This window comes from Kribbella yunnanensis (genome assembly GCF_039529655.1).
Classification (GTDB): Bacteria; Actinomycetota; Actinomycetes; order Propionibacteriales; family Kribbellaceae; genus Kribbella; species Kribbella yunnanensis.
Window position 1 is genome coordinate 1 of sequence record NZ_BAAANF010000042.1, and the last position, 48,177, is coordinate 48,177.

Here is a 48,177-nt window from a genome sequence, read left to right on the forward strand (position 1 = left end):
ATTTCGGCATTGACTTTCGGCACGCTGTTGAGTTCTCAAGAATCGGACGCACACCGCAGCCGAACCTTACGGTTCAGGGCTTCCGGGGCAACCTGCAGTACTTTACCGGAGTGGATCAACCAAGTCAAGTCTTGATTTTTCCGACTCTCTCCCCACTTGGGAGGCTGCCGACCCGAGTCCGTAGACGCGTTTCAGCTGCACTAGCTTGGGGGGAGTTGGAAGGTCCGGCCGCTTCAGCGTCCTGCACTCGCTTCCAACAAGAAGAAGATTACGTGGCTGCCGGGTGGACGGTCAAATCGGTTTCCGGTGGGCTGAATCACAAGCTTGTAATTTGCCCCCGGCAACCTAGTTGTGGGAGTGCAGCACTCCCGCGAACGACCGCTTCCCACGCCGCAGGACCAGCACGCCACCAGGCAACAGATCCTCTGCACCAGGCACGTACTCAGGGTCCTTCACCTTCTCGTTGTTGAGGTACCCACCGCCCTCGGCCACCGTGCGTCGCGCGGCCGACTTGCTGGCGACCAGGCCGGACTTCACCAGCAGATCGCCGTACGTCGGCATCGCTTCGCCGGCGGCCAGTTCTACGTGTGGTGCTTCGCGCAGTGCAGCGCGCAGGGTCTCGCCGTCCAGCGCGGCGAGCTCCCCCTGGCCGAAGAGCGCCTTCGACGCCTCCTGCACAGCGCGGGTCTCCCCCTCACCGTGCACCAACGTCGTGATGTCCTCCGCGAGCACTCGCTGCGCTTCCCGAGCATGTGGTCGCTCGGCAGTCGCCTGCTCTAGCTCCGCGATCTCCTCGTCCGTGCGGAAGGTGTAGTACCGCACCAGCTGCATCACGTCGCGGTCGTCGGTGTTGAACCAGAACTGGTAGAACGCGTACGGCGAAGTCAGCTCGCGGTCCAGCCACACTGTGCCGGACTCCGTCTTGCCGAACTTCGTCCCGTCGGCCTTGGTCACCAGTGGGGTGGCAAGCGCATGTGCCTTGCCCGCGTCGGAGCGTCGGATGAGCTCCACGCCGGCTGTCAGGTTCCCCCACTGGTCGCTACCGCCTGTCTGCAGCGTGCAGCCATGGCGGCGGTAGAGCTCCAGGTAGTCCAGCGACTGCAGCAGCACGTAGCTGAACTCCGTGTAGCTGATCCCCTGCTCCAGCCGCGCCTTGACCACCTCGCGCCCGAGCATCCGGTTCACCGGGAAGTGCTTGCCGATGTCCCGCAGGAAGTCGAGGGTGTTGAGGTCCTTGGTCCAGTCGTAGTTGTTGACGATCCGGGCCGGGTTCGGCAGCGACTCGTCGAAGTCGATGAACTTCTCCACCTGCCCGCGCACCCGCTCGACCCATTGGGCCACGACGTCCTTCGGGTTCAGCACCCGCTCGGAACTCTCCTTGGGGTCACCGATCAGTCCGGTGGCACCGCCGACCAGACCGATCGGGTTGTGACCGGCCAGCTGGAGCCGGCGCAGCGTCAGCAACTGCAGCAGGTTGCCCATGTGCAGGCTGGGTGCTGTGGGGTCGAAGCCGACATAGGAAGTGATCGGTCCAGCCGCCATGGCGCTGCGCAGCGCGTCCGGATCGGTGGAGTGCGCGATCAGTCCGCGGCTCTCCAACTCATCCAGCACCTGAGTACGGCGTTCGGTCCCGCTGTCCGTCACTTGTTCTCCTCGAGTACGTCGGTACACCCCAAGTGTCCTGTACGACGAGGAGCCGGGCCTAACTGGGCTCGGGCCGGGCGAGGATGTCGCGCAGCTGCGGCCGGAGCGCATGTCCGTCCGGCCCCTGCACCGTTGCCGCCGTCGGCCGGTGCGGATCGTGCGCACCGGGGTCTTGGTTCGGTACGGGCAGACCGTGGGACAGCACCTGCTCGGCCGGGGTCAGCTGACGGATGCCGATGGCCCGCACGTGATCCGGGTGCGACTGCGCGAAGTCGCCGTACAGCTGGGGGTCGTGCTGGCCGTCGTCACCGACCAGCACCCAGCGCACGTCGGGGAACTCGCGAGCTAGCCGGCGCAGCGCGGTTCGCTTGTGCTCCTGGCCGCTGCGGAACCAGCCGGTGTTGGTCGGTCCCCAGTCGGTCATCAGGAGCGGGCCGAGCGGGTAGCCGTGGCGAGCCAGGAAGCGGGTGAGTGTCGGTGCTGTGTTCCAGGCACCGGTGCTGAGGTAGAAGATCGGCGCACCCGGGTGGTCGGCCAGCAGCTCCTGGTACATCTCGGCCATGCCGGGGACGACACGACGCGCCTGCTCCTCGCGGACGAACGTGTTCCAGGCTGCGATCAGTGGCCGCGGCAGCATCGTCAGGATGACGGTGTCGTCGATGTCGCTGAGGAGTCCGAACTTCGCCTCCGGATCCGGGACGAAGATGCTCGCTCTGGCCTGCCGCTCACCGTGCACACCCAGATTGATCTCGTGCCATCCCGGTGGCAGCACCACCGGCACGGTGAAGTCGACCAGGCCGCCCCGGTCGGTCACGGTCTCGAACGTCTGCCCCTCGACCGTGACGGTCACTGGGACCTTCACTGCCGGCGCGGTGACGAAGACTCGCCAGCCACGCACCACCTGGTCCTCGTCGAACCGCGGCTGGTTGCGCGGGTCACGACCCAGTACGACGCGTGCCAGCACCCGCACGCACTCCGTGGTGCCGTAACCGACCTGCGGGATGATCCGCTCGCGCCACCCGCGGCGCCGGAGAATCGCTTGCACCCCCAGGTTGAACCAGTCCTCGAGACGGGATGCGTAGTGCGGACGGGCCATACCCGAAACCTACCCGCAGGCGGGGCCGCTACGCGCACCGGAGCTGACGCCTGGACAGACCTTTACCGAACTGTCGGTGCCAGCCTCTACGGTCTTCGCATGACTCAGACCGCTGCTGCTGTCGGGATGTGCTTCCCCCGGACCTTTCCCGCCGCCCTGGTGACCGATGTGGCCCGCCGACTCGAGGCTGGTGGTGCCGACGAGCTATGGATCATCGAGGACTGCTTCTACACCGCCGGACCGTCGCTGGTGTCCGCTGCGCTGGCGTCGACCGAGCGACTGACTGTCGGGCTCGGGATCGTCCCTGCGGTCGCGCGTACGGCGGCTGTCACCGCGATGGAGTTCGCGACGCTAGAGGCTCTAGCGCCTGGGCGTTTTCTGCCGGGGATCGGGCACGGTGTGCAGGAGTGGATGGGGCAGATGGGTGTGCGGGCGAAGTCGCCGCTCACTGCGCTCGACGAGGTGACGACGACGGTCACTCGGCTGCTGGCTGGGGAGAAGGTCAGCTTCGAGGGCAAGACGGTGTACCTGAAGGACGTGCTGCTCGACGCTCCCCCGGTGACTCCGCCGCCGATTCTGCTGGGTGTCATGGGGCCGAAGTCGATGCAGCTGGCCGGGAGGGTCGGCGGTGGGCTGGTGCTGGCCGAGCCGGCCACGCCGGCGTACGTGCGGCAGTCGCTGGAGCTAGCTGGGAACCCGGAGGGGTTCGTGGTCGCGGTGTTCACGGCGATGTGCGTGCGGCCGGACCGGAAGGCGGCGTACGAGTGGACTGCGCCGTGGCTGGGTGAGCGGATCCGGACGAAGTACGCCGGGGTTGCTGCGCTGCCGTTCTTCGACGAGCTGGAGAAGTTGTACGCCGAGTCCGGTGAGGCTGGCCTGGTCGGAATGCCGGTCGACTGGTGGACGGCGATCGGTGCTGTCGGGACTGTCGAGGACGCGGCGGCGCACCTGGATCAGTTGGAGGCTGCTGGGGTGCACCACATCGGGTTGTTCCCGGACCCGGAGGTGGAGCACGGTCTGCCACAGCTGGAGTACGTCGTCGAGCTGGCGAACCGCTAGGTACGACGTTTGGGGACGTGCGGGCGGTACGGCGAGACTGTCGGGTCGTCGGGGATCCAGAACCGCCAAGGCCAGTCGGGCGCTTCGCGGAGACCCACGCGAGGACCGGTGGACGGCGTACCGTCGAAGCCCGGTCCGTCGAGGAGGCGGACCGGAGAGTCCTTCGCCAGCAGGTCCACCCCGTCCTGCTCCCGATCGATGCCGAGAGCAACACACAGACGAGCGGGACCCCGCGCCAGGTCTCGGTTCGACTTGGAAGTGGGGTTTCCTCGGCGGGTGCGGGCTAGGTCCACTCCCTCGATGACTTCGCCTGCGCGGAGCAGGACGGCTGACGGGGTGCCGGCGGGGCCGACTCCTACGTTCATGCAGAAGTGCATGCCGTAGGTGAAGTAGACGTAGAGGTGGCCGGGTGGGCCGAACATGACGGCGTTGCGAGGTGTCTGGCCTCGGTAGGCGTGCGAGCCGGGGTCGTTGGGGCCGTCGTAGGCCTCCACCTCGGTCATGCGAACTGCGACTGTGCCTTCCGCTGTGGTGGTGCGGAGGACTGTGCCTAGTAGTAGCGGGGCGACGTCTAGGACGGGCCCCGCTAGCTGGGAGCGGCGCACTACGAGAGGCGGGCGGTGTACTGGGCGGCGCGGGCGTGTAGTTCGGCCAACTGGTGGGTGACCTGGTCTACCGACGTACCGCCGCGGGTGTTGCGGGAGGCGAGTGAGCCTTCGACGGTGAGGACCGTGCGGACGTCCGGCGTGAGTAGCGGTGAGATTGCTGCCAGGTCGGAGTCGGTGAGGTCCCACAGCTCGATGCCGCGCTTCTCGCACTCCTGGACGCAGGCACCGGCCAGCTCGTGCGCGACCCGGAACGGGACCTGCTGCCGGACCAGCCACTCGGCGATATCCGTTGCGAGTGAGAAGCCCTGCGGGGCCAGCTCCTCGAGGCGCTCGGTGTTGAAGCGCAGGGTGCGGATCATCCCGGTGAACGCGGGCAGCAGCACCTCGAGGGTGTCGATGGAGTCGAAGACCGGCTCCTTGTCCTCCTGCAGGTCGCGGTTGTAGGCCAGCGGCTGCGCCTTCAGGGTCGCGAGCAGTCCGCTCAGGTTGCCGATCAGCCGGCCTGCCTTACCGCGGGCGAGCTCGGCGATATCCGGGTTCTTCTTCTGCGGCATGATGCTCGACCCGGTCGAGAACGCGTCGTCCAGCTCGACGAAACCGAACTCCTTCGTCGCCCAGATGATCACCTCCTCGGCCTGCCGGGACAGGTCGATTCCGACCTGCGCGGTGACGAAGGCGAACTCCGCGACGAAGTCCCGGGACGCCGTACCGTCAATCGAGTTCGCCGAGGAGTTCGTGAAGCCGAGCTCGGTGGCGACGTACTGCGGGTCCAGACCGAGCGAACTGCCGGCCAGTGCACCAGACCCGTACGGCGAATCGGCCGCAACGCGGGCGTCCCAGTCGGCGAGCCGGTCCAGGTCGCGGATGAGCGGCCAGGCGTGCGCGAGGAGGTGGTGAGAGAGCAGAACCGGCTGTGCGTGCTGCAGGTGCGTCCGGCCGGGCATGGCGACACCGAGGTGCTTCTCGGCCTGGTCTGCGAGTGTGTTGACCTGCTCCAGGACCAGGCGGGCGATGATGCGACCGTGCTCGCGCAGGTAGCTCTTGAACAGCGTGGCGACCTGGTCGTTCCGGGAGCGGCCGGCGCGCAGCCGCCCACCCAGCTCAGCCCCGAGGCGCTCCAGCAACCCACGCTCCAGCGCGGTGTGCACGTCCTCGTCGTCCTCAGCCGGCAGGAACGCGCCGCTGAGGACATCGGCCAGCAGACCGTCCAGCCCAGCGAGCATCGCGTCCAGGTCCGCGTCGGTCAGCAGCCCCGCTCGGTGCAGCACCTTTGCGTGGGCCTTCGACCCCGCGATGTCGTACGGCGCCAGTCGCCAGTCGAACTGCGTCGACTTGCTCAACGCCGCCAGCGCGTCGGCCGGCCCGCCCGCGAACCGTCCACCCCACAGGGCTGCACTCTCACCTGAACTCACACCAACATCCTCTCAGTCACTTACCGAAAACCTTCCGCCAGGTAGCGGCGGTCGGTTCGTCATACGTCCGGCTGAAGTCGCAGGCGCCGGCAAACGGTCGGTCCAGCGGGTCGCCACCTTCTGTTCTCGGGTACCCGGAGATCAGGAGCCGATCGCCGATCTCGTAGCCGTGGGTCTCGCTCGACTGGACCAGGTGGCCCGGCCCGATCCCCATCTGCACGGTGAACTGCTGCTTGCCGCTGCCCGGCCGGAACCACTCGTTCACCTCGAAGGTCACGTTCCAGCTCGCGGGCCAGGACTCGTCGGCCCGGGGGATCTCCACCGCGGAGAGCACGGTGCCGTCGAAGGCGACCGGCACCTTGGCGAACCGCTCCGGCGTGAGTGGGTAAGCGCAGGAGTGCGAGACGTTGGGGTCACCCAGCGGCTTGCTCGGCGGGTAGGTGGTGGCGGAAACGGTGGGGGTATTGGCCGGTGCGACCGGTATCGCGGTGGGGGTGCCGCCCTGCTGTAGCGCTACGACGCCGATGACCGCTGCGGTCGCCGTGGTTGCCAGGGCGGGTGCGAGCAAGCGGCGCACTGTACGGCGGCGGGTGCTGCGGGATGCGGTCTGTTCGACGCGCTGGGCGGCGTGGGCGAGCACCTCGGGTGAGGGCGGCGGGACCTTGCCCGCGGACTGCAGGGTGGTCCAGTTGTCGTCGTTCATCGGTCAGCCTCCTGTCGGGTGGTTTCGTCCACTACTTGGGCCGAACCGGAGAGGCGTTCGTCCATGCGTTGTCTGGCGCGGTGCAGCCGGGAGCGGGCGGTACCGGCGGGGATGCCGAGCACCTGTGCGGCTTCGGTCGGGCTGAGGTTCTCCCAGGCGACCAGGAGCAGCAGGTCGCGTTCAGCTGTTGGCAGCGACCGCAGGCCGGCGCGTAGCTGCGGTGCGAGCGCTGCGGCATCCAGGCGGGAGTCGATCGCGGCGGTCTCGTCGGCCGGGCGATCGATACCGATGACGCGAGCCATGGTGCTGCGAAGCCGGTGCTTGCGGTAGTGACCGTGCAGCACGTGCCGGGCGACACCGAACAGCCACGCCCGCGGTGTGCCGAGATTCGGGTCGAATCCGGAGCGCCCGCCGTACGCGGCCACCCACACGTCACCGAGCAGGTCATCCGCGACCCCGTCGGCCGTCCGGCGGCTCAGGTAGGCATGGATGTCCGGTCCATGCCGTTCCACCTGTGCCGCGAACCAGTCGTCCATCCCGTGTTCCCCCTTCGCCGGTCTACCGTCGCCTCGTACTTGGCGCGAACCGGCGGGAGCGTTCGCAACTACCTGGGCTCGCGGGCGGCGAGGGAGAGCAGTCTGGCGGCCAGTGCCTCGCCGCCGGCCGGGTTGCGGCTGACGATCATCACGGTGTCGTCGCCGGCGATGGTGCCGAGAACGTCGTCCAGTCCCACGTGGTCGATCGCCGACGCGAGGTACTGGGCCGCTCCCGGCGGGGTTCGCAGGATGACCAGGTTGGCGCTGCCCTCGGCCGAGACGAGCAGTTCGTTCGCTACTCGCGCCAGGCGGGCCTCGAACGCGGCCGCCTCACCGGCGCGCGGAGTGCGGTCACCGCCCTCCCCCGGTACGGCGTACACCTGCTGGCCGGAGGAGTCGCGAACCTTGACCGCTCCGATCTCGACCAGGTCGCGGGACAGCGTCGCCTGGCCGACCACCAGCCCGGAGGCGGACAGCAGGTCGGCCAGCTCGGTCTGCGACCGGACTGGTTGCCGGCCGAGCAGGTCCACGATCCGCTGCTGTCGTGCCGTTTTCGTCGTCGGAACGGCGCTGTGTTTCAACAGGTCGCTTCGCTGGGTCATGCGTTGAAACTCCTAGCCAGCAGCCACGACAGCAGCGCCTTCTGCGCGTGCAGTCTGTTCTCTGCTTCGTCCCACACGACCGATTGTGGCCCGTCGAGGACCGCGGCCTCGATCTCCTTGCCGCGGTACGCCGGGAGGCAGTGCAGCACGATCGCGTCTGAATTTGCCTTCGCGAGCAGCTGTTCAGTCACCGCATACGGCACGAACGGCGCCTCTCGGAGGGCAGCCTCGCCCTCCTGACCCATCGACACCCAGGTGTCGGTGGCGATCACGTCTGCGCCGTCGACTGCGGCGTATGGGTCGTCGGTCCACGCAGCCGAGCCACCTGTCTCGGCTGCGATCTCAACGGCCCGCTCCAGGATCGCGGGGTCCGGCTGGAAGTCTGCGGGTGATGCGATGACGACGTGCATGCCGGCGGTGGCGCCGCCGAGCAGGTATGAGTGGGCCATGTTGTTCGCGCCGTCGCCGAAGTAGACGAGCTTCAGGCCGGCTGTGGAGCCCTTGTGCTGCCGGATGGTGAGTAGGTCGGCGAGGATCTGGCACGGGTGGAACTCGTCGGTAAGCGCGTTGACCACGGGTACCTGAGAGGCTGCGGCCATCTCGTCGATCCGGGTCTGCCCCGCGGTCCGCCAGACGATCGCGGCCACTTGCCGGTCGAGCACCCGAGCGGTGTCGGCGATCGGCTCACCACGACCCATCTGCGAGGTCTGCGCGTCGATGATCAGCGACGCACCACCAAGCTCCGCGATCCCCACCGCGAACGAGATCCGCGTCCGCGTCGAAGCCTTGTCGAAGATCACCGCCACCGACTTCGGCCCGGCGAGCGGTTGATGCCCGAACCGGTCGCTGGTCAGCTGTTGAGCCAACGTCAGTACTTCGTCCTGCTCGACCGGACTGAGGTCGTCGTCTCTCAGAAAGTGCCGGACGGTCATGAGGCCTCCGAACCTGTGGTGAGGGGCGCGGGAAGTGCGGCGGGTGGGGTGACGGGTGCGGGTGTCATGACACCTTCACCTGGTCGAGGAGGGTGGGGAGGGCGGCGACGAAGCTGTCTGCGTCGGCCTTGCTGAGGATGTAGGGGGGTGCGAGGCGGAGGGCGTTGGGGATGGGGTTGTTGATGACGAAGCCGGCTTCTAGGGCGAGGGCTGCTACCTGGTCGGAGACTGGTTGGGTCAGCTCGATGGCGAGGAGTAGGCCGCGGCCGCGGACGCCGGCGATCAGGGGGTGGTCCAGGGCGATCAAGGACGAGGCGAGGTGGTTGCCTACGGCATTGACTTGGGCCAGTAGGCCGTCGCGCTCGATGACGGTCAACACCGCGAGGCCGGCGATCGCGGCGACTGGGTTGCCGCCGAACGTTGTGCCGTGGTTGCCGGGTTGGAGGAGGTCGGCGGCGGCGCCCAGACCTACGCAGGCGCCGATGGGGATGCCGGCGCCGAGGCCCTTGGCGAGGGTGACGAGGTCGGGCGTGATGCCTTCGGACTGGAAGGCGAACCAGGAGCCGGTCCGGCCGACGCCGGTCTGGATCTCGTCGAGCCACAGCAGTGCGCCGTGTTCGGTGGTGATCCGGCGGGCCGCCTGCAGGTAGCCGTCCGGGGGTACGACGACGCCGTTCTCGCCCTGGATCGGCTCCAGTACGACGGCCGCCGTCTGGTCGTCGACCGCGGCCGCGAGCGCGTCAGCGTCGCCGTACGGGACGAAGGTGACGTCACCCGGCAGTGGCGCGAAAGCTTCCCGGTACGCCGGTTTCCAGGTCAGCGCGAGGGCGCCCATCGTGCGGCCGTGGAAGGCGCCGATGGTGGAGACGATCTTGGTCCGGCCGGTCCGCCGGGTGATCTTGAACGCCGCCTCGTTCGCCTCGGTGCCGGAGTTCGTGAAGAACACCTTGCCTGGCGCATCGAAGAGACTGAGCAGTTTCTCGGCCAGTGCGATCTGTGGGGCGGAGGCGAAGAAGTTCGAGACGTGGCCGAGGGTGGCGAGCTGCGAGGTGACCGCGGAGACCACGAACGGGTGCGCGTGGCCGAGGCAGTTCACCGCGAGTCCGCCGAGCAGGTCGAGGTACTTGTTGCCGTCGGCGTCCCATAGGTAGGCGCCCTCGCCGCGGATCAGCACCCGCTTAGGCGCACCGAAGGTGTTCATCAACGCACCGGCGTAGCGCTCGGTCAGTGCGGCCTGTGTGCCATCGACAGTGAGCAACTCGGTCATGACGGGATCACCTGGGTTCCTGAGCCGGCGTCGGTGAAGATTTCGAGCAGTAGCGAGTGCGGTACGCGGCCGTCGATCACGGTGGCCCGGGAGACGCCGGACTGCACTGCGCGCAGGCAGGCCTCCATCTTGGGGACCATGCCGGACGCCAGCGACGGCAGCAGCTCAGCGAGCTCAGTCGCGTCGATCTGGGTGATGATGTCCTCGCTGTCCGGCCAGTTGCGGTAGAGGCCGGCCACATCAGTCAGTACGACGAGCTTCTCCGCCCCGAGCGCGGATGCCAGCGCAGCGGCCGCAGTGTCGGCGTTCACGTTGTGCGCCTGGCCGTCCTCATCCGGTGCGATCGTGGACACGACCGGGATCCGGCCGGCGTCGATCAGGTCGATCACGGCCTCCGGGCGGACGTTGACGACATCGCCGACCAGGCCGATGTCGACCGACTCACCGTCGATCATCGCGCCCCGCCGCTCCGCGGTGAACAGTCCGGCGTCCTCACCGGACATACCGACCGCGAACGGGCCGTGCGCGTTCAGCAGGCCGACCAGCTCGCGACCGACCTTGCCGACCAGGACCATGCCGACGACGTCCATAGCCTCGGGCGTGGTCACCCGCAGCCCGCCGCGGAACTCGCTGTCGATGCCGAGCCGGCCAAGCATCTCGCTGATCTGCGGTCCGCCGCCGTGCACCACGACGACCCGGACCCCGGCGTACCGGAGGAACACGATGTCCTCGGCGAACGCCTGCTTGAGCTTGTCGTCGACCATCGCGTTCCCGCCGTACTTCACCACGATCGTCTTGCCGTGGAACTCCTTGAGCCACGGCAACGCCTCGGTCAGTACGGCGACCTTCTCCACCGCTGCAGCCATGTTCATGGGGCCCCCGGACTGGACTGAGGAGCGGAGGGAGCGCAGCGACTGGAGCGACGAGGGAAGGACGGGAACCAGGCCCCAGGAACCGCCGCGCGGAGCGTGGCCATGTGCACAGTCACGACGAGTACGCCGAGTTCTCTTCGACGTACGCGTGCGACAGATCCGTGGTGAGCACAGTCGCGGACGCCGGGCCGGCGTGCAGGTCGATCACGACGTCGATCTCCAGGCCGCTGATGTCGGCCTCGGAGCGGTCGACGCCCTTGCCGCCGGCGATGCAGATCGCGGCGCCGTTCAGGGTGATGTCGAGCAGCGCCGGGTCGAACGCGGTCGGGGCGTTGCCGACGGCCATCGCGATCCGGCCCCAGTTCGGGTCGGAGGCGAAGAAGGCGGTCTTGCAGAGGTTGTCCTCGGCCACGATCTTCGCCGCGGCCAGCGCCTCGGCCTCGGTGGCTGCGTTCTGCACGGTGATGCTGACGTGCTTGGTGACTCCCTCGGCGTCGGCCTGCAACTGCTTCACCAGGTCACCAGCCAGCACGGTCAGCGCGGCCTCGAACTCGTCCGGACTGACCGTCACGCCGGAGGCGCCCGAGCTCAACAGCAGCACGGTGTCGTTGGTCGACGTACCGCCGTCGACGTCGAGCCGGTTGAACGTCTTGCCGACCGCGTTCCGCAGCGCGTGGTCGAGATGCGGCTGATCCAGTACGGCGTCAGTCGTGATCACGCTGAGCATCGTGGCCATGTTCGGTGCGCACATCCCGGCGCCCTTGGCGAACCCACCGATGCTCCACCCACCCGGAGTGGTCAGCGCAGCCTGCTTCGGCACGTTGTCGGTCGTCATGACTGCGGTGGCGGCGTCCAGGCCGGCGTCCGGGCCATGGGACAGCGCAGCGACTGCCTGGTCGATACCGGAGAGCACCTTGTCCATCGGGAGCCGCTCACCGATCAGACCGGTCGAGCAGACGCCGATCTCGGCCGCACCGACCTTCAGAACCTCAGCCAGCTTCTCTGCGGTCTTGTGCGTGTCCTGGAAGCCCTCCGGTCCGGTGCACGCGTTTGCGCCACCGGAGTTGAGCACCACGGCCTTGAGCTTGCCGGCGCTGAGCACCTGCTGTGACCACAGCACCGGTGCGGCCTTCACCTTGTTGGTGGTGAAGACTCCGGCGGCCACGTCATGCGGGCCGTCGTTGACGACCACGGTGAGGTCCGGCGTACCGGCGGGCTTGATCCCGGCGATCACCCCGGCCGCGCGGAAGCCGGCCGGCGCGGTCACTCCGGCGCTCCGATCGACTTGGGTGGCGGGAGTGACAGCTACGGTCACGGGGCTACTCCTACGAGAGGCAGGGCCAGAGTCTCGTCGAGACCGGTGGCCAGGTTCATGCACTGCACGGCTGCGCCGGCGGTGCCCTTGGTGAGGTTGTCCATGGCGGCCACGACAACGACGCGGCCGATGCGCTGGTCGATCGTGACCTGTAGCTGCACGGTGTTCGCACCGAGCGTGGCCTGCGTCTGCGGCCACTGCCCCTCGGGCAGCAGGTGAATGAATGGCTCGTTGGCGTACGCCTCTTCGTAGGCCTGCCGCAGCATCGCCAGGTCGGTGCCTTCAACAGCAGGTGCGCTACAGGTCGCGAGAATGCCGCGTGACATCGGCACCAGGACCGGGGTGAACGAAACGCTCACCGGACCCTCGGCGTACGGCGTGAGGTTCTGCTCGATCTCGGGGGTGTGGCGGTGCACGCCACCGACGCCGTACGCCGAGGCGGAGCCCATCACCTCCGCACCGAGCAGGTGCGCCTTCGGAGCCTTGCCGGCCCCGGAAGTCCCGCTGACGGCGACCACGACGAGCTGTGTCGGGTCGACCAGGCCACGCTGGACGGCGGGCAGCAACGCGAGGGTGGAGACAGTCGGATAGCAACCCGGTACGGCGACCCGGTGCGAACCGCGGAGCTTGTCCCGCTGACCGGGGAGCTCCGGGAGCCCGTACGGCCAGGAGCCTGCGTGCTCACCGCCGTAGAACTCCACCCACGTCTCGGCCTCGGTCAGCCGGAAGTCCGCGCCGCAGTCGATCACGGTGACGTCCTCGCCGAGCTGCTCGGCGAGTCCGGCGGACTGTCCGTGCGGAAGCGCCAGGAACACCACGTCGTGACCGGCGAGTTGCTCCGCCGTGGTCTCGACCAGGATGCGCCCGGCCAGCGGCACGAGATGCGGGTGATGCGCTCCGAGCGCCGTACCGGCGTTCCCGCCGGCGGTGAGGGCGCCGATCTCAACCTCGGGGTGCGCACTCAGCAGCCGAAGCAGCTCGCCTCCCGCGTAACCACTGGCCCCGGCCACCGCCACCTTCACGCTCATGTGAATGAGTATGCCATGCAATGGAAAAATATCCAACTACTCAGGGGGTTCGGGTAGAACCACTCACGCGCGGCGGGTGCTCCACGCCGGACGCTGAGATGCATGAAGACCGCATATCTGGTGTACCTGGGCTGGACCCTGTTCGGCATTCTGGCGGTGATCGCGCTCGGAGTCCACGCCGATCGGCATCCGGCCCCGAACGAGATGTTCGGCAACCCGGTGTCGTTCGCGGTACTCGCCCTCTCCCCCGGCATCCTGCTCGGCTGGCTCGCCGGACTGGTGCTCGTGGCGCTCTTCCGCCACCTCCATCCGGTCCTCGACGGGAGCCTCGCGTACGGCGGAGCGCTCCTGGTGGCAATAGGAGTGTCCGTGATCCAGATGGAGGTGCTGGCCTGACCGCTTGTCACAACTGGGAGGGCTGTCGTGTCCCACTAGGTACGGCAGACTTCGAGAGGTGGGCGGGATGACGGACGACCAGCTGGCGCGGGAGTTCGATGAGCACCGGGTGGTGCTGCTGGGTGCGGCGTACCGGGTGGTCGGGAGCGCCGGCGATGCGGAAGACATCGTGCAGGAGACCTGGCTGCGCTGGGCCGGCGTGGACCACGACGAGGTGCGAGACGTGCGCGCGTACCTGATCCGGATCACCACGCGGCTCGCGCTGAACCGGCTCCGGCAGCAGAAGGCTCGCCGCGAGCAGTATGTCGGGCCGTGGCTCCCGGAACCGATCGTGCGATGCGAGACGCCGGCCACCGACCCCGAAGCCGCGGTCGAGCTGGCGGATTCGGTCAGTATGGCGATGCTCGTCGTACTGGAGACGCTCTCCCCACTGGAACGCGCGACGTTCGTGCTGCGCGAGGTCTTCGACCTGCCGTACGACGAGATCGCCGAAACGCTCGGTCGCTCGGAGGCCGCCGTACGGCAGCTCGCTCATCGGGCCCGCGGGCACGTGCACGCGCGGCAGCCCCGGCACCGCGTCGACAAGGCCCGGCACACCGAGCTGACCATGCAGTTCATGGCGGCGGCCGGTTCCGGCGACTTCGCCCGGGTCGTCGCGTTACTGGCGCCGGACTCGGTCCTGATCAGCGACGGCGGTGGCAAGAAGACCGCGGCGCTCAACCCGATCCACGGCGCCGAGAAGATCGCCCGCTGGCTGTTCGGCGTGATGAGCACCTACCCGGGCTTCGACCTGCAGCCGGTGGCTCTGAACGGCGAGGTCGCGTTCGTCGTCTACTACGGCGACGAGCCCGACACGGTCGCCTTCGTGCAGACCTCCGGCGACCTGATCACCGAGCTCTACCTGATCCGCAACCCTGACAAGCTCACCACGGTCCCCGCGCGGCACGCCCTAGACTAAGTGCAACTCAGTCGCACATGGAGGTGCCGTGAAGTACGTGGTCGTGGAACCGGACGAGGCCCGCGCCCCCGGGTTGCAAGCGGACCTGCTAGACACCTGGGTGGCCGCAACCGACGCCGGCGGCGCAGTCGGCTTCACCGCCCCCGCACCGGTGCGACAGGTCGCCCAGACGCTGGACGAGGCCCTCGACCGAGTCGCCGCCGGAACCGACCTCCTCGGCGTACTGCACGACGGTTCCCGGTACGCCGGCATGGGGCTGCTCTCGAACCGCGGCAGCACCCTCAACGCACACTGGCGCACAGTCCTGCGCGTCATGGTCCACCCGAAACACCAGGGCACCGGCGCCGGCCGCATCCTGATGGAAGGCCTCCGCGGCTCAGCCACCGACCTGGGCCTGCAGCAACTCCAACTCACCATCCGCGACGGCCTGGGCCTGGAGCATTTCTACCAACCCCTCGGCTACCGCATAGTCGGCCGCCACCCCCAAGCCATCCGCGTAGCCCCCAACGACTACCGCGACGAAATCATGCTCATCCACGACCTGTAGTCCTGCCTCCCATTTGATGGGTTGACCCATGTCGTTGTGGGTTCTGGACTCGCATGCGGGTGGAGAACCCACAAGCTGATGGGTGGACCCACCAGCGAAACCCCAGCCTCCGCCGTACAGAAGTCAGCGGCGGGAGCGGACGAGGGCCAGGAGGGTGGCGCCCAGGGCGGTGAGGAGGGAGCCGAGGGTTAGCAGGACTGGTGGGGGGCCGCCGGTTTCGGGGAGGTCGCCGCGATTGAGCAGGCGGGGGTCTGGGGCGGGGGTGGCGGCGATGGTGAAGCGGATAGGGGCGGCTACAGGGGGTGCGCCGTTGGTGGAGGGGCGTTCGTAGGTGAGTTTGGTGGTGCCGGTGAAGCCGGGTGCCGGGGTGAGGCGGATGGTGCCGTCGGGGGTGACGGTCCAGGTGCCGGCGGTGGTGGTTGTCTGGCGGGTGCAGGTGGCGGGATCTACGCGGAGGCAGACCGGACCTGTGGCGCCGGTGTCGTTCAGAGACGGGTTGACGGCGACCGCGCCACCGGGTGAACCGGTTGCGGAGTCGGCGTTGGCGCGGGCTGGGCGGGGTGGGTCGACGGTGACGTCGAGGAGGGCGCTGCCAGTGGTGCCGTTCTCGTCGGTGACGCGGTAGGCGAGTGACCTGGTCGAGCCGATGAAGTCCTTGACCGGGGTGAACGTGATGATCCCGTCCGCACCAACCGCGAACACGCCCTCGTCGGAGACAGTCACGGTCTTCTTGTCGCGACCGTCCCCAGGATCACGCAGTACGACGCTCGCCGGGGTCAGTGGCGCTGATGCATCACCGGGGCGGTCGTTGCTCAGTACGTCGACCGCGACCGCCGTACCGAAGGCTGTCCGGGCGCTGTCGTCGCGCACCACCGGCAGGACCGGCGTCACCGTCACACTGAGCGTGGAGCGAGCGCGGTTGCGGTTGCTGTCCTTCACCTCGTAGGCCACCGGCCGCGTGCCGCCGACGAACCGTGCCTCCGGAGTGAACGTGACCTTGCCATCGGCAACGACGTACTCGCCCTGTCCGGCGACTGTGACCTGCCTGACCAGCGCGGCATCGGGGCCGACCAGCAGCAGCGTCTCCGGATCGAACTTCGCCCCCGGCCCTGGTACGTCGTTCGCGATCGGATCGATCACCACGGGCAGGTGCTGCTTCGTGCGCACCTGATCCGGATGCGCGACCGGACGCGCCTGGACGGTGACCGACACAGTCGCCGTACCGATCGTGCCGTTGCCGTCGACCACCTGGTAGCCGACCGGAACCGTCGTACCGACGAAGCCAGCAGCCGGCGCGAACCGCACCCCACCGGAAGGCTGCACGGTGAACAGCCCCTGCCCCTCAACCTCCAGCACCGACACGACCTCGCCGGACCCCGGATCGATCAACCGAACCGCACCCAGCGGCGCCGACGGATCACCGGGCTTGTCGTTCGCGAGCACCGGCACCGTCAACACCGTGTCGTACGGCGTGACCGCCTTGTCGTCTGCCGCGACCGGAACCACCGGCGTGACCGTCACCGCGATCGTTGACGTCGCGAGGTTGCCGCTGGAGTCCTTCACCCGATAGGCGATCGACAGTACGCCGCGGAAGGCGGGCACCGGATCGACGACCACCCGACCGGTCGTCTCGTTGACCGTGACGATCCCCTGGCCGGTCAGCGCCGCGATCCGGACCCAGCTCCGCGTGTTCACGGAGTAGACCTCGACCGAGCCCTTCTCCAGCTCGGCGCCGGTCCCGGGCTTGTCGTTGTCCAGCGGTTCCACGCCCAGCGTCACGTTCTGCTTGGTCGTCGCGACATCCGCGACCGCCTCCGGCCCCTTGCCGACCGTCAGGAACAGCAGGCCTTCGACCGTGGTCCCGTTGTCGTCAGCGATCCGGTACGTCGCCGGTGTCGTCACCCCCTGGAAGTCCTTCACCGGCGCGAACGTGATCGACCCGTCGGCGGTGACCGTGTAGGTGCCCTCACCGGCCTGCGTGAACGTCTTCCCGTACCCGTCCTTCGTCTTCAGCACCAGACTCGCCGGGACCAGCGGCGCCGACGGATCACCCGCTTTGTCATTGGCCAGTACGACGACCGTGATCGCCTGGTTGAACGGCGTGATCGCCGAGTCGTCCATCGCGACCGGCCAGATCGGCGTGACCGTCATCGTGAGTGTCGAGGTTCCGAACGTGCCGTTGGAATCCGCGACGCGATAGGTGATCGGCGTCGCCGGACCGTGGAACTTCGGCAGCGGATCGAAGACGACCATCCCGGTCGGCTGCACGGTGTAGGTCCCCTGCCCGGCCACCGTGATCGTCTTCCCATAGCCCTTCGCCCGGGCTTCCGGCGCGAGCAACTCAACGGTGGTCGGATCGAGTTCTGCGTCGGTACCCGGGCTGTCGTTGGACAGCACGTTCACACTCACCGTGAGGTCCTGCAGCGTGGTAGCGCGGTCCGCGACCGCGACCGGTGGGAAGCCGACTGCGATCGTCAGCTTGGCCGTCGTCAGCGTCCCGTTGCTGTCGCCCACCTGGTAGGTCAGCGGCGTCCCCGGCCCACGGAACGTCGCGCCCGGATCGAACCGGACCGCTCCCCCGGCGGCGGTGTAGACGCCCTCGTTCAGGATGCTGACCGTTGCCTTCAGCAACCCGTCGGCCGGGTCGGTGAGCAGCAGGCTGGTCGGCAGCAGCGGTGCGGTCGGGTCGCCCGGCTTGTCGTTCGCGAGCACCTGCACAGTGACCGGCTTGTCGTACGGCGTCCGCGCGGTGTCGTCGACCGCCACCGGAGTGATCGGCGTGACGGTCACCGCGATCGTCGACCGAGCGACCTGATCGAACCAGTCCATCACCCGATAGGTCAGCGCAGTCGCCGTACCGGTGAAGCCCGGCAGCGGATCGACCGTCACCGTCCCGTCCGGATTCACCTGGTAGGCAGCCTGTCCCGGAACCTTCACCAGCTTCTTCATCGACCCGTCAGCGGGATCCAGCACCGCCACACTGAGCGGATCGAGCCCGGTCCCGCGCCCAGCGGTGTCGTTCGCGAGCGGGTCCAGGGTGAACGGGACGTTCTGCTTCCCCGTTGCGGTGTCCGGTTTCGCGGTCGGCGCAGGCGGCTTCGCGACTGTCACGGTCAGCTGCGCAGAGGCCGCCGTACCGTTGACGTCCGCGACGCGATAGATGAGCGCCGCCGTCACTCCCACGTACGTCGGCAGTGGGTCGACCGTGATCTCGCCGTCCGGCGTCACCGTGTACGTCGCCTCGCCGTCGACGACCACTGTGGTCTTCGGCTCCTGTGTCTTCGGATCGAGGACTCGCACGCTGCTCGGCACGAGTGGGACCGCTGGGTCGCCGGCCTGGTCGTTGGACAGCACCGAAACCGTGACTGCGGTGTCGTAGGGAGTCACTGCGCTGTCGTCCGACGCATCGGGCTGCACCTTCGTGACGCGCATGGTCAGTACCGCGTTGCCGATCGCCCCGTTCGCATCGGCGACCTGGTAGGTGACAGGTGTCGCCGTACCGCTGAATGCAGGCACTGGCTCGAACAGCAGCTTGCCGTCCGGGCGCGCGGTGTATTTGCCCTGCCCGGGCACGACCAGCGACGTCACCGGCTCGGTGCGCGTCGGCTGGACGAGTCGGAGGGTGTCCGGCCGCAGTACGGCGCCAGTCGGGCCAGGCTTGTCGTTGTCGAGGACCGCGACCACGACGGACCGGCCTTGCAGCGTGGCGACCGTGTCTGGGTTCGCCACTGGCGGTCCGGGCGCGTCAACGGCGACTGTGAGCTTGGCGCGAGCTGCAGTCCCGTTCTTGTCGAGCACTTGGTAGGTGAGCGGCGTACCGACGCCATGGAAGCCGTGAGTCGGCTGGAACGCGACCTTGCCCCCGGCCACCACGTACGTGCCCTCACGCGCGATCGTCACGGTGTCCACGAGCGTGTGCTTGACCGGATCGACCAGCTTCAGGGTGGCGGGGTCGAGTGGTGCATCCGGTGAGCCCGGCAGGTCGTTGTCCAGCACCGGTACGACGGCGTCGGTGTCGAACGCGGTAGAGGCCGAGTCCCCGTTGGCGATCGGCTGCACCGGTGTCACGGTGACGGTCAGGGTGGACTCGGCGGTCTGACCGGTCGTGTCGGTGACGCGGTACCCGATGGAGGTCCCGACCCCGGTGAATTGCCGCACCGGGACGAAGTCGACGGCTCCGGTCGGCTTCGCGGTGTACTGCCCCTCACCGGGGATCACCACAGTCTTCTTGAACTTCGTGTCGGCCGGATCGCGCAGCACCACCGAGCCGGCGACCAGCGTCACCCCTGGGGCTGCTTGGTCGTTCGCAAGCGGCCGGAGCGCGAGGCTAACGTTCTGCGGCGTCTTTGCAGTGTCGGGAGCCGCCACCGGAGCAGCAGGCAGCGCGACAGTGACAGTGAGCTTGGCGGTTGCAGTGATGCCATTGCTGTCGGCCACGCGGTAGCTGACCGGCTTGGCGACCCCGACGAAACCAGGCACCGGCTCTACAGCGACCGTGCCGTCCGGCTTGGCCACGTACTTCGCTTGCCCGACCACGCTGAGCAGCACGCCGCACTTGTCGCCATCAAGCAGGCAAAGCGAGCCCGGCTCGAGCGGTGCGGCCGGATCACCCGGCAGGTCGTTGCCAAGCACCTTGACCGACACATCGGTGTTGAACGCAGTAGTGATGACATCGTCGTGCAGAACCGGCGGTGGCGGCGGGGTGATCTGCAGTTCGTAGTCCTCGACCTCACCAGCGTCGGCCGCACCGGTCGGTTTCGCCACAGCATCGCCGTACCCGACCCGCACCCGCGCGTACGTCGCTCCGGCCGTCGGCTTGGCGAACTTCGGCCAACTGAGCTTCACCGTCGTCTGCCCGGCAGCGAAATCAGCACAGGCGCGTTCGTTCGACTCGAACGAGCCGTTGCGGTCCAGATCGAGCCATGCGCACACCTGACCGGGCTTCGACGCACCAGCGAGCTTGGCCTCGACGCCGTACGACGTGGCGTTCGTCCTCAGCGGCGGGAACATCACACCGTCGTCAGCGGCATCGGGTGTGGTCGGACCGGTGGTCGCGTTGGCGACCGTGGTGTTGTCCTCGCTGGCGTCCTTGCCGAGCCGCACATCGCTCAGCACCGACCAGGCCGCGCCGTACGTCGCCGGTACGTCGCCGAAGTCCTCGCCAGCCGAGGCCAGCACCGAGAACGCGTCACCGGAGGAGGTGGTGTTGAACGCGGGCAGCTTGGCGTGCTTGGTGAAGTAGGCCGTCACATCGAAGCGGACCGTGCTCACAACGCCGTTCACTCGGACCGAACCGCACGCCGCAGTCGCACCGGCATCCGGACCGGTACCGGTCTTGCTGTTGATGCAGTTCGGACCGGTGTCATGGTTCGCGGCGGTGACGGTGTCGCTGGTGACCGCCAGGTTGTTGCCCTGCCCCGCTTTGCTCAGGCTGAGGCCCGGAGTGGTGAGTCGCAGGACGGAGTGCAACTCGGACTGCGCGGTCGGCTTGCCGTTGACGGTCTGCGTGACCGCACCGCCGAGCCCGGCCAGATGCAGCACCGGATTGCGCACCGGCCGGCTGAACGCGATCGTCACCGTACCCCGCTCGCCGCAGCTCCCGATCGCCGCACAGTCGCCGGTGTTGACGATCAGGTCCTGCGCCGGTGTCGTCCGTGCGATCGGCGGGCTGTACGTCGTCGGTCCGGTACCGCGGATGCCTGCGGTGGTCTCGTCGAGCAGCTCGGTCGCACCGGCCACCGTGATCGTCTGCTTCAGCCCTGAGCCCGGCATCGTCGCAGTCGCCGAACCACCTTGCTCGAACGGCTCCACCGGCACCTGATAGGCGGCAGTCTCCACACCTGTCATCGCCAGCACCACAGCCGTCAGCAAGACCAACGCCGCCGGTCGTGTCGCCCGCATGGTGCCGCCCTCCCGAGCATTCACGTCTTCCGCATGCATCGGCGCCGGGGCGGGCGGGCCTGCGTAGACCTTAACGGCCTGCGCGGACTCCATGTTACGGCTTCGCTACCCTCCGAGGTCGTAGATTTTGACCTTGCCGTTGCTGTGTCGCAACGGCGCCAGGTCGGCGAGTTTCGGCGACACGGCACCGGCGCGCGAGTCGGCGTACAGCCAGCGAACGCCGTACTGGTCGTGGAGGCGTTTCAGCAGGTCGGGAGTGGGGTTGGCGAAGGCCTGGGTGACGAGTGCGACGCGGTCGGGCCAGGGCGACGGCTGCTCGGTATACCGCCGACCGCCGACGCCCTGCGCAGCCATGGCTTCGTTGGTGTAGGCCCAGCCTTCGATGACGGTACGGCGGCCGGCCAGTCCGCTGACGATGTAGCCGCGGGCGTCGCAGCCGGGGGCCTTCGCAGTCACCGGACGGCACCAGGTGTTGGTCGCAACCACATCGGTCGGCGCACTGTTCTGTGCGAGCCAGGCCGCGCTCGCCTGCTCATCCGGGTAGACCCACTGCGGTGCGGAGCGGAAGAGCGGACCTGCTTCGGTGTCACCCTCGACGGCGTTCTGGACGAAGCTCTTGACCGGTGAAATGAACAAGAGCACCAGTGCCACGACCGCTAGGCGTTTCCGAGCAGTGGCGACCACCCAGCCCGCGGCGGCGAGGCTGAACGGTGTGGCGGTGTAAAGGAAGTAGGACTCGCTGACCCCCGGGTGGTCGATGAACAGATACCCGAGCCAGCCGACCACCATGGCGCCGATCAGGAACCACGCGACCGGATCACGTCGTACGACGAGGAAGCCGGCCAGGGACGCGGCTTGGATCAGCAGAACGCTGAGGAGCATCAACCCGGTGCCGATGACCGCGCCCTGGACCAGCGATGGGACGACTAGTCCGCCAACACCTGCTGGGGTGTGGTCGCCGGTGAGGCTCGAATAGCCAGGGCTGGTCTTCAGAATCGCCAGCAACTGGAGCTGCGAACCACTGGTGCTCCCAGCAACCGTGAGCAGCGTGAGCGCACCGACCGCTACCAACACGGCACCAGCGACGACAGTCTTAAGACGGAGTTGGTAGAGAGCAGCCAGCCCGACCGCACCGACCAGCACCGGCAGCACAGTGGGCTTCGAACCGCCACCGACGATGGCCAGCGCGAGGATGAGCACCCACAGCGAGCGAGGGCCGTTGCGGAAGAGCAGCTCGATCAGGAAGATGCCGACTGCGGCACAGGCGATCAGGCCGAAGGTCTGCGATGGGCTGAGGAAACTGACCGGTGGATTCACGTTGATGCTGGTGTCGACGAGCAGGTACAGCTGGGGCGCAGTCAGAGCTGCCGCGGCGAGCACTCCGGTCCACCAGGTCCGGCTGACTGTCCGAGCGAGCGTGGCACACACCAGAAGCGCAACCACAAACCATGGCAGCACCCACAACCGAAACAGCACCATGACTGGGCTGAGCCGAGCGACGTCGACAGCCGCGGCCATGTCGGCGTTCGCGAACCAGTGGTACTCCAGCCGCTCGCCCACGACCTGTGGCAGTTCCGGCGGCACTGCACGCGTCAGCTCACTCACCATCGACAGGTGGTACAGCAGGTCCTGGTAGTACGACGTCCCGTCCGGCGGCATCACGTGGTACGCCATGACACCGCGGATGGTGGCCGCGAGCATCAACGCCGAGGCAATCGCGAGTCCCCAAGTCCACCGCAGCGGTAACGGCTGCGGCTCGGCAATACGCCAGTGCGAACGCAGCCGCGGTAGAGCGAAGACGGCAAGGGTCAGCAGCGGCCAGAGGATCAGCCAGCGTTGCCAGCCGACTGCGGTGAACAACGCCCAGCCGACGAGCATCCAGGCGGCGCCGACGATCGCACCGAGGCCGAGGTCCTCAGCCCAGTTGCCCAGACTGCGCCAGACCGCCCGCAGGAGCAGGGTTCCCGGCAAAGCGATCGCGAGTGCGAAGTAGGCGGCGTACCGGAGTGTGTCCAGCGAATGAACAGCGACTAGGAGAGGGAGGAGCCAGGGCAAGGCCCGCTTCACCGCGTGGCTACCGGTTCCACACGCTTCTGGTCTTCGAGGCTGTCGTAGCCGACGAGGAACTGCGGCCGGCGCTGGCTCGACTGGAACAGCCGAGCCACGTATTCACCCAGCAACCCCAGACAAAGCAGCTGGATCGCGCCGATCACACTGACCGCGAGCACGGTCGACGTCCAGCCGGGGACACCGCGACCGGTCAGCTTGATCACCAGCGCACCGACGACGAACAGCGCGGACATCAGGCCACCGAGCAGGCCGAGCCACGTCGCCAGCCGCAGCGGCGCGGCTGAGAACGCGGTCACGCTGTCGAAGGCCAGCCGCGTCATCTTGGTCAGGTTGTACTTCGTCGACCCGGCCGCGCGCTCGGCGCGGATGTACGTCACCTCGGCACTCGGGAAGCCGAGCCACGGGATCACCAGGCGGAACACTCGACCATCCTCGGGCAGGGCGTTCACGGCGTCGACCACCCGACGCGACACCATTCGGAAGTCGCCCGCGTCGAACGGGATCTGCTTTCCGACCAGGCGGCACATCAGCCGGTAGTACAGCCGCGCGGTGGTCCGCTTCGGCCAGGAATCACTCGAGCGATCGGAGCGAACGCCGTACACGACGTCGAGGTCGCGCTCGCGCATCACGTGCAGGAACTCGGCGATCGTCTCCGGCGGATCCTGCAGGTCGGCGTCGATGGTGACCACGTATTGACCGCGGGCGCTGCGGAAACCGGCCGACTGCGCCGCCTGGTGACCGCTGTTCCGCAGCAGCCGGATCACCCGGAGCTGCGGCCAGTCCTTGGCCGCCTCGAGCAGCAGCGGCGCCGTACCGTCCCGGCTGCCGTCGTCGACGACCAGCAGTTCGTACGGCAGACCGAGGCCGTCGAGCAGCGGGTGCATCCGCTCGAAGAACATCGGCAGCACGGCTTCCTCGTCGTACATCGGCACCACGACGGAGAGCTCGGGGTCGATGTCCACGCCTGTCCAACGAGCGTGCGGCCCAAATGTTAGTCAGGCGGGGAGATCGCGACGGCCCCGGTACGGCGGGGGTCGCCGACCGCGATGAGGCCTTCCGACGGGTCCCAGAAGGCGGCTGCGACTCCACCGAAGTACATGGAGTGCGGCGGCATCGGGCGGGAGGGAAGGTTCGTCGTACCGGCCAATGGCAGGTCGTCCTCGTAGTCGACGATGACGTCGTCGCGGACCCGGACGTGCAGCCGCGGGTGCTCGACCGCCTCCGCCAGCGGCAGCCCGCCGTGCGTGTAGAGCGCGTAGACCTGCGCGAGCGCGGTCGGGATCCGGTCCGATCCGGGCGAGCTGATGGCCAGTACGGCGCCGTCGCTGTCGCGGCGGGCCACGCTCGGTGCCATGTTCGAGGTGAGGCGGGTGCCGGGCGCGAGGCTGTGCGGACCGCCGTGCAGCAGCTCCTGCTCGCCGAGCGCGTTGTTCAGCCAGATGCCGGTCCCGGGAGTCAGTACGCCGGAGCCGTAGCCGGACGAGACCGTGATCGCGCAGGCGTCACCCTCGTCGTCCACCACCGACACCGTCGCCGTACTCGGCGAGGTGAGCGCGCGCAGATCACCAGCCGACGCGAGCTCGAGCAGCTTCTGCCCTTCCAACTGCCGGACGTCTTCCGCATCCAGCTCAGCAAGGCGCCGCCCGAGAACCGCATGCTGTACGTCGACCAGTCGCTCGAGCTCGGTGGGATTCCAGCTGCCGTCGGCCGGGACGCCGTCCAGCAGCGCGAGCATTGCGGCGACTGCTACTCCGCCGACGGCCGGTGGCGGGTTGGTGGCGAGGCGCCAGCCGTTCTGCCGGACCATGAGCGCCGGGCGGACGATCGCCTCGTACGCCGCGAGGTCCTCGGCGTTGAGGATGCCGTCGTTCTCGGCCATGTCGTGGATCAGCAGCTGGGCCAGCTCACCGGTGTACAGCGTCTCGGCGCCGTCGCGAGCGATCAGCTGCAGCGCCTCGGCCAGCTCCGGGATGATCACCGTGCTACCGGCCTTGATGACCGTGCCGTCCTCGTCGTGCACGACGCCGTGGCTCGGCTGATGCCAGCCGAAGATGATCTCGTGGGTGAACCCGAGGTAGTACCCGGAGGTCCGGCTGAGCGGGAACCCGTCCCGAGCCACCTCGATCGCCGGCTGCACAACCTCGCGCCAAGGCGCCTTCCCCGACCGCCGGTGCGCGAGGTCGAGCGCCTTCAACCCGCCGGGGGTCGCGACCGAACCATGCCCGACAGTGGTCGTCGTACCGCCGCCGTAGTCGGTCGTGACATCCCAGACGCCACGCCCGAACGACTCCGGCGCCAGACCGCGGCCGGGCATCTCGACCCACCCGTCGATCGTCACCGCCTCAGATCCCGCAACCTGCAGGGTCACGAACCCACCCGAGGCCGGCGACACGACGCCGATCTCATTCACCATCGTGACAAGCGTCGCCGCAATCGCCGCATCCACCGCATTGCCACCCTCAGCAGCAACCCGCACGCCGGCCTCCGCGGCGGCAGCATTAGGCGCTGCCACCGCAACTCGCGGGTGTGCCCCGCTCATCGAACGTCAGCCCACTCGCTGGACGGCGCCGAAGCGTTCCACCGCAACCTGGACCGCGGCTTGGCGGGCTTCCGCGACCTCGGTGTCCTTCAGGGTGCGGTCGGTGGCGCGGAAGCGGAGGGCGAACGCTAGCGACTTCTTGCCTTCGCCGATCTGCTCACCGGTGTACAGGTCGAACAGCCGCACGGACTCCAGCAGCTCGCCCGCACCTTCGACCAGCGCCGCCTCGACCTCGGCCGCGGCCACGTCGGCCGCGACGATCAGCGCCACGTCCTCCTTGGCCACCGGGTACGACGAGAACGGCACCGCAGTCACAGATTCCGGACCGGCCGCGATCAGCGCCTCCAGGTCGAGCTCGACCGCACTCGACCGGGTCGGCAGGCCGAATGCCTGACAAACCTTCGGGTGCAGCTCACCCGCGTGACCGACGACCTTGCCGTCGACCGAGAACTCCGCGCAGCGACCCGGATGCCAGGGCGCCAGCTCGACGTTCTTCACAACCGGCTCGACGCCAACCGCCGAAGCGAGCAGACGCGCGATCTGGACCGCATCGGCCCAACCGGCCGGACGGCCCTTGCCCCACCAACCGGTCGGGGTCAACGCACCGGTCAGCACCACCCCGACATGCAGCGGCTGGTCGGGCAGAGCGTCGTACAGGGACTGGACGTCAGCGTCACTCGGCCGACCCTCGACCGACAACAGCGGCGCGGCCTTCGTCTCGGCCTTGGGCTTGAAGACCAGGCCGGTCTGGAAGATCGCCAGGTCGGTCTGACCGCGGCCGGTGTTGCGCTCGGCAGTCCGCAGCAGCGTCGCGAGCAGAGTCGTCTGCATCGACGGCTCTTCGTCCGAGATCGGGTTGACCAGCTTGACCGTCGTACGGCGCGCATCGTCCGCCGGCAGGCCCATCGCGTCGAAGTCGGCGGCACCGGTGAACGGATACGACACGACCTCAGTCAGCCCGGCCCCGACCAGCGCGGTCGCGACCCGGCGGCGACGCCGCTGCGACACCGTCAGCCCCTGCCCACCCGGCGCCGGCGGCAGCACCGACGGCACGTTGTCATACCCGAACAGCCGAATCGCTTCCTCGGCAAAGTCGTTCGGGTCCCGCAGATCGGGCCGCCACGACGGCGGAGTCACGCTCAGCAGATCGTTCCCAGCCAGACTCGCAGGAGCGGTCCGCTCCCCCACAACCGCGATCGCCGGAGCAAGGACGCCAACCGCCAACGCGGCCGGTACGGCGTCCGCCGCGGCCGGCTCGATCTCGCAGCCGACCGCGTGCAGGTGGCGCAGGGTCTCCTCGATCGTGATCGGCGCACCGGCCACGCGGGCAGCGTGGTCGGCGCGGATGACGACCGGCGCCGGCTGCGGGTGCGTGTCGACCACGGTCTCGTCGTCGAGGATGGTGCCGCCCGCGAGCTCGGCCAGGAGATCGGCCACCCGCTGAGCGGCGTACCGCGGCAGCTGCGGGTCGACCTCGCGCTCGAACCGCCGCGACGCCTCCGACGACAGCTTGTGCCGACGGGACGCGCGCGCGATCACGATCGGGTCGAAGTGCGCGGCCTCGATCACCACGTCGGTCGTCGTGTCGGAGATCTCGGTGGACGCGCCACCCATCACCCCGGCGATACCGATCGCGCCGGAATCGTCGGTGATCAGCAGATCCTCGGTGTCCAGCTCACGCGTCTGATCGTCGAGCGTCACCAGCTTCTCGCCGGACGTGGCCCGCCGTACGACGATCTCGCCGCTCAGCCGGTCCTTGTCGTAACCGTGAATCGGCTGGCCGAGCTCGAGCATCACGTAGTTGGTCACGTCGACGCCGATCGAGATCGGCCGCATCCCGGCCGCGAGCAGCCGCTTCTGCAACCACCGCGGGGACAACGCCTTCGCGTCGATCCCGGTCACCGTGCGCGTGACGAACGTCGTACAGCCGTGGGTGTCGTCGACCCGCACCGGGTAACCACCTGCACCCGAGCCGGTCAGCTTCAGCGCGGCCGGGTCCTTCAGCGGAACGCCGTACGCCGTGGCTGCCTCGCGGGCGACACCACGGATCGACAGGCAGTAGCCGCGGTCCGGCGTGACGGCGATGTCGAGGACGTCATCGGTCAGCGACAGCAGCGCGATGGCGTCGTCGCCCGGGGTGCCCTCACCAGGCTCCAGTACGACGATGCCGTCGGTACCGTCGTCGCCGAGACCGAGCTCGGTGCTCGAACAGATCATCCCGTTGGAGACGTGACCGTAGGTCTTCCGGGCGGAGATCGCGAAACCGCCCGGCAGCACCGCGCCCGGCAGCACGACCACGACCAGGTCGCCGACCTCGAAGTTGTGCGCACCGCAGACGACCCACTGCGGCTCGTCCTTGCCGATGTCGAGCGAGCACCAGCGGATGGTCTTGCCGTTCTTCTGCGGCTCGTTCTCGTACGTCAGGACCTTGCCGACCACCAGCGGACCGGTCAGGTCGGACTCCTCGACGGTCTCCACCTCGAGACCCGCCCGGACCAGCTGCTCCCCGAGGGCACGACCGGTCACCTCGGCCGGCAGCTCGACGTAATCACGAAGCCACGACAGTGGGACCCGCATCAGATCTCCATCCCGAACTGGCGGCTGAACCGCACATCACCCTCGACCATGTCCCGCATGTCCTCGACGCCGTTGCGGAACATCAGCGTCCGCTCCAGACCCATTCCGAAGGCAAAACCGGAGTACCGGTCGGTGTCGATCCCGCAGGCGCGCAGGACGCGCGGGTTGACCACACCGCAACCGCCCCACTCGATCCAGCCCTCGCTGCCACAGGTGCGGCACGGGCGATCCGGGTTGCCGACTGACTCGCCGCGGCAGACGAAGCACTTCAGATCGACCTCGGCCGACGGCTCGGTGAACGGGAAGAAGTTCGGCCGCAGGCGGGCCTCGAGGCCCTCACCGAACATCGACACGACGAAGTGGTCGAGCGTGCCCTTCAGGTGCGCGAGCGTGATGCCTTCGTCCACGACCAGGCCCTCGACCTGGTAGAAGACCGGCGTGTGCGTCGCGTCCAGCTCATCGGTGCGGAACACGCGGCCCGGGCAGATCACGTAGATCGGCGGCTTGCGGGTCAGCATCGACCGCGCCTGCACCGGCGACGTGTGCGTGCGCAGGACCTTGCCGGAGCCGGCCGGCTCGACGAAGAAGGTGTCCTGCATCTGCCGCGCCGGGTGATCCGGCTGGAAGTTCAGCGCGTCGAAGTTCAGCCACTCGGCCTCGATCTCCGGCCCCTCGGCGACATCCCAACCGAGCGCGGTGAACACATCCGCGACCTGCTCGGAGATCAGCGACAACGGGTGCCGCGCGCCGAGCTCCGGCGTGTGCCACGGCAGCGTCACGTCGACCCGCTCGGTCGCGAGCATCCGCTCCTCGTGCTCGGCCTCGAGCACCACGAGCCGCGCGGCGAACGCCTCGGTGACCGCCTTGCGCGCGGAACCGATCCGCTGCCCGGCCTCCTTGCGGCCCTGCGGCGGCAACGCCCCGATCTCCCGGTTCGCCAGCGCGATCGGCGACTTCTCGCCCAGGTGCGCCGCCTTCGCCTCCTGCAGGGCAGCCAGATCGGCCGCCTCGGAAAACGCCTTCAGCGCCTCGTCGCGGCTCCGCTCCAGCGCTTCGGCATGCAACGGCGTCACTTCGACCGGGTCGTACTGCGTGTTGGGACCGGACATGGCTCGCTCTCGGTTCGGAACTTCTGCGACTTGCAGTCTAAGAAGTTCCACCCCCAGACCGTGAATCGGCCGTCCACAACCCCCACCCCGCGCCCCCTCACCCCGACTCACCGCCCGCCCCCACCTCGCCGTACCGCACGTTCCCCCACCCATACCGCAGGTTGCCCACCGAGCCAGGGGGTTGCCCCCGCGAAATCTCAAGAGGCAACCCCCCATCTGAGCGGGCAACCCCCGATCCTCCCCGCCAACCCCCCACCGGAGGGGTTATCCCCTGGGTTGGGGGGTTGCCCATCGAGAATCTCAGCGGGCAACCCCCCAGCTGAGGGGGCAACCATCGCGGGGCTGGGTTCAGCGGTCGGCTGGGTTCAGCGGTCGGGGGTGGACTCGGACGGGGCGAGGACGGGTTCGGGGGTCGCGGTGCGGCGGCCGGGGAGAACGAGCAGGGCGACGAGGGCTCCGGCTAGGGCGCCGACCAGGCCTACGGTCATGGCGATGGTCATGGCGTTGGTGAAGGACTCGCGGGCTGCGGCGGCGAACTCCGAGCCGAGGGCGAGGGTGGCGGCGATGGAGTCGCGGGCTGCTTCGGGGACCGCGGCGGGCAGGTTGGCGGAGTAGGCGGCGGCCAGGACACTGCCCAGTACGGCGACCGACAGCGCACCGCCGGTTTGCTGGACCGTGTCGTTCATCGCGGAACCGACACCGCGGTGTTCGGCGGGGACGGCTTGCATCAACAGCGTGTACGCCGCCGGTCCGGCGAGGCCGCCGCCGATCCCCATCACCATCAGACCAGCGATCAGCAGGCCGTAACCCGTCGTACCGGAGACCTGGGACAGGATCGCGAACGCACCGGCGATGACTGCCAGGCCGAGCGCGATCAGCGTCCGGTCGGCGAGCTTCTTGCCCAACGTCGCGCCGAGCACGTTGAAGACGGTCGCGGCGACGGCGTACGGGATGAGCGCCAGGCCGGCCTTCAGCGGGCTGTAGCCGAGGACGAACTGCAGGTACTGGGTCAGGGCGAGCATCAGACCGCCTGCGGTGAAGGACAGCAGCACGATCGAGAAGCTCGTCCCGCTGAACCGGCGGTCCTTGAAGAGCTCGAGCGGAACCATCGGGTGCGCGCTCCCCTTCTCCCAGAACGCGAACGCCGTCAGCGCCACGGCCCCGACCACCAGCGCACCAAGGACTTCCGCCGAACCGAACCCGTTGGTGGGGATCTCGATGATCGCCCACACGACGGACGCCATCCCGATGACAGTCAGTACGGCGCCGATCGGGTCGACGTTCCTTGCCGGGCCGCGGGATTCCGGGATCAGCACGATCGCACCGATGATCGCGACCACGGCGATCGGCACGTTCAGCAGGAAGATCGAGCCCCACCAGAAATGGTTCAGCAGGACGCCGCCGACGGTCGGGCCGGCGATCACGCCGACCATCGCGACCATCGACCACCCGGCCATGGCCTTGCGCTGCTCCTCCGGCGGGAACACGGTGAATAGCAGCGACAGCGTGCTCGGCATCAGCAGCGAACCACCGACCCCCATCAGACCTCGGGCGGCGATCAGTTGCCAGGGCGTGTCGGCCAGCGTGGCCAGCAGCGACGCGGCGCCGAACAGGACCAGGCCGATCAGCAGCATCTTTCGGCGGCCGAAGCGGTCGGACAGGCTGCCCGCGGTCAGCAGCAGACCCGCGAAAGCCAGGATGTAGGCGTCGATCACCCATTGGATGTCGGCGGGAGTGGCCCCCAGATCGCGCATCAGCGACGGGATGGCCAGGTTGAGCACGGTGTTGTCGACGACGAGCACCATCAGGCTCAGACACAGAATCAGCAAAATCCACCAGCGTCGCGGGTGTCCGGTCACTGTGGACTCGTACGGTGTACTAGTCACTCGCACACTGTACGACACAACTCGCACAGTGTTCCAGTAGGATGTTCTGCGTGAAGGAATCGATCTGGACCAGGCAGCAGAAGGCGGCACCCGCACGCGAGACGCTCACCCGGGAGCAGATCGTCCGCGCCGCCCTGGAGTCACTCGACGCCGAGGGCCTGGCCGGCCTCAGCATGCGCAAGCTCGCCGCCAAACTCGGTTCCGGCGCCACCAGCCTCTACTGGCACGTCCCGACCAAGGACGACCTGATCGACCTGCTCATCGACGAGGTCTGGGGCGAGATCGACATCCCCGAACCCGAACTGGCCGGCTGGCGCAGCGGCCTGCTGCTGTTCGCACACAGCATGCGCTCGACGATCATGCGGCACCCCTGGCTCCCCGAGGTGATGTACACCCGCCCGAGCATGGGCCCGAACGCGATGACGATGGGCACCCGCGGCCTCGCCCTGATCGCCGCCGCCGGCATCACCGGCCGCACCGCCGACTTCGCCCTCGGCACCGTGATGTCCTTCATCCTCGGCAGCGCGGGCGGCGAAGTCGCCACCCGCGAGATGGCCCGCCGAGGCGGCCAGTCCGTCGATCAGCTCGCCGCCGACGTCCTCGAGAGCACCCAGAACATCGCCGACCCCGTCATGCAGGAGTCCGCCCGCCGCCGCGCCACCGGCGACATCGACGGCATGTTCTACGACTCCTTCACCTACGGCCTCGAACTGATCCTCGACGGCCTGACCGCCAAGTCCCAGCGCCCGAAGTAGCTCCCCCGGGCGCTGGGGTCGGATCACGCGGTGAGGCCGAACCAAGGGCCCTTGGCGAGTTCGGTGTTGAGGACTTCGCGATCGCCAGGGTCCGCGACGAGTTCGGTCAGCTGGCGGGCACGGCGGAGTTCGGCGCCGGCTTCGGCTGGTGCACCAGTTGCGGCGAGAGCTCGCGCGAGGGCTTCGCGGGCGAAGGGCTCATCCCAGTCGGCCATCTGGTCACGGTGGGTCTCGACCAGTTGCAGGCAACGCCGGGCATGGCTCAGACCCAGCTCAGCACGACCGATGCGCAACGCGACTCGGGCGATCAGGTGCTCACCGCGGACATGGTTCGCCTCGTTACCGGCTTCGAGCCAATGCAGGCAGGCGGCATAGGCGCCGTACAGGAGTCGTTCCTGGTCGAGCACCGGGCTGGTCTCGTCGATCTGGTCGAGCAGATCCCAGGTCTCGTTGTTGAGCTCAACCCCGAAGTACCGATGCAGCTCGCGCCCCTCGACCAGCTCGGTGGCGACCTTCCCCATCAACTCACCCCAGCTGACGACGCCGTACTCCCGCGCCACCGTCAGCTGCGCGTCTCGCAACGTGAAGCTCTCCGCATCCACGTACGCCGGATGGTGCGCCCGAGCCCGCTCGATCGCATCCGGCCGTCCCTTGCTGACAGCCTTCCGCAGGTCTTTGGCTCGCGTCCGCAACTGACTCAAACTCGCCTTCGCAGGCAGCGGCATGGTCGACATGACGATCCTTCCAGGACAACCCGCTCCGCTGAACCAGGCCGTCCCGAAGGGGTCACCGGCCATCACAAGTTCGTCGTACTCCCAGGTGCACTCAGTGCTTGCCGCGAAGAAGAGGCGCCCTGGCGCGCGCTGCCTACACCCTACCTAACGATGGATGGGGTTGGTCCAGGCTCGGCGGCCGGTGGTGTCTTCGACGGTGATGCGGCAGTGGGTGCCTGCGAACAGGGTCAGGGGAAAGGTGCACTCGGTGAGGTTAGTGCCTTGGATGACTTCGGCGCCGGGGTGGCCGCCGGTGAGGAGGATTTTGGTGGCGGGTGAGCAGTGGATGGTGACGCTGTCGCTGCCGAGGTGTACGGCGTGGATCTCGGGGCCGGTGCTGGAGTAGAAGTGGCCGGCTTTGAGGGCGGTCAGGAGGGCGCCCGGGATGAGGGACTCTGCTCGGACGTGGACCCAGGCTTGGCACGGGGGCGGGTCTTGGGGTTGCAGGTGAGCGTCGTCGGCGGCGTAGGTCGTGAGGCGGTGACCGCGGTTGAGGAGGACGTCGGTGAGGTGCCAGCTGTCGCCGCGGTTCTCGCCGTCGGCCAGGGCGTTCTGGACTTCTACGGAGTGCGCGGCGTCGAGGCTTTCGGCGTCGGCGAGCGTCAGGAGCGAGGCCGACGGGTGGGCCATTCCGATGAAGGCTCCGGCGGCGCGGGCGCGACGGGCGATCTCCGGGCCGGTCTCACCGTCGGCTGGTGGTGGGAAGTCCAGCGGGAGGCCCGCGGCGATGATGTGCCACTCCTGGCCGAGCTCGGTGGCCGGGGCGTGCAGCTCGGCACCGATCAGGGTGGTGAAGTTGTCGGACCGTAGGTCTCGAGTGTCGGTGATCGGGTAGCCGTACTCAGGGCGGAAGTGGTCGGTGATCGCGAGGAAGTCGTAGCCGGCGTCGCGGTAGATGGTCGCGGTGTCGGATGGGGACAGCGCGCCGTCGGAGCGGTCCGAGTGGGTGTGCAGGTTGCCGCGCCAGAACCGTCCGGGTACGTCGAACGGGAGGCCGGTCATCGGCGGTGGGCTCGGGCTGAGGCGTAGAGGCAGATGGCGGCGGCGGTGGCCAGGTTGAGGGACTCGGCGCGGCCGTAGATGGGGACTTTGACGGAGTGGTCGACGAAGGCGTCGAAGCCGTCGGGGAGGCCGTGGGCCTCGTTGCCGAAGAGCCAGACTGTGGGTTTGGCGAGGGTGCCGTCGTCGATGCAGGTGTCGAGGTCGGTGGTGCCGTAGCCGTCGGCGGCGAGGACCTGGAGGCCTTGGGCTCGCCAGGTGGTGGCGGCGGTCGCGAGGTCGGCGTCGACGGTGATCGGCAGGTGGAAGATGCTGCCGACGCTGGCCCGGACGGCCTTCGGATTGTGTGGGTCGACGGACTCGGTCGACAGTACGACGGCATCCGCGCCGGCGGCGTCCGCCGTACGGATCAAGGTCCCGACGTTGCCGGGGTCGCGCACCTGGAAGCCGGCGGCGACCAGACGGGCAGTCGGGAGAACCGCCTGCTCCAGGGAGACGTCGACGAGTGAGCAGACCGCGACGACACCTTGTGAGGTGACGGTCTCGCTCAGGGCCTCGACGCCGGCCCGGTCGACGTCGAACCACGGTACGTCGGCCGCGGCGGCCAGGTCGCGGAGATCGCGATGACGCGTGGCCACGGAAGGTTCGGCGTACACCTCGAGGACGAGCTCGCGATGTTCGAGCGCCTCGCGAACCGCTTGCGGGCCTTCGGCCAGGAAGCGGCCGGTCTTGCGGCGGAACGCACGAGTGGCGAGCCGCCGGGCCTGCTTGATCCGCACGGATTGCGCGGTCAGCAGACCAGGGCTCGCCACTCGGGTGCTACGTCCGGAAACGGTAGTGCTCAGGCCGCGCTGGTCGGCGCGTTGACGTCGGCCGGCAGGGCAGCCTTGGCCAGCTGCACGATCGCGGAGAACGCCGCCGGGTCGTTGACAGCCATGTCGGCGAGGATCTTGCGGTCGACCTCGATCTCGGCCAGGCGCAGACCCTGGATGAAACGGTTGTAGGTCAAGTCCTCGGCGCGGACCGCAGCGTTGATGCGCTGGATCCACAGCTTGCGGAAGTCGCCCTTGCGCGCCTTGCGGTCACGGTAGGCGTAGACGAGCGAGTGGGTGACCTGCTCCTTGGCCTTGCGGTACAGCCGCGAGCGCTGGCCGCGGTAGCCGCTGGCCTGCTCGAGTACGACCCGGCGCTTCTTGTGGGCGTTGACTGCCCGCTTCACGCGTGCCATGAGGTGTTACTCCTTGGTTCTGCGCCGCGACCGTGCTGAGGCGGTACGGCGGGGTTGTTCGGGGGAAGGGCCGAGGCCCGGTGGAGGCGGGAGCCTCAGATGCCGAGAAGCTTCTTGGCCTTCTTGGCGAACGACGGCGCGACCTCGACCGTGCCGCTCAGCCGGCGCTTGCGCTTCGACGACTTCGCCTCGGCGAGGTGGCGGACACCGGTCTGCTCGCGGCGCAGCTTGCCCGAGCCCGTGACGCGGACGCGCTTCTTCATCCCCGAGTGGGTCTTCATCTTCGGCATGGCTAATGAACTCCTGAATTGTTCTTTCGTTGACTCGAACACAGTGCTGTGGTGCTCCGGCCGGTCGCCCCGGCCGGAGCGAACCGTCACTCCGGGTCGAGGTTGTCTGCCGGACCCTTCGGCTTCTTCGTGGCGCCGGCGGCGATCTCGGCCTCGTGCGCCTTGATCTGGGCGGCGCGCTCGACGCGCTCCGCTTCCAGCTCGGCCTCACGCTCGGCCTGCTTCTTCGCCTTCTCGGCGTCCACGTCCACGCGCGCCTCGGACTTCTTCTTGTGCGGTCCGAGAACCATGATCATGTTCCGGCCGTCCTGGCGGGCGTTCGACTCCACGAAGCCGAGCTCGCTGACGTCCTCGGCCAGCCGCTGCAGCAGCCGGAAACCGAGCTCCGGGCGCGACTGCTCGCGACCGCGGAACATGATGGTGATCTTCACCTTGTCACCGGCACGGAGGAAGCGGACGACGTGACCCTTCTTGGTCTCGTAGTCGTGCGGGTCGATCTTCGGCCGCAGCTTCATCTCTTTGATGACGGTGTTGGTCTGGTTCCGGCGGGACTCGCGCGCCTTCTGCGCGGTCTCGTACTTGTACTTGCCGAAATCCATCAGCTTGCAGACCGGCGGGCGGGCCGTGGCCGCAACCTCGACCAGGTCGAGATCGGCTTCCTGTGCCAACCGCAGTGCGTCCTCGATCCGGACGATGCCTACCTGCTCACCGTTCGGTCCGACCAGTCGCACCTCGGGAACGCGGATGCGCTCGTTGACGCGCAGTTCAATGGTGATGGGTCCTCCTGGGTTGTTCTGATACGGGTGCCACTCGTCATTTCGCAGGGACTCCCTCGGAAATGACGAAAGGCCCTCGTGCGACGTGCACACGAAGGCCCAATTCCCTGATCCCCGGCTCACCAACCGCTTCACGGTGGTACGCCGTACGATCGCCGAGACCGGAATCTCGGCGTTGACCGGGACCCGCCGACTGTTCATCAGCTGGGTGGGAGGTGGCCCTCCGCTTGGATCCAACCACCGGAGCTCCTCGGGTATTCCACCCATGGGGCACCGCCAGACCGGATCGGTCGCTATGCAACAGTAACACCATGACCGACGAACTCTCCACTCCGCAGCCTGCAACCGCCTCCCGTGACATCGCCGAGGTACCGAGTGTGGAGATCATCTCGACCGCCGCCCTGCACCTGCTGAGCGCGGCCGCCGTCAACCTCGGCCTGGCCGAGGACCTCCCCGAGCACAAGGATCTCGACGAGGCCCGCTCCCTGATCGACGCGCTGGCCGGCCTGCTCGACGCCGCGGCGCCGTCCCTCGGTCATCACCACGCCGCCCCGCTGCGCGACGGCCTCCGCTCGCTGCAGCTCGCCTTCAAGGAAGCCTCGTCGATCCCGGACGAACCAGGCGCCGGCCCCGGCGAGAAGTACACCGGGGCCGTCTACCCGACTGCTGCCCGCTGACTTAGGGCCAGTCGATACTCAGGTACTGCGTCTCCTGGTACTCACGGAGTCCGTCCCGAGCACCTTCGCGGCCCAGCCCGCTCTGTTTGACACCGCCGAACGGTGCGGACGGATCGGAGACGAGACCGCGGTTGACGCCGACCATGCCGACGTCGAGCGCCTCGCTGATCCGGATCGCCCGGCCGAGCTCACCGGCGTACACGTAACCGGCCAGTCCGTACTCCGATTCGTTGACCCGGGCGATGAGTTCGTCGTCGGACTGCCAGGTGGCGATCGATGCGACCGGGCCGAAGATCTCCTCGGTGAACAAGGTCGAGTCGTCGGGGACATCGCGCAGTACCGTCGGCGGGTAGAAGTGACCGGGAGCAGCCGGTACGGCGGCCTGGTGGGTGATGCGGGCTCCCGCTGCGACGGCCTCGTCGACAACTGCCGTGACTCGCTGTACGGCGGTCGCTGAGATGAGCGGGCCGATCTGCGCACCCTGGGTATACGGGCCGACGGCGAGCTTCTCGACCTCGCGACCGAACAGCTCGGTGAAGCGGTCGGCGACATCGGCGTGCACGTAGAAACGGTTGGCCGCCGTACAGGCCTGACCGCCGTTGCGGAACTTCGCGATCATCGCGCCTGCGACGGCCTGTTCGAGGTCGGCGTCCTCGGTGACGACGAACGGCGCGTTGCCGCCGAGCTCCATCGCGGTCACGACGACTCGGTCGGCCGCCTGTCGCAGTAGTGCCTTGCCGACCGGGGTCGAGCCGGTGAACGAGATCACCCGCACTCGCACGTCGGACAGCCAGGTGGAGACCACGCCGGCCGCGTCCGTGGTGGTCACGACGGTGACAACCCCATCGGGTACGCCGGCTTCCGTGAGCAGCTCGGCGATCGCCAGCGCGGTCAGCGGGGTTTCGGCGGCCGGCTTGAGGACCGCCGTACAGCCCGCGGCGAGGGCCGGGGCGAGCTTGCGGGTCGCCATTGCGGCCGGGAAGTTCCACGGCGTCACGAGAGCTGCGACACCGATCGGTTTGGCGGTGACAATTGTCCGTACGCCGCCGGCCGGAGCGGAGCCGTAGTCACCGCCCGGGCGGACTGCTTCCTCGGCGTACCAGCGGAAGAACTCCGCGGCGTAACCGACCTCGGCCAGCGCGTCGGCGCGGGACTTGCCGTTCTCTCGGCTGATGAGTTCGGCCAGCTTGTCGCGGTCGCGCAGCATCAGTTCGAAGGTCTTGTGCAGGATCTCGGAGCGGGCTCTTGGCGCGGTGCGAGCCCAAGCAGGGAAGGTTTTTGCGGCTGCATCGACGGCTGTGGTCGCATCCTGTGTTGTGCCGTCGGGGACCTCGCCGACGACGGTCAGGTCGGCCGGGTTCAGTACCTTGATCACGCGATCTCCCGCAGGGATGCGATGACGATCTCGAGGGCCTCGACCAGCAGGTCGTCGCTGATCGTCAACGGGGGCAGGAAGCGCAGGACGTTGCCGTAGGTGCCGCAGGTCAGCACGATGATTCCTTGCTGATGGCAAGCAGTTGCGACCGCCTTCGCCAGGTCGGGCGCCGGTTCCGACGTACCGGGCTGCACCAGCTCGACCGCGATCATCGCGCCCCGGCCGCGGACGTCGCCGATCCGGTCGTCCTCCTTCTGCGCGAGCAGGAGCCGGGACTTGATCAGCTCCTCGATCTGCCGCGCGCGTGCGACCAGTCCGTCGGCCTCGATCGTCTCGATCGCCGCCAGCGCGGCGGCACACGCGAGCGGGTTGCCGCCGTACGTGCCACCGAGGCCGCCTACCTGCGGGGCGTCCATGATCTCGGCCCGGCCGGTCACGGCCGAGAGCGGCAGACCGCCCGCGATCCCCTTGGCGGTCGCGACGAGGTCCGGTACCACGCCCTCGTGGTTGCAGGCGAAGAGGTCGCCGGTGCGGGCGAACCCGCTCTGGACCTCGTCGGCCACGAAGACCGCGCCGTTGGCCCGGCACCATTCGGCCAGCGCTGGCAGGAATCCGGGCGCAGGCTCGACGAAACCGCCCTCGCCCTGGATCGGCTCGATCACCACGGCCGCGACCTCGGTACCGCCGACCTGCTTCTCGATCACGTCGAGCGCCCGGGCGGCGGCGGTCGCGCCGTCCAGGCCGCCATCGCGGTACGGGTACGAGACCGGCGCGCGGTAGACCTCGGCCGCGAACGGGCCGAAACCGCGCTTGTACGGCTGGTTCTTGGCAGTCATCGCGAGGGTCAGGTTGGTGCGGCCGTGGTAGGCATGGTCGAAGACGACGACGGCTTGGCGACCGGTGTAGGCGCGCGCGATCTTGACCGCGTTCTCGACCGCTTCGGCGCCGGAGTTGAACAGGGCGGTGCGTTTCTCGTGGTCGCCCGGGGTGAGGCGGTTCAGTGTTTCGGCGACCGCGACGTAGCCCTCGTACGGCGTGATCATGAAGCAGGTATGGGTGAACGCGTCCACCTGCTGCTTGACCGCCTCCACCACGCGCGGCGCCTTTGCACCGACTGTGGTGACCGCGATTCCGGACCCTAGGTCGATCAACTGGTTGCCGTCGGCATCGACCACGACCCCGCCGTCGGCGGCCACCGCGAACACCGGCAGCGTCGTACCGACGCCCGCCGCGACCGCGCCTTGTTTACGTGCCATCAGCCCGGCCGAGACCGGCCCCGGAATCGCTGTCTTCAGGATGCGCCGCTGTTCGATCGTCATCCATCCAGTCTTCGACGCTCGATCTATGCTGTCCAATACTTGTCCCGCACGATCTGCATGCTTGGGAGGCATGGTGGAGCTGCGCACCCTCCAGTACTTCGTGCAGACGGTCGACGCCGGTACTGTCACGGCCGCCGCTGACCGACTGCACATCACCCAGCCTGGTCTCTCCCGTCAGCTCCGGCAGCTCGAGCAGGAGCTCGGCGTAGAGCTCTTCCACCGCACCGGCGGTCGCCTGACCCCCACCCGGGCCGGCCAAGCCCTCCTGCCGCTCGCCCAGGAGGTGCTCGCCCGCGCGGACGCTCTCCGGGTGGCCGCCACCTACCAAGCGCAGGGCCGACTCGACCGCATCACCATCGGTGCTCCCCTGACGACCCTGCGGGATGTGGTCGCACCCTTCATCGCCACCCTGGACGCCGACGACCCGACCCCCGAAGTCTTCCAAGCGGACGGTCAGACGGCAGCCGAGGTACTGGGCCGCGGGGCCGACTTGGCGATGACGAGCACACCCGCCAGAGCGCCGTACGAAACCAAGCCCCTAGCCGTGCTGCCCGTCTGGGCCTGCGTCCCCTCGAACCACCGCTGGGCACGCCGCTCGCGAGTCAGCCTGAACGACCTGGTCGACGAGCGGCTGATCCTCCCGCCCACGACCTTCACCTCACGCATCTCCCTGGAGACCGCCCTCCGCCGCGAGGGCCTCTCCTACGCCGACCCCGTCGAAGCCGCCGACGGCACAGTCGCCCAGGCCCTGGCCGCCGCCGGCCGCGGAGTCGCCGTAGTCTCCGACGACCCCCAGTTCGATCTACACCCCCTATCGATCCGCACCACCGACGGTCCCCTCTCCGTCCGCCTGGTCAGCGCCTGGGACTCCCGCCACCCAGCCCGAGCCGCCCTAGCCACCATCGCCACCCGCCTAAGCCAATTCGTAGCAACCCGCTACGGATCTGCATAACAACAGGACGTATACGCCGATCCGACGCCGATTCCGCCGGTGCTGAGCGTGGCGAGGCCGGCAAGTAGCCCTATACGTCCTGTCGATCGGAGACTCGGCAGCACGCCCGGGCGGCGCGGCTCGACGTCGGCACGCCCGGGCGGCGAAGGCTCGGCATCCCCGCTCGACGTCGGTAACGACACGTAGTGGTGCCCATCGGGGCGAGCCGGCCGCCGGTCCGCAGGCGTGCGCGGCACTCGGCGGGTCGCCTACTACGTGTCCTTCGCGACGCGATCCTCCTAGGAACAGGACGTATACGCCGATCTGGACGTCGGTGCGGTGCTGGTGAGCGCGGCGGCGACGGCTGGTGGGGGTATACGTCCTGTCGGTTGGGGGTTAGCCCTTGACGGCACCTTCCTCGACGCCCTTGAAGAAGAAGCGTTGGAGGGTGGCGAAGACGATGACGATCGGGATGAAGGCGATCATCGTGCCGGCGGCGATCAGGCGGGGGTTGTTGCTGAAGGTGCCGGAGAGGTATTGCAGGCCGACGGTCAGGGTGTACTTGTCGGGGTCGGTGAGGACGATCAGGGGCCAGAGGAAGTCGTCCCAGGCGCCGATGAAGGCGAAGATCGCGACGACGCTGATGGTTCCGCGGACCGAGGGCAGGCCGATGAAGAGGAAGCGCTGCCAGGCGTTCGCGCCGTCGACGATCGCGGCCTGGTCGACCTCGATCGGTAGCGATCGGAAGGCGTTGTACATCAGCAGGACGTTCAGTGCGCCGATCATGCCGGGCAGGGCGACACCGAACAGGGTGTTCGCCAGGCCGAACTCCCGGACCGTCACGTACTGCGAAATGATCGTGACCTCACCCGGCAGGACGAGCGTGGCGAGGAACAATCCGAGCACCACCTTGCGACCCTTGAACTGCAGCCGCGAGATCGCGAACCCGGCCAGGGACGCGCCGATGACGTTGCCGCCAACAACCAGTACGGCGACCACCAGCGAGTTCCGCGCGTAGTCCCAGACCGGGATCGTGTCGGCGACCGCCTTGTAGTGGTCGAAGGTTGGTTGCGACGGGAGCAGGCGCGGGATCCGGGTGTAGATGTCTTCGCCCGAACCCTTGAGCGAGGTCGACAACTGCCAGAGGAACGGCCCGATCGTGATCAGCAGCACGAACACCAGCAGGACGTACCGGGCGACCTTCTCGCGCGGTGACACGGTGTTGAACCCGAAGGTCCCGCTCCGCCGCCGCTTCGGCGTACTAGGTTCCGGAGGCACAGCGACCGGCCGCGCGGGATCTGTAACGACGGTCATGCCTCCGCACCCTTTCGGTTGAGCCGGGCGAGCACCAGCATCGGGACCACCGTGACGAAGAACAGGACGATGGACAGGGCCGAGGCGTAGCCGAGGTTGCCCTCGAAGCCTTGGCTGTACTGCTGGATCAGCATCACGACCGAGTTGTCGCGACCGCCCGGACCGCCCTTGCCGCCACTGAGAATGAACAGTTCGGAGAAGACCCGGAGAGCCGATACCGAGATCAGGATCGAGATCAGGATCATCGTGCCGCGGACGCCGGGAATCGTGATGTGCACGAACCGGCGCAGCGGGCCGGCGCCGTCGACTGCTGCCGCCTCGTGCAGTTCACGGCCGACGTTCCCGAGGGCGGCCAGGTAGATGATCATGTAGTAGCCCAGCCCCTTCCAGATCGTCAGGCTGATTGCGCTGAGCAACAACAGCCACTGGTCGGACAGGAACGGCAGCGGCCCGGAGATGAACCCGAGCTTCTCGGCCAGACCGTTGACCAGGCCGCGGTCGTCCAGGATCCACTGCCAGATCAGCGCCACGACGACGGCCGAGGCGACGACCGGGGTGTAGAACGCAGTCCGGAAGAACGTGATCCCGGGCAGCTTCTTCTCGACCAGTACGGCGAGCAGCAGCGGCAGGACGGTCAGGAACGGCAGGCAGACCACCATGTAGATGACGCTGTTCAGCAGCGCCCATCGCAGCTGCTCGTCGTGCAGCAGGGTCTCGAAGTTCTTCAGTCCGACGAACGTGCCGCCACCTAACGGCTTGGCGTTGGTGAACGACAGGATCACCGTGTTGATCGACGGCCACAGGTTGAAGACGAGCAACCACGTGAGTGCTGGAATCACCAGCACCCACGGGGTAAACCAGCGTTGGTAGCGCATGTGTCCCTTACTGAGTGAGCAGCTGGTTGGCCTTGTTGACGGCCGCGTCCAGGGCTGCCTGCGAGGTGATCTTGCCGGAGATCGCGAGCGAGATCTGCTGGCCGATGAAGTCGTTGGTCGCGCCGCTGATGATCGCCGGCGTGAGCGACTTCGCCTTGGCCAGCGACTCGAACGCGAGCACCTTCGCGTCGGATTCCGGCGTACCGTCGGACTTCGAGAAGTACGGATCCGAAGCAGACGCCTTGGTGGACGGGAAGATGTTCACGATCTTCGCGAACGCGGCCTGGTTCTCGGCGTTGGTGACGAAGCGGGCCAGCGCGATCGCGGCGGCCTGGTTCTTGGTCTTGGCCGAGACCGACAGACCCTGCACGTACAGCGGCGGGGTGTCGAGCGCCGGCGACGGGACGATCTTGCCCTTCAGCGACGGGTTGTCCTTGGTGAAGTCCTGGATCGCGTTACCGCCACCGGTGGTCCAGGCGACCTTGGACTGGGTGAAGAGCTTGGAGTTGCCCAGGTACTCCTGGGTCAGGATGTCGCGCGGCAGGTAGCCGGCCTTGTAGGCGTCGCGGTACTTGTCCAGCAGCGCGGCGGCCTCGGGGGTGTTGAAGGTGAACTTCTTGCCGTCGTCGGACAGGATCTTCACGCCCGCGTTGGTGAAGTCGCCGATGCCCGGGAGCCGGCTCATCAGGTATTCCTTGCCGCCGGTCTTGTCGTGCATCACCTTGGCGGCCGCGAGCAGTTCGTCGAAGGTCTTCGGCGGGTTCTTCACGTCCAGACCGGCCGCGGCGAACTTGTCCGAGTTCCAGTAGTCGATGTCGGTGTTCAGGTACCACGGGTAACCGAAGGTTCCGTTCAGGCCCTGATACTGGTACGCCGCGACGCCACCCTCGACGTACTCGTCCTTGATCTTCGGGTCGGCCGCGGCGACGTCGAGCAGCAGGTTCTGCTTGGCCAGCGGGAGCGCGAAGTCCGGCGGCAGGTTGGTCACGTCGGGCAGCTGCCCGGCCGACGCCTGGCTCAGGACCTTCTTGTCGTAACCATCACCAGGCTGGTCCAACCAGGTCACCTTGGTGCCCGGGTACTTCGCCTCGAAGGCCTTGATCACACCTTCGACGTACGACGTGAACTTCGGCTTCAGGGCCCAGGTCTGCAAGGAGACCTCACCGGTCACCTGGGCGTCCGCGCCGACGGTCGGCTTGGCGCCGCCGTCACCGGAACTGTCGGACGAGCCGAGGCCGCAGCCGGCCAGAGTGAGGGCCGAGGTGGCGAGCAACGCCACCAGCGCCGAACGGCGTCTACGCATGGGGATTCTCCAGGGTTTGATAAACCGGTATAGCTCCCGAACTATTCACATCGTAGAATCCGCTGTCAAGGGTGAGGGAGGTACCGTGGCCAGACCGACGATTGCGGACATCGCACAGCGGGCGGGCGTGTCCAAGGGTGCGGTGTCGTTCGCGCTGAACGGGCGGCCCGGTGTCAGCGACGCGACCCGGGAGAGGATCCTGCGGATCGCCGAGCAGATGGCTTGGCGGCCGCACAGCGCAGCGCGGGCGCTCGGCGCGTCGCGGGTGGACTCGGTCGGGATGGTGATCGCTCGCCCGGCCCGCACGCTCGGAGTGGAGCCGTTCTTCGCGCATCTGCTGTCCGGCGTGCAGTCGGGGCTGTCCGCGGAGTCGATCTCGCTGCAACTGCTGATCGTCGAGGACACCGAGACCGAGGTCGAGGTGTACAAGCGCTGGACGTCCGAGCACCGCGTGGACGGCGTGATCCTGGTCGACTTGACCGTGCGCGATCCCCGGATCGACGCTCTCAAGGAGCTCGAGCTGCCCGCGGTGGTGATCGGCGGGCGCGGCGGCAAGGGGCAGCTGGCCTCCGTCTGGGCCGACGACCGCGACGCCATGCTGACCATCGTGGAGTACCTGGCCGCGCTCGGTCACCGCCGGATCGCCCACGTCGCTGGTACGCCGATCTTCCAGCACACGCAGCGGCGGATCCGCGCCGTACGCGACGCGGCCCCGCGGCTCGGCCTGCTCGACGCGCCGTCCCTGACCACCGACTTCAGCGACGCCGAGGGCGCCGCGACCACCCGCCGGCTGCTCGCCCAGCCGGATCGCCCGACCGCGATCGTCTACGACAGCGACGTGATGGCGGTCGCCGGGCTCGGCGTGGCGATGGAGATGGGCGTCTCGGTCCCCGGCGACCTGTCGATCGTCGCCTTCGACGACTCGATCCTCACCCAGCTCATGCACCCGGCCCTGACCGCCATGTCCCGCGACACGTTCGACTTCGGCCGCCAAGCTGCCGAGGTCCTCCTCGAGGTGATCGCCAACCCCGAGGTCCCGGTCAACCGCCGTACCGCCGACCCCGTCCTCACCGTCCGCGAGTCCACCGCCCCTCCGGCCTGATCCTTCGGTTGCTCCTGAGGGCTAAACCGATTTAGCATGCGGATCATGGCTTTGGAACCGCGGTTCGGCGCGAACTACGTCCCTTCGAGCGGCTGGTTCTACAGCTGGCTCGACTACGACGGCGACGCCGTACGGCGGGACTTCGCGGACCTGGCCGGATTGGGCCTGGACCACGTGCGGGTGTTCCCGGTCTGGCCGTGGATCCAGCCGAACCGGGCGATCATCCGGGAGCGCGCTCTGACGGATCTGCTCGACACGATCGATGCCGCGGCCGAGCACGGGCTGAGTGTCGCGGTCGACCTGATCCAGGGGCACCTTTCGAGCTTCGACTTCCTGCCGTCGTGGGTGCTCACCTGGCACAAGGCCAGCCTGTTCGAGGATCCGACGGTCCGCGACGGACTGACGGCGTACGTCGACACCGTGGCCCGCGCGGTCGCGGAGAAGCCGAACCTGTTCGCGATCACCCTCGGGAACGAGGTGAACAACCTCTGGCCCGACAGCCCGACCACCGCCGGGGCGTCGACCTCGTGGGCCGTGGAACTGCTCGACACCGTGCGGAAGGCGGCGCCCGACGTACTGGCGCTGCATTCGGTGTTCGACGATGCCTGGTACAAGGCCGATCACCTGTTCCTGCCGACCGATGCGGTCGATCTCGGTGATCTGAGTACGGTCCACTCCTGGGTGTTCAACGGGGTCTCCCGAGTGGACGGGCCGATGGGTCCGGCGACGCTCAGCCATGCCGACTACCTGGTCGAGCTCGCGGCTGCGACGTCGCTGGATCCGTCGCGGCCGGTCTGGCTGCAGGAGGTCGGCGTGCCCGGGCCGGACATCCCGGTCGAACTGCAGGCGGAGTTCACGCGGCGGACGGTCGAGCACGTGCTGCCGAACCCAGCCTTGTACGGCGTGACGTGGTGGTCGTCGCACGATATCGACCGGCGGTTGCTGGACTTCCCCGACCGCGAATACGACCTCGGCCTGTTCACCGTCGACCACGAACGCAAGCCGGCCGCCAAGGCGCTGGCCGACGTGATCGCCTCGGTGCGGACGAACGGCGTACCGGCCGAACCCGCCGTGACCACGCTGACCGCGCCGATCAACCCGCGCACGCAACCGGAGCGCCGCCCGGAAGTTGCCCCTGGCAGCGAATTCCACCTCCAGTGGGTCGCCGCGCGGACCGAAGGGCCGGTCCGCATCACCCTGCCTTGATCAGCACCTCGATGCCGTCGAGGGTGCGGGTGAGGCCGAACTCGAGGTCGTCGTCGAGGCCGTCCTCGTACTCGGCGTTGGTGTAGAGACTGACGAGCATGGGGTAGTTGTGCTCGATGAGGCGTGGGACGAGGAAGGCGCCGACCTGCTCGGCCTGGACCGGCACGTCGTCGTTCGCGCCCATCTGGCGAGCCAGGTTCGCGTAGTTGCGGGCGAACCCGTCGAGCAGCATCAGGCAGCCGAGAGCGTCGTGCTGGCTCAACGGCGTCTCGGCGAAGGCCTGCAGCATCACCTCGGCCCAGCGCATCATGTTCGGCGTGTTGGGCGCGCCACGGATCGGTACGTCGAGCAGCCACGGGCGCTCGGCGTATCGGTCGACGAGCGCGTGCACCCAGGCGGTCGCGGCCGGACGCCAGCCGGCTGGTAGGTCCGGCGGGGCGGCGAGCGCTTTGTCGTGGACGAGCACGATCAGCTCGTCCTTGGAGCGCACATAGCGGTACATCGCGTTCGTGGTGACGCCGTGGTGCGCCGCGATCTTCTGCAGTGAGATCGCCTCGAACCCGGCCGTGTCCCCGAACTCGATGCCGGTGGCGACGATCTGCTCGACCGACAGACCGGGCTTCGGTCCCCGGCGGCCGACCGGCTGCACACCCCAGGCCAGGGCGAGGCCGGGTGGCAGGTCGTCGGTCATGTCTCCATCCTCCCGCACCCGTTGCCCGGAGCGGTCGATCCCCGCGGAAGAGGGGTGCTAACTCCACCCCTCTTCGGGTCTTGAACACACCGCGAGCCGAACTGTTCAACCCCTACGCTATTTCTCATAGCCACTCCGCGAAAGGACTCCTCCGATGAACACCGTGCTTCTCGATCCGCTGTTGCTCCCCGACCAGGTCGTGCTCACCGACGCCGACCGCCGCTCCGCGACCGCCAAGCTGGACAGCGCCGTACGGCGGGGTGCGCTGACCCCGCCTGCTGCCAGCGACCGTCTGCCGTTGCTGGCCAACGCCCGGAACCGCGGTGATCTGCGACAGGTCTTCGCCGGGGTTGCCGACGCCACTCCGCCGCGAGGGCTGACTGTCGCGCTGCGGGCGGTCACCGGGGTCTGGCTGGTCACCTGCGTCGTGCAGTTCGTCATCTGGGTCACGCTGGCCGTCTTCGGGCACTTCGACTGGCCATGGTGGCTGTGGTCCGACCTGGGGCTGGGCATGGTCGTGGGGATCCTGTGGTGGACGCACGAGTCGTACCACCGCAAGACCGACGTACAGGTGGGCGTGTGAACGCCCCGGTCCAGCTCACGGACGTCCAGAAGGTCTACGGCACCGGTCCGGGCGCAGTCACCGCGCTGGGCGGTATCACCTACGGATTCACGGAGGGCTCCTTCACTGCGGTGATGGGGCCATCCGGCTCCGGCAAGAGCACGCTGCTGCACTGTGCAGCCGGTCTCGACACCCCGTCGTCCGGTCAGGTCACGCTGGCCGGGCAGTCGCTGCTGGGACTCGACGAGACCGCGCTGACCGAGCTGCGTCGTGAGCACGTCGCTTTCGTCTTCCAGTCCTTCAACCTGATGCCCGCGCTAACCGTCCGACAGAACGTCGTCCTGCCCTTGACCCTCGCCGGGAAGTCGCCGGATGAGTCATGGGTCCACGAGGTCATCAGCCGCGTCGGTCTGGCCGAGCGGGTCAGTCACCGCCCCAGCGAACTGTCCGGCGGCCAGCAGCAGCGAGTCGCAATCGCCCGAGCCCTAGCCGGACGCGCTGCAATCACCTTCGCCGACGAGCCAACCGGCGCACTCGACACCGTGACCGCACTGGAAGTCCTGGCGCTCCTACGAGACCAGTCCCGAGCCCTCGGCCAAACCATCGTCATGGTCACCCACGACCCAGTCGCAGCCTCATACGCCGACCGCGTCCTCTTCCTGGTAGACGGCCGCATCGTGTCCGAGTCCACCCACCCCACCCCCGAAACCGTAGCCGCCGAACTAGCCCACCTAAGCCTCTCCCCCGCCACCCCCTAACCCCCAGCCCGCTCCCCTCTCCCGCTCTCCCGGTTCACCCCCAATCCAGCGCCCCTCGCGCCCTCCTCAACCTCTTCCCCGTCCTTCCCCAACCCAGCACCCTCGCTCCCTTCCTCCCGCGGCTCAGCCACTGCCCCTCGCCCCTAACCCCTTCACCCACTCCCCCGCCCTCCCCCAACCCAGCGC

At 68.2% G+C, this 48,177-nt stretch carries 42 protein-coding genes; 11 read left to right on the forward strand and 31 right to left on the reverse strand.

All coding sequences use genetic code 11. The features are described from left to right. Positions 1-345: 345 nt before the first annotated feature. Positions 346-1,644: a tyrosine--tRNA ligase gene (gene tyrS / locus ABD231_RS41455; protein WP_344165842.1), complete on the reverse strand. Its 1,299-nt coding sequence runs from the start codon at positions 1,642-1,644 to the stop codon at positions 346-348. 58 nt (positions 1,645-1,702) lie between these two features. After that, complete coding sequence (locus ABD231_RS41460; RefSeq protein ID WP_344165845.1) at positions 1,703-2,740, reverse strand: App1 family protein phosphatidate phosphatase; 1,038 nt, start codon at positions 2,738-2,740, stop codon at positions 1,703-1,705. Positions 2,741-2,839: 99 nt separating this feature from the next. Between ABD231_RS41460 and ABD231_RS41465 the strand changes: the two genes are divergently transcribed. Then, a complete protein-coding gene (locus ABD231_RS41465; RefSeq protein WP_344165848.1) occupies positions 2,840-3,799 on the forward strand; it encodes an LLM class flavin-dependent oxidoreductase in 960 nt (319 codons plus the stop codon). Here ABD231_RS41465 and ABD231_RS41470 read toward each other — a convergent pair. The 10 genes from ABD231_RS41470 to argC form a co-directional block, all read right to left on the reverse strand. Continuing rightward, positions 3,796-4,404 (reverse strand): DNA-3-methyladenine glycosylase, encoded by a 609-nt coding sequence (locus ABD231_RS41470; RefSeq protein WP_344165851.1) that lies wholly within the window; start codon positions 4,402-4,404, stop codon positions 3,796-3,798. The genes ABD231_RS41465 and ABD231_RS41470 overlap by 4 nt on opposite strands. After that, on the reverse strand, positions 4,404-5,819 hold the full coding sequence (gene argH, locus ABD231_RS41475) for an argininosuccinate lyase (protein ID WP_344165854.1): 1,416 nt from the start codon (positions 5,817-5,819) through the stop codon (positions 4,404-4,406). Before argH ends, ABD231_RS41470 begins: the two co-directional genes overlap by 1 nt. A 16-nt stretch (positions 5,820-5,835) precedes the next feature. Continuing rightward, positions 5,836-6,522: a hypothetical protein gene (locus ABD231_RS41480; RefSeq protein ID WP_344165857.1), complete on the reverse strand. Its 687-nt coding sequence runs from the start codon at positions 6,520-6,522 to the stop codon at positions 5,836-5,838. Further along, positions 6,519-7,058 carry an RNA polymerase sigma factor gene (locus ABD231_RS41485; protein WP_344165859.1) on the reverse strand — a complete coding sequence of 180 codons (540 nt, stop codon included), beginning with the start codon at positions 7,056-7,058 and terminating at the stop codon, positions 6,519-6,521. Before ABD231_RS41485 ends, ABD231_RS41480 begins: the two co-directional genes overlap by 4 nt. A 68-nt stretch (positions 7,059-7,126) precedes the next feature. Further along, positions 7,127-7,660, reverse strand: coding sequence for an arginine repressor (locus ABD231_RS41490; protein ID WP_344165862.1), 534 nt, complete (start codon positions 7,658-7,660; stop codon positions 7,127-7,129). Continuing rightward, positions 7,657-8,592 carry an ornithine carbamoyltransferase gene (argF, locus tag ABD231_RS41495; RefSeq protein ID WP_344165865.1) on the reverse strand — a complete coding sequence of 312 codons (936 nt, stop codon included), beginning with the start codon at positions 8,590-8,592 and terminating at the stop codon, positions 7,657-7,659. Before argF ends, ABD231_RS41490 begins: the two co-directional genes overlap by 4 nt. Positions 8,593-8,656: 64 nt before the next feature. Next, positions 8,657-9,859, reverse strand: a complete 1,203-nt coding sequence (locus tag ABD231_RS41500) for an acetylornithine transaminase (protein WP_344165868.1) — start codon at positions 9,857-9,859, stop codon at positions 8,657-8,659. After that, a complete protein-coding gene (gene argB / locus ABD231_RS41505; RefSeq protein WP_344165871.1) occupies positions 9,856-10,731 on the reverse strand; it encodes an acetylglutamate kinase in 876 nt (291 codons plus the stop codon). Before argB ends, ABD231_RS41500 begins: the two co-directional genes overlap by 4 nt. A 112-nt stretch (positions 10,732-10,843) precedes the next feature. After that, positions 10,844-12,046: a bifunctional glutamate N-acetyltransferase/amino-acid acetyltransferase ArgJ gene (argJ, locus tag ABD231_RS41510; RefSeq protein WP_344165873.1), complete on the reverse strand. Its 1,203-nt coding sequence runs from the start codon at positions 12,044-12,046 to the stop codon at positions 10,844-10,846. Continuing rightward, positions 12,043-13,074: an N-acetyl-gamma-glutamyl-phosphate reductase gene (argC, locus tag ABD231_RS41515; RefSeq protein ID WP_344165875.1), complete on the reverse strand. Its 1,032-nt coding sequence runs from the start codon at positions 13,072-13,074 to the stop codon at positions 12,043-12,045. The genes argJ and argC overlap by 4 nt, the downstream gene beginning before the upstream one ends. A gap of 102 nt (positions 13,075-13,176) precedes the next feature. Here argC and ABD231_RS41520 point away from each other — a divergent pair, with 102 nt between their 5' ends. From ABD231_RS41520 to ABD231_RS41530, 3 genes are all read left to right on the forward strand, one after another. Further along, positions 13,177-13,470, forward strand: a complete 294-nt coding sequence (locus tag ABD231_RS41520) for a hypothetical protein (protein WP_344165877.1) — start codon at positions 13,177-13,179, stop codon at positions 13,468-13,470. 67 nt (positions 13,471-13,537) lie between these two features. Further along, a complete protein-coding gene (locus tag ABD231_RS41525) occupies positions 13,538-14,428 on the forward strand; it encodes an RNA polymerase sigma-70 factor (RefSeq protein ID WP_344165880.1) in 891 nt (296 codons plus the stop codon). Positions 14,429-14,456: 28 nt separating this feature from the next. Beyond that, the gene (locus ABD231_RS41530; protein ID WP_344165882.1) at positions 14,457-14,975 is read left to right on the forward strand and encodes a GNAT family N-acetyltransferase; all 519 of its coding nucleotides are present in this window, start codon (positions 14,457-14,459) and stop codon (positions 14,973-14,975) included. Between the two features lie 123 nt (positions 14,976-15,098). Here ABD231_RS41530 and ABD231_RS41535 read toward each other — a convergent pair whose 3' ends face one another. The 7 genes from ABD231_RS41535 to ABD231_RS41565 all read right to left on the reverse strand — a co-directional run bounded on the left by ABD231_RS41535 (position 15,099) and on the right by ABD231_RS41565 (position 31,057). Continuing rightward, complete coding sequence (locus ABD231_RS41535; protein WP_344165884.1) at positions 15,099-20,876, reverse strand: Ig-like domain-containing protein; 5,778 nt, start codon at positions 20,874-20,876, stop codon at positions 15,099-15,101. Between the two features lie 105 nt (positions 20,877-20,981). Next, positions 20,982-22,943, reverse strand: coding sequence for a hypothetical protein (locus ABD231_RS41540; RefSeq protein WP_344165886.1), 1,962 nt, complete (start codon positions 22,941-22,943; stop codon positions 20,982-20,984). Then, a complete protein-coding gene (locus tag ABD231_RS41545; RefSeq protein WP_344165888.1) occupies positions 22,940-23,908 on the reverse strand; it encodes a glycosyltransferase family 2 protein in 969 nt (322 codons plus the stop codon). The genes ABD231_RS41540 and ABD231_RS41545 overlap by 4 nt, the downstream gene beginning before the upstream one ends. Before the next feature lie 29 nt (positions 23,909-23,937). Continuing rightward, the gene (locus ABD231_RS41550) at positions 23,938-25,485 is read right to left on the reverse strand and encodes a gamma-glutamyltransferase (RefSeq protein ID WP_344165890.1); all 1,548 of its coding nucleotides are present in this window, start codon (positions 25,483-25,485) and stop codon (positions 23,938-23,940) included. 6 nt (positions 25,486-25,491) lie between these two features. Then, positions 25,492-28,062: a phenylalanine--tRNA ligase subunit beta gene (gene pheT / locus ABD231_RS41555; RefSeq protein WP_344165892.1), complete on the reverse strand. Its 2,571-nt coding sequence runs from the start codon at positions 28,060-28,062 to the stop codon at positions 25,492-25,494. Further along, positions 28,062-29,171, reverse strand: coding sequence for a phenylalanine--tRNA ligase subunit alpha (pheS, locus tag ABD231_RS41560; protein ID WP_344165894.1), 1,110 nt, complete (start codon positions 29,169-29,171; stop codon positions 28,062-28,064). The genes pheT and pheS overlap by 1 nt, the downstream gene beginning before the upstream one ends. 365 nt (positions 29,172-29,536) lie before the next feature. Next, positions 29,537-31,057 carry an MFS transporter gene (locus ABD231_RS41565; protein ID WP_344165896.1) on the reverse strand — a complete coding sequence of 507 codons (1,521 nt, stop codon included), beginning with the start codon at positions 31,055-31,057 and terminating at the stop codon, positions 29,537-29,539. Between the two features lie 50 nt (positions 31,058-31,107). Here ABD231_RS41565 and ABD231_RS41570 point away from each other — a divergent pair, with 50 nt between their 5' ends. Continuing rightward, entirely contained in the window at positions 31,108-31,812 is a 705-nt protein-coding gene (locus ABD231_RS41570; RefSeq protein WP_344165897.1) for a TetR/AcrR family transcriptional regulator, read from the forward strand. Positions 31,813-31,835: 23 nt separating this feature from the next. On the opposite strand, the gene ABD231_RS41575 is transcribed toward ABD231_RS41570, so the two are convergent. The 6 genes from ABD231_RS41575 to infC form a co-directional block, all read right to left on the reverse strand. Further along, positions 31,836-32,546, reverse strand: coding sequence for a hypothetical protein (locus ABD231_RS41575; RefSeq protein WP_344165899.1), 711 nt, complete (start codon positions 32,544-32,546; stop codon positions 31,836-31,838). A 144-nt stretch (positions 32,547-32,690) separates the two neighbouring features. Continuing rightward, positions 32,691-33,587 (reverse strand): CehA/McbA family metallohydrolase, encoded by an 897-nt coding sequence (locus ABD231_RS41580; protein WP_344165901.1) that lies wholly within the window; start codon positions 33,585-33,587, stop codon positions 32,691-32,693. After that, positions 33,584-34,396, reverse strand: coding sequence for a TrmH family RNA methyltransferase (locus ABD231_RS41585; RefSeq protein ID WP_344165903.1), 813 nt, complete (start codon positions 34,394-34,396; stop codon positions 33,584-33,586). Before ABD231_RS41585 ends, ABD231_RS41580 begins: the two co-directional genes overlap by 4 nt. Before the next feature lie 29 nt (positions 34,397-34,425). Then, positions 34,426-34,812, reverse strand: coding sequence for a 50S ribosomal protein L20 (gene rplT / locus ABD231_RS41590; protein ID WP_132414996.1), 387 nt, complete (start codon positions 34,810-34,812; stop codon positions 34,426-34,428). Positions 34,813-34,907: 95 nt separating this feature from the next. After that, positions 34,908-35,102, reverse strand: a complete 195-nt coding sequence (gene rpmI / locus ABD231_RS41595; protein ID WP_132169842.1) for a 50S ribosomal protein L35 — start codon at positions 35,100-35,102, stop codon at positions 34,908-34,910. Between the two features lie 86 nt (positions 35,103-35,188). Further along, on the reverse strand, positions 35,189-35,926 hold the full coding sequence (infC, locus tag ABD231_RS41600; RefSeq protein ID WP_344166058.1) for a translation initiation factor IF-3: 738 nt from the start codon (positions 35,924-35,926) through the stop codon (positions 35,189-35,191). A gap of 263 nt (positions 35,927-36,189) precedes the next feature. Between infC and ABD231_RS41605 the strand changes: the two genes are divergently transcribed. Then, positions 36,190-36,555, forward strand: a complete 366-nt coding sequence (locus ABD231_RS41605) for a DUF1844 domain-containing protein (RefSeq protein ID WP_344165906.1) — start codon at positions 36,190-36,192, stop codon at positions 36,553-36,555. A gap of 1 nt (position 36,556) precedes the next feature. Here the strand turns inward: ABD231_RS41605 and ABD231_RS41610 are convergent, their stop codons facing one another. Both ABD231_RS41610 and gabT read right to left on the reverse strand, forming a co-directional pair. Then, positions 36,557-37,930, reverse strand: coding sequence for an NAD-dependent succinate-semialdehyde dehydrogenase (locus ABD231_RS41610; RefSeq protein ID WP_344165908.1), 1,374 nt, complete (start codon positions 37,928-37,930; stop codon positions 36,557-36,559). Continuing rightward, positions 37,927-39,249 carry a 4-aminobutyrate--2-oxoglutarate transaminase gene (gabT, locus tag ABD231_RS41615; RefSeq protein WP_344165910.1) on the reverse strand — a complete coding sequence of 441 codons (1,323 nt, stop codon included), beginning with the start codon at positions 39,247-39,249 and terminating at the stop codon, positions 37,927-37,929. The genes ABD231_RS41610 and gabT overlap by 4 nt, the downstream gene beginning before the upstream one ends. 70 nt (positions 39,250-39,319) lie before the next feature. Between gabT and ABD231_RS41620 the strand changes: the two genes are divergently transcribed. Continuing rightward, the gene (locus ABD231_RS41620; protein WP_344165912.1) at positions 39,320-40,201 is read left to right on the forward strand and encodes a LysR family transcriptional regulator; all 882 of its coding nucleotides are present in this window, start codon (positions 39,320-39,322) and stop codon (positions 40,199-40,201) included. A 375-nt stretch (positions 40,202-40,576) separates the two neighbouring features. Here ABD231_RS41620 and ABD231_RS41625 read toward each other — a convergent pair whose 3' ends face one another. The 3 genes from ABD231_RS41625 to ABD231_RS41635 are packed head-to-tail and all read right to left on the reverse strand — an operon-like array spanning position 40,577 to position 43,672. Then, positions 40,577-41,494, reverse strand: coding sequence for a carbohydrate ABC transporter permease (locus tag ABD231_RS41625; RefSeq protein WP_344165914.1), 918 nt, complete (start codon positions 41,492-41,494; stop codon positions 40,577-40,579). Further along, on the reverse strand, positions 41,491-42,369 hold the full coding sequence (locus ABD231_RS41630; RefSeq protein ID WP_344165916.1) for a carbohydrate ABC transporter permease: 879 nt from the start codon (positions 42,367-42,369) through the stop codon (positions 41,491-41,493). Before ABD231_RS41630 ends, ABD231_RS41625 begins: the two co-directional genes overlap by 4 nt. A 7-nt stretch (positions 42,370-42,376) precedes the next feature. Beyond that, a complete protein-coding gene (locus tag ABD231_RS41635; RefSeq protein WP_344165918.1) occupies positions 42,377-43,672 on the reverse strand; it encodes an ABC transporter substrate-binding protein in 1,296 nt (431 codons plus the stop codon). A gap of 85 nt (positions 43,673-43,757) precedes the next feature. Between ABD231_RS41635 and ABD231_RS41640 the strand changes: the two genes are divergently transcribed. Next, the gene (locus ABD231_RS41640; RefSeq protein WP_344165920.1) at positions 43,758-44,774 is read left to right on the forward strand and encodes a LacI family DNA-binding transcriptional regulator; all 1,017 of its coding nucleotides are present in this window, start codon (positions 43,758-43,760) and stop codon (positions 44,772-44,774) included. A gap of 45 nt (positions 44,775-44,819) precedes the next feature. Next, entirely contained in the window at positions 44,820-45,980 is a 1,161-nt protein-coding gene (locus tag ABD231_RS41645; protein WP_344165921.1) for a glycoside hydrolase 5 family protein, read from the forward strand. Here ABD231_RS41645 and ABD231_RS41650 read toward each other — a convergent pair. Further along, on the reverse strand, positions 45,967-46,671 hold the full coding sequence (locus ABD231_RS41650; protein WP_344165922.1) for a TetR/AcrR family transcriptional regulator: 705 nt from the start codon (positions 46,669-46,671) through the stop codon (positions 45,967-45,969). The genes ABD231_RS41645 and ABD231_RS41650 overlap by 14 nt on opposite strands. Before the next feature lie 154 nt (positions 46,672-46,825). Here ABD231_RS41650 and ABD231_RS41655 point away from each other — a divergent pair, with 154 nt between their 5' ends. Beyond that, positions 46,826-47,254, forward strand: coding sequence for a DUF1707 domain-containing protein (locus tag ABD231_RS41655; RefSeq protein ID WP_344165923.1), 429 nt, complete (start codon positions 46,826-46,828; stop codon positions 47,252-47,254). Beyond that, entirely contained in the window at positions 47,251-47,991 is a 741-nt protein-coding gene (locus ABD231_RS41660) for an ABC transporter ATP-binding protein (RefSeq protein ID WP_344165924.1), read from the forward strand. Before ABD231_RS41655 ends, ABD231_RS41660 begins: the two co-directional genes overlap by 4 nt. Positions 47,992-48,177: the final 186 nt, after the last annotated feature.

Coding starts and splice junctions, on each gene's coding strand:
- ABD231_RS41460 (WP_344165845.1), bottom strand. CDS start 2,740: ATGGCCCGTCCGCACTACGCATCCCGTCTCGAGGACTGGTTCAACCTG.
- ABD231_RS41465 (WP_344165848.1), top strand. CDS start 2,840: ATGACTCAGACCGCTGCTGCTGTCGGGATGTGCTTCCCCCGGACCTTT.
- ABD231_RS41480 (WP_344165857.1), bottom strand. CDS start 6,522: ATGAACGACGACAACTGGACCACCCTGCAGTCCGCGGGCAAGGTCCCG.
- ABD231_RS41485 (WP_344165859.1), bottom strand. CDS start 7,058: ATGGACGACTGGTTCGCGGCACAGGTGGAACGGCATGGACCGGACATC.
- ABD231_RS41490 (WP_344165862.1), bottom strand. CDS start 7,660: ATGACCCAGCGAAGCGACCTGTTGAAACACAGCGCCGTTCCGACGACG.
- argF (WP_344165865.1), bottom strand. CDS start 8,592: ATGACCGTCCGGCACTTTCTGAGAGACGACGACCTCAGTCCGGTCGAG.
- ABD231_RS41500 (WP_344165868.1), bottom strand. CDS start 9,859: ATGACCGAGTTGCTCACTGTCGATGGCACACAGGCCGCACTGACCGAG.
- argB (WP_344165871.1), bottom strand. CDS start 10,731: ATGAACATGGCTGCAGCGGTGGAGAAGGTCGCCGTACTGACCGAGGCG.
- argC (WP_344165875.1), bottom strand. CDS start 13,074: ATGAGCGTGAAGGTGGCGGTGGCCGGGGCCAGTGGTTACGCGGGAGGC.
- ABD231_RS41520 (WP_344165877.1), top strand. CDS start 13,177: ATGAAGACCGCATATCTGGTGTACCTGGGCTGGACCCTGTTCGGCATT.
- ABD231_RS41525 (WP_344165880.1), top strand. CDS start 13,538: ATGACGGACGACCAGCTGGCGCGGGAGTTCGATGAGCACCGGGTGGTG.
- ABD231_RS41535 (WP_344165884.1), bottom strand. CDS start 20,876: ATGCGGGCGACACGACCGGCGGCGTTGGTCTTGCTGACGGCTGTGGTG.
- ABD231_RS41550 (WP_344165890.1), bottom strand. CDS start 25,485: ATGAGCGGGGCACACCCGCGAGTTGCGGTGGCAGCGCCTAATGCTGCC.
- pheT (WP_344165892.1), bottom strand. CDS start 28,062: ATGCGGGTCCCACTGTCGTGGCTTCGTGATTACGTCGAGCTGCCGGCC.
- pheS (WP_344165894.1), bottom strand. CDS start 29,171: ATGTCCGGTCCCAACACGCAGTACGACCCGGTCGAAGTGACGCCGTTG.
- ABD231_RS41575 (WP_344165899.1), bottom strand. CDS start 32,546: ATGTCGACCATGCCGCTGCCTGCGAAGGCGAGTTTGAGTCAGTTGCGG.
- ABD231_RS41580 (WP_344165901.1), bottom strand. CDS start 33,587: ATGACCGGCCTCCCGTTCGACGTACCCGGACGGTTCTGGCGCGGCAAC.
- rplT (WP_132414996.1), bottom strand. CDS start 34,812: ATGGCACGCGTGAAGCGGGCAGTCAACGCCCACAAGAAGCGCCGGGTC.
- rpmI (WP_132169842.1), bottom strand. CDS start 35,102: ATGCCGAAGATGAAGACCCACTCGGGGATGAAGAAGCGCGTCCGCGTC.
- ABD231_RS41605 (WP_344165906.1), top strand. CDS start 36,190: ATGACCGACGAACTCTCCACTCCGCAGCCTGCAACCGCCTCCCGTGAC.
- gabT (WP_344165910.1), bottom strand. CDS start 39,249: ATGACGATCGAACAGCGGCGCATCCTGAAGACAGCGATTCCGGGGCCG.
- ABD231_RS41620 (WP_344165912.1), top strand. CDS start 39,320: ATGGTGGAGCTGCGCACCCTCCAGTACTTCGTGCAGACGGTCGACGCC.
- ABD231_RS41625 (WP_344165914.1), bottom strand. CDS start 41,494: ATGACCGTCGTTACAGATCCCGCGCGGCCGGTCGCTGTGCCTCCGGAA.
- ABD231_RS41630 (WP_344165916.1), bottom strand. CDS start 42,369: ATGCGCTACCAACGCTGGTTTACCCCGTGGGTGCTGGTGATTCCAGCA.
- ABD231_RS41635 (WP_344165918.1), bottom strand. CDS start 43,672: ATGCGTAGACGCCGTTCGGCGCTGGTGGCGTTGCTCGCCACCTCGGCC.
- ABD231_RS41645 (WP_344165921.1), top strand. CDS start 44,820: ATGGCTTTGGAACCGCGGTTCGGCGCGAACTACGTCCCTTCGAGCGGC.
- ABD231_RS41650 (WP_344165922.1), bottom strand. CDS start 46,671: ATGACCGACGACCTGCCACCCGGCCTCGCCCTGGCCTGGGGTGTGCAG.
- ABD231_RS41655 (WP_344165923.1), top strand. CDS start 46,826: ATGAACACCGTGCTTCTCGATCCGCTGTTGCTCCCCGACCAGGTCGTG.